Source organism: Paenibacillus sp. URB8-2 (assembly GCF_013393385.1).
In the GTDB taxonomy this organism is placed as follows: domain Bacteria; phylum Bacillota; class Bacilli; order Paenibacillales; family Paenibacillaceae; genus Paenibacillus_AQ.
Window position 1 is genome coordinate 5,129,628 of record NZ_AP023239.1, and the last position, 57,671, is coordinate 5,187,298.

Here is a 57,671-nt window from a genome sequence, read left to right on the forward strand (position 1 = left end):
ATCTCGGCAAGGATTACCCCGAGCTTGCCGGCCACATGCTGATTGCCGTAACGGAGAAACGTAGCAAGAGTGAAATCGACGAATTTGCAAGCGTACTGGAGGGCTGTTTATGAAACCGGAACAAAGCCTTATCTTTGAACTGAGCCGTCCGGGACGCGCCGCCTACTCCCTGCCGGAATGCGATGTGCCGGCGGAAGAAGGCCTGGAGGCGCTGATTCCCGCCGAGCTGCTGCGGAGCGAACCGGCCGCGCTTCCGGAAGTGTCCGAGGTGGATGTCATCCGCCACTACACTTCCCTGTCCCGCCGCAACTTCGGCGTCGACAACGGCTTCTATCCGCTTGGCTCCTGCACGATGAAATATAATCCGAAGATCAACGAGGATGTCGCCCGCTTCTCAGGATTCGCGAAGATTCATCCGTATCAGCCGGAGGAGAGCATCCAGGGTGCGCTGGAGCTGATGCACACGCTGCAGAGCGACCTGGCCGCGCTGACCGGCATGGATACCGTATCCCTCCAGCCCGCCGCCGGCGCGCACGGCGAATGGACCGGACTGATGATGATCCGCGCCTATCACGAAGCCCGCGGCGAAGTCCGGACCAAGGTCATCGTTCCGGACTCCTCGCACGGCACGAATCCGGCCAGCGCTTCGGCGGCGGGCCTTACAACGGTGACCATTCCTTCCAATGAGCAGGGAATGGTCGACCTGGAGGCGCTGAAAAACGCGGTTGGCAGCGACACCGCGGCGCTCATGCTGACCAACCCGAGCACGCTCGGCCTGTTCGAGACGCAGATTGTCGAAATAGCCCGGATCGTGCACGAAGCGGGCGGCTTGCTCTACTATGACGGCGCGAATTCGAACGCGATCATGGGCATCACCCGCCCCGGCGACATGGGCTTCGACGTTGTGCATCTCAACCTGCACAAGACGATGAGCACGCCGCACGGCGGCGGCGGTCCGGGCGCCGGCCCGGTCGGCGTCAAGGCGAAGCTGACCCCGTTCCTGCCCGGCCCGACCGTGGCCAAGACGGAAGACGGCGGCTTCACGCTCCAGAACGGCGGCCCGCAGTCAATCGGCCGGGTAAAGGCTTACTACGGAAACTTCGGCATTCTCGTCCGCGCTTACGCGTACATCCGCACCTACGGTCCGGACGGACTGCGCGAGGTGTCGGAGAACGCCGTGCTGAACGCCAACTATATGCTGCAACGGCTGGCGCCGTATTTTGAGGTGCCTTACCCCGGCATCTGCAAGCATGAGTTCGTCCTGTCCGGCAAAAATCTAAAAGCCTACGGCGTCCGCACGCTTGATGTCGCCAAACGCCTGCTCGACTTCGGCTACCATCCGCCGACCGTCTACTTCCCGCTCAACGTGGAGGAGTGCATCATGATCGAGCCGACCGAGACGGAAAGCAAGGAAACGCTCGACGGATTCATCGACACGATGATCCGGATTGTGCAGGAAGCGAAGGAGACGCCGGAAGTCGTCCTGAACGCGCCGCATACAACGGAAATCAGCCGGCTTGATGAGACGCAGGCCGCGCGGAAGCCCGTGCTGAACTGCTCCTGTGGATAAGCCGGCGGCAAAACGGCATTAACACGATACAGTCCCTCTTGACCATCCGGTCAGTCTTTTTCACCGGATGCATCAAGGGGGATTTTCTATGTTCGCGGAAAGGATGGTTAGACCTGCCCGTCATACTTAGCCAGCAGTTCCTTCAGCTTCGCTCTCATGCAGTCGACCAGCTCCGGCGGTTCCGTTACCGCGGCGTCGCTTCCAAGGCCGATGAACAATCTGGAGAAATAAGGAATTTCGCTGTTCGGAATATCCCCGTCAATCCAGCCGGTGCCGTCTTCCCGAACCCGCAGCAACCCCCGTCGTCCCAGCTCCGCTTCGCACACCCTTACCCCCTCCTCGCTCAATTGAACGCGGCAGCGGGTATTTGGGCTTTTGTCCGTAAAAGAATCCTCCCAGTTGTCCAGATGAACGCTGCGCAAATCCAACGGCTTCGTCCCGGGGTCTCCCTCCTTCATGCTTTCGATCCGGTCGCAGCGGAACAGGCGGACGCCGCCGCGCAAAAAGCAGTACGCCGGACAGTACCACAGCCCGCTGCTGGCATAAATCCCGATCGGCTGAATGTTCCGTTCCGATAGCGTGTCCTGCGACTTATATTTGATTCTGACGGTCTTTTGCATCACGGCCGCCTCAAGCAGCGCCGACAGAAAGGGAGACTCCGCCTGCCTTGCCGGAACGACGAAATCTACCCGGTTCTTCATCTGGTCAATCCGGTCACGCACGTCCCCGGACATGTAATGATAAAATTTGCCCAGCGCCGAAGAAGCTTCCGTCTCAAAGGGGATGTAGGAATAATGACGAAGGGCATGGCATGCGAAAAAAAGGGCAACCGCTTCCTCCTCGGTGAAAGCGATGGGCGGCAGAATCCGTTCGTTCAGCACCTGATAGCCGCCGTGCGGCCCCACCTCCGAATATAAGGGGACACCCAGTTCGCCAAGCTCCTGCAAATCCCTTAATATGGTCCTCGACGACACGCCGAACTCCTGTGCAAGCTCCTTGACGGTAAATTTTCGCTTTCGGTTGACGGTCAGCATCAGCTCCAGCAGCCGTTTTGATTTGGACATGGTGTCCCGGCTTTCGTATTTGGACATGGGCGCTGATCCTCCTTTCTGCCTGTGGGACGGAATTTCCTAATTATTTTATGACAATACTTGTCACTATTATAAGCTACAATGGGAACCGAATCCCAGAGCGCCGCAGCCTCCAAATTGCATTTCCTCGTTGAACGATCCGAATGCAGAACGATGCGAATGCGGGGCGCTGCCGGCCAAATCAATGAATCGAAGGGTGTGAGCTTATGCAAGCCGTAAATGAAATGAAAGACCTTCTCCTGCATGAACTGGAACATATCGTCCGAACCTCTTCCAAGCTGATTGCCAAAATCTCTCCCGAGCACTGGGGCTACCGTCCGAGGGACAATATGCGCTCCCTGCTGGAGCTGGCGCAGCATCTCGTCTCCGTTCCCTCGGTCGATCTGCTGATCCTGCAGGAGCAAGGGCAGCCGGACATCCGCCGGGCGGAAGAAGAGATAAACGAAGCCGGGACTTCGGAGGAATTGTCGGCGTGGATGGATAATGGCTTTCAGGATCTGAAAGCGTACATGGAGAACTTAAGCGAAGAGGACTTTCTTCACAAAGCCACCAAGCCCTTTTATTTGGAGCAGGGCTCGGTGCAGGCGAAATGGCTGATTGAAATCGTCACCCATGCCCAGCACCACCGGGCGCAGCTCTTCAATTACATGAAGGAACTGGGCTATGAAGTGAACATGTTCGATCTGTACTGAACCCGGATGAGGGAAGATTCATCTTACGGGCAGGCGGAAGAAATGGCGCGCAGAAGGCTGAACACGAAGCTCGTTCATTTGGACGCCGGTCATGCCATCCATTTTGACGCGCCGAATCGTTACCTTGAGGAGATTCAGCGTTTTCTTAAATCGCTCTGAATGAAGCCTCCCCAATTTCGAAAAAACAAATGGAGCGATTCGCCCCGGATCAAGTCCGGAACGACATCGCTCCATTTAACATTTTATCGTTTGTTCCAGCGGATTGTGGACTACGCCGCTTGTTTCAGCGCTTTTCTGCGCTGCTTAGCCGACTTGCGGAAGTAGAACAGCTCGTAAATGGCCGGCACCACAATCAGCGTCAACACCGTGGCTGCGGTCAAACCGCCGACGACCACGATGGCCAGACTTTGCGAGACGATACTGCCCTGCTCGGAATGGCCGAACAGCAGCGGCAGCATCGCGCAAATGGTGGCGATGGCCGTCATCAGAATCGGCCGCATCCGCGTTCCGGCCGCTTCGAGGAGCGCTTCGCGAATACTCATGTGCTCCTCGTTATGCTTGACGCGGTCAATCAGCACAATAGCGTTCGTGACCACAATGCCGATCAGCATCAGCGCGCCGAATACAGCGGTAAAATCGGGAGTCACTCCCGATACCAGCAGACCGACGACGGCGCCGATGGCCGCCAGCGGCAGCGAGAACATAATCGCAAGCGGAGCGCGAAGCGTCTTGAAGGTTATGACCATGATCAGATAGACAAGGCCGATTGAAATGAGCGCCGTCATTCCCAGGTCCTTGAAATCGCCCGCCTGGTCGGCGGATGCGCCGCCCGAGATGATGGTTACGCCTTCCGGCAGCTTGATGCTGTCGGTTTCTTTTTTAATAGAAGCTCCGATTTCGGAAACCTTCTTCGGATCGACTTCAGCCGTAATGCGAACATAAGGCTTGCCTTCTTTACGGTACAGCATGGCCGGTTCTTCACGAACCTCCAGGCTGGCAAGCTGCGACAGCGGCTTAGGACCGGTTGAAGTCATCAGCGTAATGCCCTTCAAGTCCGCCTGAGATTTCGGCTCGGCTAATGGGGACAAAACAACCGACGCCGGAGAGCCATTCAGTTCCATCTCGCCGAGCGGGATCGGATTCAGCATAGCGGCCAGCTGCATCGTTACTTCCTGCGCGTTGGCCTGCGCCGGATTCACGTTGAAGGCAAAGACCGGCTTCGTATCCTCCATATTGCTGGAGATTTTTTGGATGCCGTCAATTGTCTTGACCTTATCCATAACCTGACCTGCCGCCGCAGTAACCTTGGACAGATCTTCGCCGGCGATATCTATAAACTCGCTTGTCGAAGCCGAACCCATTATGCTGGCTTCTTTCGCCGTCAGGGTAGCGCCGGCAAAGGTATTTTGCAGGCCGCGGATGGTATCAATGAACGCCTGGGCGTCGGCATCTTTCTTTATAGTTGTGGTAAAGTTGACCACGGTAGCTGAGGATACATTGCCCCATTTAGCGGAATCGGCGCTGTTCCCGGATTGCATGATTACCGACTCTGCCTGAGGTTGTTTAATCAATTCCTGTTCCAGTCGTCTCCCCTGTTCAAGAACCTCCGCGACCGGTGTATCATTCGGGTATTTCAGCTCTACCGAGACCATACTCGCATCGGAAGCGTCAAGCGCACCCTTAGGCATGTTCATGTACGCTGCAATTGAAGATACCAGAATAATCAGCCCCAGCGACAGCGACACCCACTTATGGTTCAGGTTCCACTTAAGGAACCGCTGAAATCCCTTGGATGGCTCATGCTCTTTCATCGATGTGTTCCGCAGCAGCACGGAGCTTAGCAATGGAACGACAGTCAATGCGACCACCAGCGACGTCAGCAGCGAGTACGTTACGGTCAAGGCAAAAGGCAGCAGGAACGCCTGCAGGCTGCCCCGCAGCAGACCCATCGGCAGGAAGACGGCGACGGTCGCAACGGTCGAGGACGTAATCGCCCGGGCAACCTCTTTAGTCGCACTGATCATCATGTCAATGGAAAAGGACTCTTTCTGCAATCTGCGGTAAATGTTCTCGATAACCACGATACTGTCGTCGACCAGACGGCCAACGGCAACCGCTACCCCGCCGAGCGTAATAATGTTCAGGGTAATGCCGGAGATATCGAGCAGGTATAAAGTAACGGCCAGCGACAGCGGAATGGAAACGGCCGTCACGAGCGTCGCCCGCAGGTTGCGCAGGAATATCAAAATGATGATCGTTGCAAACAATGCGCCGAGCAGCACTTCACGCATCATGCTGTTCACGGAATCGACGACCATATCCGAGGTGCTGAATACGACGGCGGCTTCCGCGCCTTTTACGGTCGAATTAATGTTCTCTACGGCATCCTTGACTTTATTGCCGACATCGACCGCGTTGGCATTGGGTTCTTTCGTTACCACCGCGAACAGCACATCCTTGCCGTTCGAGCGGCTGACGCTTTCCTGATCGCTCTTTTCCTGAACAGACGCAATATCCTGCAGCGTTACCCCGGCCGAGACCGGCAGCTTCTTCAAAGTATCGATACTATCGATAGAGGATACGACGCTCACGCTGCCTGTCTGGCCGCCAATCGTCTGCTCCCCGATGGAAGCCGATACGTTACGGCCCTGAAGCAGGCCGGTAATTTGCTGGACGGATACTTTCTTCTCCGCCATAAGACGCGGATCCAGCTTAATCGTCACCTGCGGCGCGGTTTTGCCGTACAGCGCAACGTTCGCAACGCCATCAATCTTTTGAAGCTCGGGAATAATCACCGTCTCCGCTATCTTCAGGTTCTCTTCGGTTATTCCTGTGTCGAACGCGAGAGTAGCCTCGGAAACCGGAATCATCGAGGTATTCAGCTGAAGGACAAACGGCTTCATCACCCCTTGCGGGAATTGCAGCGCGTCGACCGCCTTCTGAACCTCCTGCGCGGCATCCTTCATATTCGTCTTGGAGTCAAAACCAATGTCCACTTTAGTGAAGCTGTCTCCCGAAGTGGACGTAATGCTCGTCTTTCCTTTGACCGTGGAAACGGCGGCTTCGATCGGCTTGGTTACCTTCTCCTCCATCGAATGCGCGTCCTGTCCAGGGCCGAGCGCCGTTATCGTCACCTGCGGATTATCCGCCTCCGGCATGAACTCCATCGGCAGTGAGCTGTAGCTCATCACTCCCACAACGAGCGCCATCGCAATCAGCAGCCCCGCGGCCGCCTTATTGCCGAACGCCCATTTTGTCAACCATGTCATTTTAATTTCTCCTTCCACTCCCCAGTATTGTTAATGCTCTTGTTGCTTATTTTTTATGTAGAATTGGTTTTCTCTTGATTCAGTTTAGTTTTTTTCAAGCGGGCTTAAAACAGTCGGACGGCGGGTTTGATTCTCAGCCTCTGGTCTGAGGCCGTCCCCTACCAAAGGATGGGGAAAGATGGACTCCATAAACGCGGCTAACCGCTCTTCATGAGGGCAGTCTCCACTCCTCTACCCAACGCTGCGCCAGCTCGATGAATTTATTGGCCGCCGGTGAAGCTTGCTTCCTGGAAGGAACAACGATTCCCAGCGACCTTGAGCAGGGAATTTCCAGTTCCAGCATCGAGACGCGATGATTGCGGCTCTTCAGTATCATCTCGGAGATAATACTGATTCCAAGCCCGTTCTCTACCATCGCGATGATGGCGTAATCGTCACCGGCGAGGAACTGCACGCAAGGCTGGCAAGGAAGCTTTTGAAGCACGCGTCTGACGTCCTGATCGCACCCGGGAGTAGGCATGATAAAGGATTCTTGCTCCATCTGGGCAAACGTTATCCGCTCCCTCCCGCTCAAAGGATGATGCTCCGGTACGATGCAGACCATCCGATCCTCTCTAAGCGGGATGGTTTCGAAATTCCCCAAAGCGGGCAGGGACATGAACCCTAAATCGATCGTTCCGTTCTTAAGCCCGTCCTCAATCTCGTCAAAATCGCCGTTAACCAGCCTTATTTCAATCCGGGGATGCTCCTCCCGAAAGCGGCTGATAATTCCCGGCAGCCAGTTGATGGAAATGCTTGAAAAGGTGCCAATTCTGACAATACCGGCTTCAATTCCATTGATGGCTGCAACCTCCTGCTTGAGCTGTTCGTGACAACTCAGCATATTCCGCACATGCTTCAGCACACGCTCGCCATTCGCCGTCAAACGCACCCCCGTCCGGTTTCGGACCATCAGAACGCAGCCCAGCTCGTCTTCAAGGCTGCTGAGAGCATGGCTGACCGCAGACTGGGTAAGCCCAAGGGTTTCGGCAGCACGGGCAAGACTTCCCAGCTCAACAATGGTTTGAAAGACTTCATATTTGATCAGACTCACCATGCCACCTCCATTAGATGAATATTTTTCAAGAATACCTTCATAAACATTCATTTTATTTAATCTAAATTCAGTTTTATACTAGCTTTAAAACAAGGATGCGTCCAGCGCCGATTTCTGAAGGCCGGATTTCCTTGGCAAAATCAGCTGAACCAAAAGGAGCCGGTTATGATGAAACAAAGAAACGCTGATTTACTGATGATGCTTGTCACTTTGAGCTGGGGCTCCTCTTATCTTTTTATGAAGGATGGATTGAATTCGGTATCCCCGTTTAATCTGGTCGCCCTTCGGTTCCTCCTGGCCTTCATCCTGTGCGGGGCTGTATGGTTCAAGCGATTGCGTTCGACAGATAAGAAGACGCTGTTCTATTCCTTCGTGCTCGGATTTCTTTTGTTCGCCGTCTCCGCCTCCGTCATTTTCGGTCTTCGAAGCACCTCAACGTCCCATGCCGGTTTTCTCGCCAGTCTAACGGTCATTTTCGTTCCTGCCTTGTCGGTGATTGTGCTAAAGCAGAAGCCTGCGGCGAAGCTAATAGCCGGCGCCTGCGTGACAATGATCGGCATCGGGCTGCTGACACTCAACGGTCCGATGAACGTAAAGCCAGGGGATCTATTATGCATCCTTGCCGCGCTGCTGTACGCCGTCCATATTCTGGTGACGGGAGCGGCGGCCAAGGTTGCCGATACGCTGAATCTCGGTATCCTGCAATTGGGATTCGCCGGCGGCCTGGGCTTGTTGTTCTCCCTCTTGTTCGAATCCCCCCGGGTCCCTGCATCCATGGGAGGCTGGATCTCCGTCCTGATGCTCAGCGTTGTGTGCAGCGCGGCAGGCTACATCATTCAATCGATCGCGCAAAAGTATACGACACCGACCCATACGGGACTTATTTTTGCTCTGGAGCCCGTATTTGCCGCCGCTTTCGCCTACGTCTTTGCCGATGAACATCTCTCCCTGCGTGGTTACGTCGGGGCGGCGCTGATTCTATCGGGATTATTTATTGCAGAGATGAAGTTCAAGCGCACGAGTCCAAAAAGGATGGAATGCGCCAATTAAAGCAAAGCCGCGGGGCATGACGCTCAAACCGGCAAACAAATGAACCGGCTTCCCGGACGAATTTGGATGTTATCCATCCTGCCCCGGCTTGACCTTCTCGCGGAACATAGCTTTCAGCATGGGCGGAGTCACAAGCGTCGTCAAAATGACGACAATAATAACCGAGGTAAAATAGTCCGGGTGCAGCAGTCCGTTCCCGAGTCCCATCGCGGCGATAATCAAGGCTACTTCCCCTCGGGAGATCATCCCGGCGCCGATGGCTATGGAGGAGCGATTGTTAAATCCGGTCAGACGCGCGCCGAGGCCGCCGCCGATCATCTTGCTCAGCACCGCCACGATCGACAGCACAATGACAAAGCCGATCTGGCTTCCCACACCTTTAAGAGAAACGTTCAGCCCGATGCTTACAAAGAACACCGGAACGAACATGGCGTAAGCGATAGGCTCCAGCTTTTCCTGAACGGTGTGTTTATAGGCAGTCTGCGAGACGGCGATCCCGGCGGCGAACGCGCCAATAATGCCGGCCATTCCGGTCCATTCGGCGAACCAGGAAAAAGCAAAGCAGATGACAAGCGCGATGCTGACGGTCGCTTCCGTTACTTTGAGCGGCGCCAGCCATTTGAGTATCCGGGGAACGATCAGCCAGCCGGCAATGAGGGCAACCGCAAAGAAGAGCAGCTTCTTACCGATGAGAAGTCCCAAGGAGACCGATTCTCCCTCGCCGAACAAGCTCATGAGCACCGCGAGCATAATCACGACCAGAATATCGTCAACGACCGCCGCTCCCAGAATGGTCGAGCCTTCCCGGGAATTCAGCTTGTTCATATCCTTGAGCACCTGGGCGGAAATGCTGACGGAGGTCGCGCTCAAGATCGCGCCAAGAAACAGCGCATGCGAATAAGAAAAGCCGAACAGCTCCGCAATGCCCATGCCTCCAAAGAGCGGAAGGATGATTCCGCCCACCGCTACCGCAATGGACGACTTCCAGCTCCGCCGGAGCTGGTCCAGATCCGTTTCGAGTCCTGCGATGAACATCAGCAGAAGCACGCCGATTTCGGACATAAAATGAACAAATTCTCCATCCCGAATCCAGCCCAGCACCGCCGGGCCGAGCACGATTCCCACAATCAGCTTGCCGAGAACAGCCGGCTGGCCCAGGCGCACCGCCAGATCCCCGGCCAGCTTGGTGGACAGCAGAATCAGCAGCAAAGTCAAAATAAATTCCATCGTTTAACGCTCCATTTCTTAGTAAGATGGGAAAAGCCAGAGGATTTGCACAAAAATGCCTGAAAAATGCCCTGAAAACGGCAAAAAGGAGCCCTTGTGACAGGCTCCTCCATAAAACGATAGTTTATTCGTTTTTTTAAAATTATCTCTATAAATATAACCTTGTTTAGAATCGTTGTAAAGAGTAGAAGCAAACCTGCTAAAGTGCAGGTTTTTTCGATCAAAAGCGTTTGTTAGCAGAAAAAGCCTCCGAGATTGTGCAGGAATTTAAGGCTAATGCCAACTGCATTTGAGGTTAAACGAGTAAAAAGCTGCATCTTTTCAGGTATGTTATTCAGTGAGGGTTCTACGTCAGAGAAAAGATGTACAATTTCAGGTTTTCTGCATCATCATCTCCCCTAAAATGACAAAGAACGCCCCGGCCCATTCGGTGGAATGGATCAGGACGTTCTTCGTCTCATACAATGTGTTTAACGTAAAATTGATCATTTCGCCATTACAGCTGTAAGCAGGCAGCTCTATACGGCCGCCTCGCTCGGGCGCAGAATGGCGGAGCCGATGGCCAGCAGAACGGCTGCCATCAGGCCCAGCACCGCAAAGGGCAGCCACAGCTCGCTCCAGCCGCTGCCGGTCGCGGCGAGGTCGGCGGCCTGAATGGCCCATTTTTGCGGGACGAAATTCGCAGCCTTCTGCATGTACTCCGGCATGATCGAGATCGGCCAGAAGCAGCCGCCCAGCATGCAGGTCGGGGTCAGGATGAGGGCGTTCAGCATGCCCGCATTGTTCGGGTTGCGGATGAGTCCGGCAACCGTGCTGGCCAGCCCCATGCATACAAGCATGAACGCCGCCAGGATAAGAAAATATAGATTCATCGGAAGCTCAAAGTTATAGTTCAGCACATACCGGCCAACCAGAAGCACAGCGGCGACCTGGATCACGCCTACCGTAAAGCTGCCCAGGAAATTGCCAATTGCAATTTCATAAGAGCGAACCGGCGCGCTGAACATCCGCATCATTGTTCTCCGCCTGCGGTCATCCATAATGAACGAAACGGAGCTGGTAACCATAGCCATCAGGAACATCAGCATAAATCCGGTAACGACACCCAGACTTTCGCGGGGATACAGGTTATAATCGGTCTTTTGGCTGCCCACAAGATGCTGCTCGGCCTGCTGCAGAATGGCGGTCAATTGCGAGTCGGGCGCAGCGGCCGAATTGGCGTCCGGCCCACCAACCGTGCCGCTCGTGCCGCTCATGGCGGAGGCCGTTTCGGAAGCCGAGCTGACCGCCTTGGCACCGGTCGTGTCTTCAGCCGTACCGGTGGCTGCTCCGGTTCCGGCCGCGTTTACCGCCGAGGCCAGCTCACGAAGCCGGTCGCCGATTTCCCCGGCCTTCATCTTAAGCGTGATCGACGCTTCGGACGTCTTCAGCTCATAGATATGGATTTGCGGCATCTTGCCGGAGAGCAGCGAGGCCGAATAGCCTGCCGGAATGAACAGTCCCGCACCGCCTTCCTCGTTAAGCACTCCGGTGCGCAGACCGCCCGCGTCTTCTTTTTCAATCAAGGTATAATCCCCTGTCTTCTCCAGTTCGGCAATGATATGCGCTCCCGCGGGGCCGCTGTCCAAGTTCGTGTACAGCATGTTCGTCTTATGATCTGCGGTGCCACTTGTCATCCATATGATGACGGAAACAATGACGCCAGGCATAAGAATATAGGCGATCACGCCCCGGCGTCTGCCAATCATCCGTTTGATCAGATTCCAGGCAATGGTAAGGATGTTATGCATGGTAACCCACCTTTCGGTATGAGAAAAATGCCAAGCCTGTCAGCACGAAACCGATCAGCGAGAGCATCACGATACTGCCCGAAATCTGCGAAAGCGGCGACTCCAGCATCATCCGCAGAATACTCCGCAGCCCCCAATGATTGATGGAAAACGCACCGCCCGTATTCAACCAGGAATCGGGCAGCGGGGCCATCCCTCCGCTGATAAACGTCATCACTACCGTGAGCCCGCTTAAAATGGAGCGTGCCAGCGCTGCAGTACGGACGAACATGCATATAACGACCGACAAAGTGAGCGAAGCGAAAATCATCAGCATGCACACCAGCGCCAACAGCCCCGGGCGATTGCCCCAGTACACCCCGAACAGAAAGTGCGTGGCCACAATAATGGAGGCGCACTGCAGGACCGATACAAGGCCGATGCCGAGCATTTTTCCGATAAAGAGCTCTCCTCCCTTAACCGGCATGGAGCCGATCCGGAACAACGTATGGTTATCCTTTTCGCTGTACAGGCTGGTGATCACCATTTGTCCGCACATAAGCAGGAACATCAGAAGCATCGCAGCCGCGTAATACTGGGAGGCGGTGTAGGCCGGTGCTTCTTCATTGAGCTTGCCGAGCACCGCGGCCGGACCGCCTTCCCCGGACACTGTCATCGCGGGAATCGCCTGCGGTCCAAGCTTCATGGCGGCGGCCTGTCTGTAATTGATGCTGCTCAGGAAATTATCGAACACGGTCGCCGCGACCATATTGTCCGTTCGATTTTTACCGAGAATATATTCAAGCCGCGCTTCCTTCCCGCTCATGATATCCTTGTCGAATCCCGCTGGAACGATGACCACATAGCCGTATTCTCCTGAACGTAAGCCGCTTACCGCTGCTTCCCGGCTGTCCGCCGTTACCGGTGTAATGATTTCCGTAACCTCCGGCGACTTCAGGAAGCTCCCGACCAGCTGCGAGTGTTCTGAAGGGTTCGCTGCCGAATCGACAATGCCCACCCGAAAAGAATCGATCGTCTTGTCCTCTCCTCCGTCCATAACACCGGAAAGCGCCGAGCCGAGCAGGAAAATCAGCAGAATCGGCAGCAGGAACAAGTTGATCAGCATCGTGCGGGAGCGGAAGAGCCGCCGCAGCTCATAAGCCGCAATCGTCCAAATATTAGTCATGGTTCTCCCCTCCTAATCCCTTAAGTTGCGTCCGGTCAGGCTTAGGAATAACGTCTCCAGATCCGGCTCCTCGATTTGCAGCGCTTGAATGACGCCCCCATGCTTGGCGAAAATAAACAGAATGTCCTGCAGCTCGCTTTGGGACGACGGCAGATACAACTCAACCGTCTCGCCTTCCGCTTCCACCCGGGTTACCCGGGGATGCTGCTTAAGCTCCAGAATCAGTTTAGGCGTGACACTGCCCGCTTTGATGACGATCTTCTCCTCATGGGCGACCCGTTCCCGCAGCTCTTGTTCCGTCCCGCAAGCGATGATATGCCCTTTATCCATAATCGCCACCCGGTCGCAGATCGCCTCGACCTCTTCCATGTAGTGACTTGTATAGATAACGGTTGAGCCCAGCTTATTGAGCGATTTGACCGATTCGAGTATATGATTTCGGGATTGCGGGTCAATGCCGACCGTCGGTTCATCCATAATGATCAGCTTGGGGCGGTGCATAATCGCGCAGGCAATGTTCAGCCGCCGTTTCATCCCTCCGGAAAAAGTGGACGGTTTATCCTTGGCGCGGTCCGCCAGTCCGGTGAATTCCAGCGCCTCCTGCACCCGCTCCTTCAGCAATTCGCCGCGCAGACCGTACAGTTTGCCGAAAAAGGAGGCATTTTCCCAGGCAGTCAGATCTTCGTACAGCGCCAGGTCCTGGGGGACGAGCCCGATTCTCTTTTTGGCCTCAAGCGACTGATTCGCTACGGAGATGCCATCAATGACGATGCTTCCCCCGTCCATCTTCAGCAGGCCGCAGAGCATGCTGATCGTCGTGCTTTTGCCCGCGCCGTTCGGGCCGAGCAGGCCGAATATTTCCCCCTCGTTAATGCTCAGGTTCACATGATCCACCGTCAGTTTGCTGTCGTATCTTTTCACCACATCGGTGAGCTGCGCAAGCGCCATTGTTCATCTCTCCTGCCCTTGTATTCTTCATGTTTTCATTGTAGCTCAGCCCGGGGGCCGCCGAAGGTACGGAAGGTCATGATGTGAAGGTGACTTAAGTCATCTCTTCGGGTAAGGCTGGGGGAGAAACGCGGGAGCTATGTATTTTTTATGCCGGGGGCCGCGTACCGGAGCGTAAAGGATGTGCTAAGATGGAAGGGCGATACTGCGCCTTCCCTCGCCAGGTTTAGACATTCGTCGGAAGGCACGCAAGTGAAGGAAGAAGGCTTAACCTCTATCACTCTCACGAAAAGGATGACGACGTGTGACCAAGGAGCTGAAGCTGCTGCGGTACGGACTGATTGCCGTGCCCGCTTTTCTCTCGATGTACGTTCAGGAATATTCCAATAATGGCCAGTTCACCCTGCATCTGCTGATCCTTCTGCTGCTGGCGACGCTCGGAGCGCGCCTTCCCGCTCGTTTTACGGCGGCGATGGCCGCGGCGGAAATGCTGTACGCTTCCTGGCTGTGCTTCAGGTACGGAAGCCTCATGGCCCTTCCCTCCTTGTCCGCGCTGCTTGTCTATTCCCGTCTTCGGCCCCGGCCGCTGCCCTTTCTGCTAGCGGGGATCCATCTGGCCGCCCTGAACGCCGCCGTCATGGAGGCTTCTCCGCTGATTCGCGCCTGGGTTAACCTTGTGTTTCTGCTGGCTGCCGCGCTGTCCTTCCAGCTGCATTCGGCGGGACGCGGCAAGGAAGAGACGCTTCATCTGTACGATGAGCTGCGCAAGAAGCATTTCGAGCTGGACGAAGCGCGCAGCCGGATACTGCAGTTCGCCTCTCAGGTGGAAAATGCCGCCCAAGCCGAGGAACGGGTGCGGATTTCCCGCCAGCTGCATGACGATATCGGCCACCGAATGATCCGCGTCAAAATGATGATGGAGGCCGCGCTTCACACGCTTCCCTCCGCTCCCGAAGCGGGCATGACCATGATGGGGCAGGTGCGCGACCAGCTTGCCGAGTGCATGGACGACCTGCGTTTCGCTGTAAGACGCATCAGCCGGGGGCCGCAGCTTGAAGGCGCTTATGCCCTGGACCGGCTGCTGGAAGAGACGGGCCGGGATACTGGCATCGAGACCTCCTATACGGTGGAAGGCGCGCCTTATCCGCTCTATCCGAGCCTTCAGGTTGTGCTGTACAAAAATGCCCGCGAGGCGATCACCAACGGACTCCGGCACGGACATGCGACATCGGTCGGCATCAAGCTCCGCTACAGCCTGTCCGAAGTCACGATGGAAATCAGCAATAACGGAAAGACGACTATGGAAGATGATGGAAGCGAAATGGCGGAGGGTGATGGCGATAACCGGGACGATGGAATTGGTGCGGAACGGCTGTCCGGCGGTAATCGTGAATTACACCTTACCGGCGCAGCTGGCGGCATGGGCGGCATGGGACTGAGAGGAATGGAGGAGCGGACCCGGCTGGTCGGCGGAACGCTCCGGATTCGGACCGCTTATCCCTTTACTGTGATTACAACGCTGCCAGTCTACAAGCAGAGCGAAATTATATAGAGCGGCAGGGAAGATCAGGTTTCTTTTGAGGAGGGGAACAGCAATCGTGATTAACGTAGTAATCGTGGACGACGATTCCTTTATACGGGAAAGTCTGAAGGTGCTCGTCGGCATGGACCCGGATATTCAGGTATCGGGGGCCGCGGGAGACGGTGGCGAGGCATTAAAGCTGCTGGAAAACGGGGCGGTAGCCGACGTCGTGCTGATGGATATCCGCATGCCCGGTATTGACGGCGTGGAGGGAACGCGGCTGATCAAGCGGGATTACCCGAAGGTTGCCGTGCTGATGCTGACCACCTTCGACGATGACGAATATATTATCGAGGCGCTCAAAGGGGGAGCCAGCGGCTATCTGCTGAAAAACATCCCCCCGGACCGCATTATCCAGGGCATCAAAACGGTTCATGAAGGAAACATGCTCATTCATCCCGACATTGCCCGCAAGCTGGCGAGCTTTCTTCAGCCCGCCCCCTCGGATACGGCCCCCTGTCCGCTTGAATCCTACGGGCTGACCAAAACGGAGCTGTCGATTGTCTCGGCGATCGCCGAGGGATTTTCGAACAAGGAAATCGCCGCCGAACTCTTCTTAAGCGAGGGCACGGTCAAAAACTACATAACCGAGATTCTAAGCAAGCTGGGACTGCGGGACCGGACACAGATCGCTATTTTTTATTTGAAGAATCAGCGGTGAGTCATGGCGGTATTCATAGAGGGTGCTTAAATGACAGGTTCATCTCCAAATCAGTACCTGTCAGTGATTAGCAAGAGAGGGCGGCTTGAATGGAATTACAAGGCTTTCCTTACAATGATCTGAGTCTACCTAGTGGGGAACAAACGGGGCTGCCCCTTACATTGCGCACAACGCGAATCAGTCCCCAAAAGGCGATGCGGCTGCGGCGAAAGGCTGCGGAAAGGATTCGGAGTATGGGTTCGGAGTATGGGTTCGGTGAATGGGTTCGGAGTATGGGTTCGGTGAATTCCTTTCAGCGGCAGAGGTTGCGAAGAATTCCTGCAATTGTACATCTCTTTCTCGTCAAGAATCTCTCCCCAATCGATTTCCTGCAAATGCGCAGGCATTTCGCCCCCTTCTCCCCGTATTGGCATGCAAGTATCAAAATACCTGCATCCTTGCAGCTATTTCTTCTTCCCGGGTGAAATTCACCATGAAAACCTGTAGGTTTGCAGGAAAACGCCGCCTATTCTGGCTAAGCAAAAGGTTCTATTGAACCTGGATCCGCCTCTCCATCAGCGACTGACGGCATGATAGTCCCCCCGGCATGTTGTTTATGCAGCACGCTTGCCGAGAGAGGCGGCGTTATGCACGTAAGCATGCCGAGAGAGGCCGCGTTATGCAACACGCTTGCCGGGAGGACCCGAGCTTGGAAACCACTGCTACCCCGCTGCTGCGGCCGATTTGATAGTGCAGCAGAAGAGCAAGGCACAAAAAGCCCGGATTTCCAACGATGTGTCGGAAATCCGGGCTTTTTCGTTTTTATGACGCCAAGAGCGGGTCATAACCTCTTCCCTGCTTATCCCTTCGCCGATTCCGCTCCGGCGGAACCGGGCAGCGCCCCGGAAGCTCCCGGCGCGGAGGCCGCAGGAGACAGCGAACCGGCTGTCTCTTGCGCTGCTGCCGTCTCCCGCCGGGACGGCAGCGCCGAATCGCCGCCCTGTCTGCGGCGGGCGCCCGTCTTCATGAGGGCAATGCCGAAGATGCCGGCCGGCTTCTCCGGCGCCGTCGTATCTTCATCCGGCTGGGGCGCCAGAATGACGCCCAGCAGATGATGGTCGCCGTCGTATATGGCGCGCTGCAGGTACTTGCTCTCGCCGGCGGCGTTCTGCACCTCCAGCTTGCAGAACGCCGGACTCCGCCGCAGCGCCTCGTGCAGCTGCTGCGCCTTGCCGGTCAACGCTTCGCCGTTGACCTTCAGCAGGATCTCGCCCGGCAGGATGCCCAGCTCCTGCGCGGGGCTGCCGGGCAGCACGGCCAGCACCTTCAGGCCGTGCGGCGGATGCACGAAGAAGGGGCTGCTGCGGCGCTCCTCCAGAGCGCCGTACCACACCAGCCCTTCGTGCAGCAGCAGTGCCGCGAGCGCCGCGGGCAGCGTCAGCGGGCTGTACCAATCCGCCAGCAGGGCGAGGCCCAGCAGGGCGGCGCCGTACAGCAGCAGCCAGCCCGAAGCGCGGGCGCTCTTACGCTGCGGCAGCATGCCGGTCGTCAGCTGGCTGAAGCCGATGACGACCGGCAGCGAGACGAGGCCTAAGCCGCCGCCGAGCAGCGTCTGCCACGGCAGGTCACCGGCTCCCGCGCCTGCGGGAACGAGCAGGAAGAGCGGCAGCGGCCAGAACGCCTCCATCCGGTAGCCGCCCACGACCCGGCCGCGCTTGCCTTCCAGAAAGAGCGGCGTCGCAAGAGCCGGGCCCTGCCAGCGGGCCAGCAATGCCTCGGCAAGATGCAGGATGGCGGCCAAAGCCAGCAGCGCCGGAATATCCATTCCTCTTACCGCTGCCGCCGCCTCTCCTCCCAATCCTCCCGGCCGGAAATCCGGAAAGAAGGAAAGGATGAACTGCACGACACCGAGCAGGCCGATGGAATAAGCGAAGCAGAAATACCGCACCCGGAAAATGAGCAGAACGGCGCTGACCGCCCAGATGCAGACGACAGCGGCGCCCGTTACCGAGACGCCCAGCAGCACGGCTGCCAGCGAGACAAGAAGACCCGCGGCCAGTCCGCTCCAAATGACGCGCCATACTTCCCGGCCCCAGCTGTGCATTTTTACATGGATAAGCTTCCGCTCCAGCAGCGTCTGCCTGCGGTAATAAAGGGCGATGAACAGCAAAGCGATATAATAAAAGGGCTGCGTCAGCATATGCAGCGCGGCATTCCCCAAGCTTGCCAGCAGTTCCAGCATGTCATTCAAACGGATCGTCACGCTCCTTTGGGCTACGGCACCTTTAAGTGCGGCTCTTTCTCTATTCTAATGGAATCGAGGGGTCAAAGACAGGCCTAGCGGACAGAAAAATATGGGTTCCGGCTGTCTGCCGGCAAGAAATAACCCCCGCCAAACGGGGATCTCGCTTCAAAAGCTTATAAATGAGAAAAAGAAGGCTGCAGGCAGCCTTCTTTATGATTTCGACGCCTTCGCGCCGATCTCCTTTCGGATCTCTTCAATTCCCCGGTTGCGCTGATTGTCGTTCGCCGGATTCTGGATCGCCTTGATCAAGGCCATTTCCAGCGCTTCCGCCGTCTTGGCGTCAATGATGCCGGTGACCTTCAGCTTGGCCGCGCTCTGGAATTTCCGCACAGCTTCCTTCGTGCCGGCGTCAAAATAACCGTCCTTGCGCCCAGGCTTGTAGCCAAGGCCCTCAAGCATCGTCTGCGCGCTCTTCACGTCCGAGCTGTTCGTGTTGTATTGCAGCGGCCGGCTTTTGTCAATCGGCGACACCGCAAAATAATCCGGCTGGGCCACGGCGATATCCGGCTTGATGCCCTTGCCGTGAATCCAGGTGCCGTTCGGTGTCAGCCATTTGGCAATCGTAATCTTCAGCAGGCTGCCGTCGCCCAGCTGCTTGTCGAAGCTGGTCTGCACCGTGCCCTTGCCGAAGGAGTTCTCGCCGATCAGCTTGGCTCCGGCGGACTGCTGCAAGGCTCCCGCCAGGATTTCCGAAGCGCTGGCGCTGCCTTTGTTCATCAGCACGGTAACCGGATAATCCTTGCCGCTGCCCTTGGAGGTCGTCAGCTCGCGCTGCTTCTCCTTGTTCTCCACCTGCACGATCGTCTTGCCGTTCGGGACGAACTGCTCGGCAATATCGATGACAACCGGCAGCACGCCGCCGGGATCGTTGCGGACGTCGATGACAAGGCCTTTCAGTCCCTTTTTCTCCAGCTTGTCCAGTTCTTCCTTGAAGCGGTCCGCGGTGTTCAGCGAGAACTGTGTAATCTCGATAACGCCGACGCCGCCCTGTTCCATGGAGGAGTAAACCGTCTCCAGCTTCACGTCGTCCCGCATGATCTTGAAGGTCAGCGGGTTCGCTGAACCGCTGCGCTGGATGACGAGAACCGCTGTGCTGCCTTTAGGGCCGCGGATTTTGGCGACCGCGTCGTTCAGATCCATCCCCTCCAGCGATTGTCCGTTCACGGAGACGATAATGTCCTTCGCTTGAACTCCGGCCTTCTCCGCCGGCGAGCCTTTAATTGGCGACACGACGACGACTTTGCCGTTATCCGAAGACACCTCGGCTCCGATGCCGGTGAACGAGCCTTCGATGCTCTCCTCGAATTTCTCCGCCGTTTCCTTGGCCATATAATTGGAATAAGGATCGCCGAGCGCTTCCATCATTCCGTTAACCGCGCCGTCGATCAGCTTGGTTCGGTCCACGTTCTGGTAGTAATTGCTCTCGATCAGGCCGAGCGTCGTTCCAAGCTTCTTCGCCTCGCTCTGCTCTAGTCCGCCGATTGACAGGGCCGTTGCCGAGCTTTCCCCGGCAGCCTGTCCGGAAAAGAGCGAGCCTGTCACGGCTAGCGCCAGCAGGCTGCCGCACAGCAGGGCGGCGATTACCATAAAAGCCGCGGTGCTCTTTTTTATCATGAAGCCTTCACCGTCCCTTCTTGTCCATCATGCCGGTCTGTAGAGGTCCGTCCATAAGGATCGGTCTGACTTCCAGTATATGCCGTAATGCCAAATAATATTTATAATTCCTTGAAACTACAGGTAATCCATCGGCTCGACCGGCTTTCCGTCAATCCGAACCTCGAAGTGAAGATGCGGTCCGGTTACCCGACCGGTAGCACCCGATTCCGCAATGGTCTGTCCGCGCTCGACCTTGTCTCCAACGCTGACCTTGATTCCGCCTTCGCGGATATGGCCGTACAGCGTCCACATGCCGCCGCCGTGGTCGATAACCACGCAGTAGCCGTAGCCGCTCCACCATTCCGCGACAATGACCGTGCCCGCTTCGGCCGCATGAATGTCGGTGCCCTGCGGAACGGCGAAATCAACGCCGGTATGCAGCTTGCGCTCTCCCGTCACCGGATGAATCCGGTAGCCGTAGGGCGAAGAAATCCGCGCGCTGCCCACGGGCAGCAGCAGCGGACCGCTGCCGCTGGCGTAAGTGCCGCCCGAATCGTCGCCGCCGTGATCGACGTCGGAATCGTCTGAGCTGTCGGCCGCTGCCGCCGCCCTTTTCGCGGCTTCCGTGGCCGCTCTTCTAGCCGCTGCTGCTTTGGCCGCCGCCGCTCTTCTCGCCGCTTCTTCGGCCTTGATCTTGTCCTTCTGGTCTTCGAGCGCGGCCCGCTGGCTCGCCAGCTGTACCAGCTTGGCGTTCTGCTCCTGGCTGATATCCTCGGCGTCGTCGATAGCCTTGTCGTAATAGGCGATCAGCTGCTGCTTCTCCGCTTCCTTCTCCTTCAAGACGCTCCGCTGGGATTCCAGATCGGTGTAGAGCTGCTTGGCCTGGGCGTACTGGCCTTCCAGCTCCTTCTTCTTGGCGGTCACAATCGCTTCGTCCCGCTTATGCTGATCCAGCAGATCCTGATCCTGGTCTACGATCAGCTTAAGAGAATCCGCTCGGTCCAGAAAATCCGAGAAGCTCTTGGAAGAGAGCAGCACGTCAAGATAAGACACCGCTCCATCCGTATACATGAGACGAACGCGGGATTCAATCAGCTTTTGCCGTGAATCCACCCGTTCCTGCGCGGCGTCCAGCTCGGATGCCGTCGTCTTCAGCGATTTCTCGGTGCTGTCGATTTTGGAAGAAATCTGCGTCATTTCTCCCTTGACCAGTTCGATCTGGCCGAGCACGTATTGCAGATTCTGGTTCGTTTTATTCTTGTAATGCTGGGCCTGCTGACCCTGGGCAGAAGCTTTTTCCTGCTGCGCCTTGGCGCTCTTCACATCCTGCTGCAGCTCTTTAAGCTGCTTCTCGATTTCGGCGACGCTTGTCTTCTTGGCATATCCTTCAGAGGGCTGGAACATTACGGCAGACAGCAGCAGTACGGCTAATCCGGCGGCTATTTTTTTCAACTCGCGTTCCCCGTCCTTTGTTTATTAGTGTTCGGATGACCAACTCTTATATTTTCAAAAACTTGCGGATGGAAACGGTGCTTCCCCATACGCCGATCAGTATCCCCAGGCCGACCAGCAGACCGCCCAGCTGCATCCAGATATCATTAAAGGGCAACAGTCTCCAACCCATTAGCGGATCGCCCTTCATAGACGAATTCAGTCCGGTATAACCGGCATACAAAACTCCGACGGTAACCAGTGAGCCGAGCAGTCCGATCAGTGCGCCTTCCACAAAAAACGGCCATCGGATAAAAGCATTCGTCGCCCCCACCAGCTTCATGATTCCGATCTCCTTGCGGCGGGCCAGTATGGTCACCCGAATCGTATTGGAAATCAGGAACATCGACATCAAACCGAGCCCTGCGACAAAAACAAAGCCGATATTGCGGATCGTACGCGTGATCTTAAACAGCGTCTCGATAGCGCCCTGGCCGTATTTCACCTTGTAAATCGGCTTCTCCGGATGTGTGTCGTTCAGCGCCTCGATCTTCTTCGCCACAAAAGGTACGGTTGTCGGCTCAATCACTTGTACCCGGAATGCGTCGTTCAGCGGATTGTTGTCCTTGTCAAATCCCTCCAGGATGCTGTCGGCATCCGGCCCCAAATCCTTGCGCAGCTCAGCGAGCCCCTGCTCCTTGGAGACGAATTCGACCTTGCTGACCTCGGGCATGCTGCCAATTTCGTTCTGGATCGTATCGCGCAGAGCCTCTTTCGTTTCCAGCGTCAAATGAACGGTAATCTGTACCTGGCTGTCCGCTTTGTCTGCCAACGAATTTACATTTAGTACCAATAAAATAAAAACACCCAACACGAGCAATGAGACGACAATGGATGTGATGGAGGCCACCGACATCCAGCCGTTGCGGAATACGTTCTTGAAGCCTTCCCGCACATGCCGCAAGAAGGTTTTAAAACTCATATCCGTATTCTCCTCTCAGCTGGTCTCTGACAATCTGTCCATGCTCGATGGCCAGAACGCGTTTGCGCATTTTGTTCACGATATCCCGGTTATGGGTCGCCATGACAATGGTCGTGCCGCGAAAATTGATCTCGTCTAGCAGCTGCATAATGCCCCACGACGTTTCCGGGTCCAGATTGCCGGTAGGCTCGTCCGCCACAATAACCGCCGGATTGTTGACGATGGCCCGGGCGATGGCAATCCGCTGCTGCTCTCCGCCGGAGAGCTGGGAAGGCTCGCGGTTCGCTTTGGAGCGCAGACCCACAAGGTCTAGCACCTCGTTCACCCGTTTCTTGATTTGCTTTTTCGGCGCCTCGATAACCTCCATCGCAAAAGCGACATTCTCAAAAGCCGTCAGCTTTGGAAGCAGGCGAAAATCCTGGAATACCACGCCGATGTTGCGGCGCACGTAAGGAATTTTGCGAGGCTTCAGCTTGCCGATATTAAAACCGCCTACGGAAATCTGACCTTTGGTCGGCGTTTCTTCTCTATAAATCAATTTCATGAACGTCGATTTTCCCGCGCCGGAAGGACCGACGATATATACGAATTCGTTGCGGTCGATTTTGACCGACACTCCTTGTAGCGCAGAGGTGCCGTTGGGGTACGTCTTCCAAATATCCTGCATTTCTATCAAGTTATCACTTCCCGATTCTGACATTATCCGCTCGCGCTCTTCGACAATCCTCCGCGCAAGCTTCCATAAACTGCAATATTACCGCAACGTATCTATTGTAACAAATCCGTAACTGCTTGAGTACCCGAAAGTTTTGAAGGCACCCGGCATATATATCTAAAATATCACGCCCGGGCGCGCGTCCCTATAACTATATCGGAATAGCGGACCGTGTTTCTAAAGAGACCGAGCGCGGCAGAACCAGCGCCTGACGGCGCAAATATCGTTCCAGAGGAGACTTGCGATGAGAAAATTATATGGCGCCCTGATTGCGTTAACCGGCCTGATTTTGGCGGTTTCGCTAGTGTATGGAGGGCTGTATTTATATGCGGGGCAGCGCAGCGTGCCGAAAGGGACGGCGCTCGCGGGCTGGAATGTCGGCGGAATGGACATGGCGCAGGCGCGTGCGGAGCTGGAACGGAAGCTGCAATCGCTCCATGCGGTTCCGGTCACGCTGACTGCCGGCGGGGGGACGGATATCCGGCTAACCCTGAAGGAAGCGGGTATTTCGTATAATGCTGATCTGTTTCTAAGCGGCCTGGACCGGCTGACGACCGGAAGCCTGCTGGATCGGGTCAAGGCCCGCCGCGGCTTTGAGAAGGCCTGGGGCCTTCAGGCCGATTGGGACAGCGCTCTATTGAAACGCAGCCTGAGTCCCCAGTGGGAACGCACCGCCTTCGGCGATCCGGTGAACGCCACCCGGAGAATCACGGATAGCGACGGGATTGTCTACACGCCGGGAAGCACCGCACAAAGGGTGGACTGGGCCGCACTGGAGGCTTCGCTTAGAGCCGCGCTGCCCGTCAGCTTCGACCGGGCGGAGGCTGCTCGGGGCGAGGGAATCGTCATAGAGCTGCCCCTGAAGACAGTGCAGCCCGATGTGACGGTCGATTCGCTTCGGGAACAGGGCGTGGCGCGGAAGATAGCCGAATTCAGCACCTCGCTGGGCGCAAGCGGACCGGGAAGAAGCTACAACGTGGAATCCGCCGCGAAAGCGGTGAATGACACGCTCCTTCCCCCGGGCGGAATATTCGACTACGGCAAAGCGGTCGAAAAAGCGGTGAGCACCACCGGCTTCCGCGAAGCGCCGGTTATCGTGAACGGCAAGCTTCAGCCGGGCGTCGGCGGCGGCATCTGCCAAGTGTCCAGCACGCTGTATAATGCGGCGCTGCGCACGGGACTGGAGATCGTGGAGCGGCGCAACCACTCCCTGCCGGTAAGCTACCTCCCCAAGGGCCAGGATGCGACCTTCGCGCAAGGGTCGATCAATTTCCGCTTCCGCAATAACACCGGCAGCTATTTATTGATCCGATCGGCGGTCCGGGGGCGTACGCTGACCGTCAAGTTCTTCGGCACCTTCCCGCAAAATATATCGTACACGGTGGAATCGAAAACCGTGGAAATCCTGGCGCCCGGCAGACGAACCGTTCCCGATGCTTCCCTGCCGCGCGGAGCCTCGCGCACGCTCCAGAGAGGCAAAGCGGGGTATATCGTGGAGACCTATCTCGTCCGCAAGGTCGACGGCAAGGCCGTGGACCGGAAACGGCTGTCGCGCGACATTTATCGGCCGCAGCGATCCCTTGTCGCCGTCGGTCCGGGCGGAGCCGGACTGGCCGCGCCGGAACCCTCCGAACGTCCGCTGGTGGAGGACGGAATACGGAAGGAAAATTGAAGAGGGCTAACCGGTAAGTGAAACCGATCGGCCGCCCCGCGTCCATCCGCTTCATCATCTCCGCTCTAACCCAACAAGGCCGGAATCGCCAAAGTGCGGTTCCGGCCTTGTTGGAGTCGTCCGTAATTAGGATTTCTTTTTAAGACTTTTTCCCATCTATTTAATCCGTGCTTTACTTAGGGAGACCGCTCTCTTTACAATCGGCTGATATACTGATGATATACTCGTAGCTATGATTAATTTAGACATTCGGGAAAGGATGACTTCATATGATAACCACAAAGGCTGCATCAACCACCGTCAAGCTGGCGGAAATCATGCGCCCCGTCCCGGTAGTCCTTGACCATCACACATGCCGGCAAACGCTTCGCACCATGTTTGAGCACCCGGAATCCAAGTGTCTCGTCCTCTGCAATACCGCAGAGAAGCCGGTCGGATTGCTGATGAGCGAGAAGTTCTATTTAGTAGCGACCGGCAGGCTCGGAACGGATACGTTCTACAGAGAACCCGCAATGAAGCTGGCCCATAAACATCCGCTGATTGTCGACATCGCATGTGAGCCCCACACGGTTCTGGCCATGGCGCTGGACCGCAACCCAATACATCGCAACGACAGTATTATCGTCACTGACTGCGGCAAGCTGGCTGGAGTGTTGTATGTCTCCGATTTGCTCGCCTTCCGGTCATAGACAATACCGCACTCATCACCCGCCGCCACGAATCTTTCGCTTTTGCTTATCCCCGCTTCCCCTCTGCAATTAGAACAAGGTATCCGGAGACATGTCGATTCTCCAATATCCGTTAACCTTTTTCAGCTTCACCGTCACTCGCTCCGCCTCCTGCGTGTTGTTCGGATAAGGCACTGTCAGCTCGAAGACGGCAGCGGTTGCATTTTTGGAAACCATGCGGGCGGTCGCCTTCTCAAACAGCAGCAGATTCCCCAGATCGGCATTGACCTGAGCCATTCTTCCATTCTGTTCATAAAATTGCGTTTGAGCGTAAAAAGCCGCCGCATTATGCGTGTAGGCCTTTTTGACATAATGCAACAGCTGCTGCTTGGTGCCGATGTCGGCAGACAGATACCGGTATTCCTGTCCGTTATATTGAAAAGTCTCAAGCTTGACGAGATTCCCGCCCCGGTTTGTGTAGAAAAACACCTCTCTGGCATAAACCACGAGCGGGATGATACTGCTTGCCGTCAAGTTGTTGATGGCGCTCGGATTACCTTTTGCAGTCTTAACCGCCGCTGCGGCCGCCACCGTCTTCACCCCGCTTGAACCCGTTGACGCCGCCATCGCTCCGCTTCCCGCAGATACCAAACCCAAAGACAGCGCCAGCGATCCGATTAACCATTTTTTGTTCACTATTATTCCTCCTTTGGATTGGATTCTAAGCTATCAATACCCTTTTGGCACAAGAACGAAAACGATTTCAACTTAGTTCGGCGCAAAAAAATCCGGACTCCTCAAAGGAGCCGGATGCAGAGCGGAAAATGGATGGGGATGCCTTGGTTAATGGCCGGCAAAGGCTGTTTGGTCAGAGCCTGATTTTGTCCAGGAGTTCTTGTCGTCCGCTTTATCTTTGTCTGCTTCTTCATAGTAAGCCGTGAAAGATACCGTTGCCGTTAAAATACTGCTCACGCTTTGGGCGGCATTGTTACTGCTTGATCGCTGGAAAACAAAAGAATCCACGTTAATGATGCGCGGCAAAAGTTGCAGAGCCCTCATCCAGTTGCGGATGCCGGTATAGTCGCCCTCGACCACGGCAGTCATTTTCAGCGCCTTAACGGTTGGATAAGCGGCGGTGGAAGTGCCTGTCATTTCCTGAATGGGGTTCGTGTCTCCCGCTGTGAAGCTGATGTCCTTCAACCTGGCGTTCGTCACCGTACCGATGGCCCGCAGATCGAGAATTAATTGTTCGCTGTTATCACCGCGCGGAAGCTGCGCCAGCAGCGCTTCCTCTTCCGAGTCGCCGGGTGAGGAGCTTTGGAGTTTATCGATTTGGTCCTGCAGCAATTGATTCTGCTCATTCATCTGTGCGAGCTGCGATTCCTGTTCGCTGACCTTCCGGCTCGCGGACTGCACTCCCAGCAAATAAAAAGCCAACAGGATCAGAAATAGAATGAGCATTCCAAGTACAATTGGAGAACGGTATTTATTGAGTTGTTCCACTGCTGTCCTCCTCCCCCTGGCTGCCCTGCCCGCCTGTATCTGTACCTCCAGCGCCTTCGCTCGGCTTCTTGGTGGCAAGGTTCACCTTGTACACCGCTGTATATGATTTGGTTAATCCCGCTGCCGCTGGACCCGCGCCGGTATCTCCTTCTGTCAGCTTCTGAATCGAAGCGTCCACGGTAAATGACATTTGCCGAAGATTGGCCAGGTAGATCGAAGCATCCTCCATCCGCGGTACTTTTACGGTCAGATCAATGGATGTGCGGTACGTATAATTAATATTGCGGAGCGCACTGCCCTGCGGCAGCCCGGACGCCAGCTCATTCAGCACGGAAACGATGTTCATCTTGTACTTCAAAATTTCGTCGACCGCCGCTTTACGGTTCAGCTGTCCTCCGCCTCCGTTCAGCTTGGCAAGCTCCACTTGAAGCATCGTCCCCCGGTCCTGCGCTCCTTGTATTTGCTCGATGTTGTTCGAGATTTTACCGCGTTCCGCAGCGTAATAAATGCCGGTTCCAATAACGCCAAGCAGCCAAATACCGACAAGAGCCGTGGCAAGGTAAGGGAACAGCATTGCTTCCCTGTCTTCCCGAGGGAGCAGGTCTATCGTCAAGAAGCCGCTGCTGCGAAGAGCAGCCCCAACGGCCACACGGTAATCGTTAAGCCCAGGATCGGGCAAATTGGTAGCAGCAAAAGGATTCAGCCCGATCATGGAAACTTCCAGCTCCGTCAGCGACAGATTTAATTCCTCGAACAACTGTCGGCGGGCATCGGGAGATCCGGCGATCAGCACATTTTTAATACGGGTGCTGCCGTCGTGCAAGCTGTATTGATAGAAGTTGAGCATCCGCGAAATTTCGGCGGTAATCTCTACCATCTGCTCCGGCGAGAGCTGCTTCTGCGACGCCTCTGACGAGGCCGCCGCTTCCGCCCTATACTGTTCTCCGCCAGGAGCAAGGTCGGCCGATGGCATGGCCTGGTTCAATTCGCCTCGGTTAATCGTGCGGATGAACACCGGATTCCCGCTGCGGAACATGTACACATCCAGCATGGACTGCTCCATATTAATGAGCATCGTCTCTTCAAAGCTCTCGCCCTGCCCCAGATACAGGCTTCGTGCCAGCGCCGTCGCCGCGATCTCCACACTGCTTACCCGCAGACCCGCCTTTTCCAAAATATCGATGTATTCCTGGATCGGCTTGCGTGGAGCGGCAAAAACCAGCAGATGGCTTTGGTCCTCATCAATCTCTGTAGTCACGTAATCGTAAACGGGATTGTCGAACGGCAGATGCAGCCCCGTTTCCACTTCCAGCTTGACGAGCTGCTCCACCTGCTTGTCATTGGTGCTCGGAATGGTCATTTTTCGGACAATGATCTGAGACGGGGGAATGGACAGGGCAATCCGGGTGCCCCGCAGTCCTTCTTTCTTCACCCATTTCTTGACCCGGTCAAGCAGCGCGGCGCCTTCAGCCACCTGGTTCCCCACGATCATGCCCGGAGGGAGCGGGAGAAATCGTTTCTTGCGGACTTCCCATGACTTTTTGTTCTTCAAGCTGATATAGCGGATTCCCGTCTGCTCAATCGCAAGACCGGCCGCCGTTGTACTGAGTCCAAGCATATGAATCGATATTCCTCCTAACGGATGAGCGAGAGATACCCGCCTATAATCTGTGATCCGTAACCGTACGCGAGCAAACCACCGACCGCCAGCCACGGACCGAAAGGAATCGGCTGTCTGCGCCCCACCACGCCCAGCAGCTGGAGCGTTCCGCCGACAAGAGTTCCCAGAAGACAAGCGGTAAAGAAGGCGAGCAGAACATTCGGAAACCCGATGACCCATCCCAGCAGCGCGAACAGCTTGACATCTCCCATACCCATTCCTCCGAATAAAGCAAACGGAAGAATGACGCCGCCGCCGATTGCAGCCCCCAGCAAATGCAGCCACAGCGGGCCTCCCGGGAACAGCAGGGTCAACAATAGCAGAATCGGCAGAAAAAACAGCAGCGCCTTATCCGGAATCAGCATGAATTTCAAATCCGAGACCGTAACAATGACAGCCAGACTGGACAGCATCATCGCGGTGATTCCACTGCCGTTCAACCCAAACTGGAGATAGGACCACAGAAACAGCAGTCCCGTCGCGAGTTCTCCCAGCGGATAGAGCGGAGACACGCGGGTGCCGCAGTAGCGGCATTTCCCGCCGGCTGCAAGCCAGCTGAATACCGGAATCAGGTCTCTTGCTTTCAGCCTTGTCCCGCAGCTTGTGCAGTGCGACGGCGGAGACTTCAGCGATTCCCCCGCCGGCACCCGCAGCGCCACGACATTATAAAAGGAGCCCAGAATCAGTCCGAGCAAGGTGATATATATAGCGATAAAAATAGTCATTGTTTAGTTTCCCTTTCGGGGATTTTAAAAAAGGAATCGGAATGGTCCGATTCCTGGGTAGAAATTATGTTATTCAATAATAACTTTAAGTTCCCGATGGAGCTGTAGAAGCTGTAGCAGGTGCTGACGGTTTAGATTTCAACACTTCCTCAGCCGTATAGCTTTTTGAAGAAGTATTAGAAGTACTCAAAACAACTGCATAACCTGAACTTGCATTTACTAACTTGCCTTGCGAATCAAAGTTTACTGTTATTGCGGTTAAAGGTACCTTTGTACTGGGGAGGTAAACTGGGTTTTCCAAGTACCCTCCGGTTTGAAGATTAGTTAGAGTAACATCTGTGCTTGAATTTGAGAAATCCCCGGCTTTTTCGCCAATAATATACATACGCGCTGCATTGAAAACCTGATTTGCAGTCGCGACATCTGAATCTTTTTTAGTATTATTAATAATTCCGCCGATCAAAGGTATAGCAATAACCGAAATAATCCCCAAAATAACGATAACCGCCAACAGCTCGATCAGCGTAAACCCCTTCTGATTCTCTTCCTTGCTCAATCTTTTCTTAATCGCGTTTGCCAACATTTCGTGTCTTCCCCCTTGATAAAATGTGAGTAGATGATACCCGAATGGTTTGATGCGGCGGAACCAGTCTTCCAGATCCTCTGCATGCAAAACAAATATAAAATAGCCTTTTCGTCGTCCAGCCCATGCAGAAGATGCTTAACCGCCCACCTGTTCCGGCGCCACCCCTCTCCAATTAATCCGGTTACCCCATATTGCTGTACAAACTGAACATCGGCAGCATAATCGCCGCAACAATGACTCCTACCACTCCGGCCAAAAAAGCGATCAGCAGCGGTTCCAGCAGCGACTTCAAACGGTCCACGGTGTTCTCGACATCCATCTCATAGAAGTCCGCCACCTTGGAGAGCATCTGGTCAAGCGCCCCGGTCTCTTCGCCGATGGCGATCATCTGCGTAACGAGCGGCGGGAAGACCCACGCTTTTTTGAGCGGATCGGAAAGCGGGTTGCCGAGGCGAAGCGAATCGCCCGCACTGCGGATATACTTGCCGATAACCTTGTTGCCGGCGATCTCCTCTACAATGCTCAGCGACTGCAAGATCGGCACCGAGCTGGCGTAGAGAGAAGAAAAAGTGCGCGTAAACTGTGCAATCGAGCCCTTTTGATTCAGCTTGCCGAACACCGGAATCTTCAGCTTCGCATAGTCAATGGCATAGGCCCCTTTTTCCGTCCGCTTCGTAATTTGGAAGGCCGCTACCAGCAGAATAATGCCAAGCATCCAAAAATACCACTGGCCCTGGATGCTTTTGCTTAACGCCAGCACCAGCTTCGTAATCGCCGGAAGATCGGCGTTCATGGATTCGAACATCGTGACGAACTGCGGAACAATGGCCCAGAGCAAATAAATGACGGCCGCAACCGCCATAATGGCTACGGTGATCGGATAAGTCAGCGCGGACTTGATTTTCTCGGTTGTCGTGTGCTGTTTTTCAAAGAACATTGCAAGCCGATCCAGCGTTCCTTCCAAATCGCCCGACTCTTCGCCCGCGCGGACCATGCTGACAAAAAGCGAAGGAAAAATCTTCTTGTGCTCCTGAACGGCCTGCGAGAACGCGATCCCGCGCATCAGGCTGGAATTCACGTCCTGCAGCGCTTTTCTCAGCGGCTTGCTGTCGGTCTGCTCCGCCAAAATGCGGGTTGCATCGATAATCGAAACGCCTGCGCGGATCAAGGTCGCGAACTGCCGGCAATATATAATAAAATGAATCGTCTTCACCGGATTTCCGATATAAATGTCCATCGACAGGATGGAATTCTTCTGCTCGTTCAGCAAAAATACGGTAAGTCCCCGTTTGCGAAGCTCTTCCATCGCCGATGGCTTATCAAGGGCTGTAAGCTTTCCCTTCAACTGTTTGCCGCCGGATGTCCGTACTTGGTACTCAAATTGTGGCATCGGTTCTCACCTCCGCCATGTAAGCCTTGGCCGCCTCCGGACGGATCAACCCATGCGATAAATAATCGCGGATGGCCATGTCAAGAGTATGCATGCCGAGCGAGCGTCCGGTTTGCATAATATTTTTGATCTGGTGCGTCTTCTCGGTGCGGATCAGGTTGGAGACCGCCGGTGTGTTCAGGAGAATTTCCGTCGCGCACAGACGCCCTTTGCCTTCAGCCCGCGGGAACAGCCGCTGCGAAATGACGGCCAGCAGCACGGAAGCAAGCTGCAAGCGAATTTGATTCTGCTGATGCCCCGGAAAGACATCGATTATCCGGTCAATCGTCTGCGGTGCATCGGTCGTGTGCAGCGTTGCCATGACGAGATGCCCCGTCTCCGCGGCGGTAACGGCTGCCGAAATCGTCTCCAGGTCGCGCATTTCCCCGACGAGAATAACGTCAGGGTCCTGGCGCAGCGCCGCCCGCAGGCCGTTCGAGAAGCTGGACGTATCGCTGCCGACCTCGCGCTGATCGATCAGGCACGTGCCGTGGCTGTGCAAAAACTCGATCGGATCCTCCAGCGTCACGATATGCTTGCGCTCATTCCGGTTGATATGGTTCAGCATCGCCGCAAGCGTGGACGATTTCCCGCTGCCCGTCGGCCCTGTTACCAGAATCAGGCCCTGCGCCTTCAGCGCAAGGGCAGACAGCACCGGCGGAAGCGCAAGCTGTTCCAGACTCGGGATTTCCGCCGGAATGCTCCGGGCTGCAATGCTGATCCCTCCCCGCTGCCGGTAGACGTTAACCCGGAACCGCACACCGCCTTCCAGCGGATAGGAGAAGTCGAATTCGCCGGCGTCCCGAAACTCCTTCTCCCGTTCAGGTCCAAGCAGATCGAGCGCCATCTGCTCTGCCTCCCCCGGGCCAACGAGTCCGCCCTCCACGTTATGCAGCTTGCCGTCGATGCGCAGCACCGGCGGAGAGCCGACAGAAATGTGCAGGTCGGATGCTCTGGAGGAGTATGCCATATGCAGCAAATGTGTAATTTGTCTTGTATCGGACGGCATGGTTATTCTCCTCCTGTCATTAATGCGAGACCGTTTCCCGCAGCACTTCCTGCAGCGTCGTCAATCCCTGGGATACCTTAAGAAATCCGTCTTCCATCAATTGAACCAATCCCCGTTCCTTCGCCGCTGCCCGCAATTCTTCAACCGAGGCGGAATTCGTAATCAATTGGCGGACATGGTCATCAATTGTCAATACTTCATGAATCGCAATCCGCCCGCGGTATCCGGTTGTATTGCAGCTTCCGCATCCGCGGCCGCGGTGCATGACTTCCCGCTTCAAACCGTACTTGCCAAGCATGATCGATTCCTGCTGGGACGGAACGTAGGCCTCTTTGCATTCTGTGCATATTTTGCGCACCAACCGCTGCGACACGACGCCGATCAGCGACGAAGCGATCAAATACGGCTCGACTCCCATATCACGCAGGCGTGAAACGGTACTGATCGCGTCATTCGTGTGCAATGTGGACAGCACCAGGTGTCCTGTCAGCGAAGCTCTGATGGCGATTGCGGCCGTCTCCGTGTCCCGGATTTCCCCGACCATGATAATGTTCGGATCTTGACGAAGAATGGAGCGCAGACCGGCTGCAAAGGTTAATCCGATCGCCGGATTGACATGAACTTGGTTGATCCCCTCCAGCTGATACTCCACAGGGTCTTCAACCGTGATGATATTGACGCTCTCTTCATTCAGCTGGTTAAGAGCCGAGTACAACGTCGTTGTCTTGCCGCTGCCCGTCGGCCCCGTTATCAACAGAATGCCGTAAGGCTTGCCAATCATTTCTTTAAAAGCCTCGGCATTGCCGTCGCTAAAACCGAGGTTATCCACCGACTTAACCCCGATGCTCAGATCGAGCAGCCGCAGGACGATTTTCTCGCCATGCATCGTAGGCAAGGACGATACGCGGATATCGACCATCTTGTATTCGAACTGCATCTTGATCCGGCCGTCCTGGGGCAGCCGACGCTCGGCGATGTTCAGGCGGGCCATAATCTTTAGCCGTGCCGTAATGAAGCCCTGCATCTGCTTTGGAATCAGCCGCTCGGTCCGCAGCGTACCGTCAATCCGGTATCGGATGGCGAGATTATTTTCGCCGGGGTCCACATGAATATCCGATGCCCGTAGCTGCACCGCCTGCTGAATCATCTGGTTGACCAGGCGGACAATCGGCGAGTCCTCATCGGTAATTTCCGTTTCTTCAATCTCTTCCTGCGAAGGAAGCTCACCCATCATCTGGCTCATTGAATCGCGCATGCCGTAATGCCGGGCGATCGCCCGCTGCAGCTCGTCTCTTGTGGAGATTGCGGGCTCGATCCGGAATCCGGTGCTCATGCGCAAATCTTCAATTGCAAAATAGTCCAAAGGGTCCGCCATAGCCACCATCAGCTTGCCGCCCTCTTTCATAAAAGGCAGAACTTGATAGCGCTTGGCCATGCTTTCGGGAATAATCTGCGTAATCGCAGGGTCGATCTGATATTTAAAAAGGCTTACATGCGGTATGCCTAGCTGAAATTCCAACACTTCGATCAGCTGCTGCTCGGTTATATAACCTTGCGAAATAAGCAGGTCTCCAAGCTTGCGCTTCGATTTGAGCTGTTCGACAAGCGCTTCCTCAAGCTGCTCCTGCGAGATGATCCCATTCTCTACCAGCAAATCTCCAAGTCTTTTTTTCACAATAACCAACGCAAACTCATCTCCATGCCGTGTAGTGTTTAATTTTTTATCGGCTGCAAGACTTTTAAAATTAAGAAATAGGAGTGGGTATTTCCCATTACATTTTCACAAAAAGGAACCGATAAATCGCTTATGTATTCTTTAATTCCAGGAAGCCGGATAAAACTGAATTTCACTCATAAAATGTAGTTCCAAAGTCTCGAATTTCAGGGTAATTTTTCATAGTTTTTTATTGCCTATCAATGAAAATTATCCTAGAATGATATATAGCATATAATAGGTAGTTTTACAATTAAAATTGCCTGAAAGTTATCGGTTTATAGAAAAATTTGAAATAAAATGCCAGAGTAAAGTTCTTATATAGAATCGGGGAGAGATTGCCTTGAAGCTTACCAAATCTAAATTACTTTTAATATTATCGGGCCTCGCTGTGTTGGGCCTGCTTGTGATGCCTGTCAAAAGCCTCATGCTGAGAGTGAATGCGGAACCCTTTGTTTACAACATCCGCATTTTGGAGGTTACAAACAGCGGGGAAAGCGATTTCAAATCGCTTACGGCAGCTAACGTAATCGTTGACACCATGAGCATGAACCGGTTTGTTTCGCTGCGCGATGACTTCGACGGAAAATACGACGCCGTCTATATCGGCAAGGGTACATACAGTAAGAATGGCAATTCCGGCAAATCTGATGACTCAAGCGACATCACCTCTCTAAAAGCAAAGCAAATTGCCGACTACTATATTAATAAAGGTCTTACCGTCATTTTCAACAATGCGTCTTTTGAGAGCCAAACCGGCATTCTGTATACTTCGTTCAATAAGTATCGTACAGACTCTCCGAGACAGAATGTCCGTTTTGTCAGCGACAGCGATTTAAGCACGTTCATTAATGACATCAACAGCGGCAGTACCGACGTTCTCCGTATGCTGAAGCAGCGCCCCCGTCTCACAATTACCAATAAGAGCGATATTACCGATTATAACCAAAATAAGAATTACCTTTACAGACCCGGCGACACCCTGGACTTTAAGTTCAATGTAGCCAATGTCGAGGATTTGAAGCATCACCCTATTTTGGTCAAGCTGTATGTCAGCAGGGATAAGTCCGTTCCCATGAAGGAGTCGCAGGTCGTTTCCGTCACGACTTTGGAGCAAAGCCCCAATGGAGAGATTACGTATACGCTTCCCGATGCGGCATCTGGCCTGTTGTACTGGAAACTGGAAATCATCGATAACTTGAATGCCACTAAGTTAAAAGATTACGACAGCGGCACAATCCGTTTCCGGGGGAAGCAGAAGGTTCTGAATGTTTTGCAGGTACTGCCCTCCGTAGGTAACAGCGAGCGATCGAGCAGTCTGCTCGACCCCAATAACATGAACCAGAGTTATTTGAATACGGAAGATTACAGATATAACATTACTGTCAAGCCGATCTCGGAGTTTAATAATGATATCGCCGCCCGGTATGAACTGGATGGGACCTATGGGCTTAACGGCACCTACGACATGCTTATTCTCGGATTCCGGAACACCGGAAATACTTCCCTCACGGATGGTGCCGCACAAGCTGTTCTCGATTACGCCAAGGTAACGAGACAGAGCGTTATTTTGGCAAACGATGCGGTGTATCACGGGAACAGCCCTGCGGCCAGAGCATGGGAACAATATTTTATGGATATCGCCGGACAGATTGATCCGCAGAAGAACTCCAACGTTAATGCGCCTTATTCAGCTAAATCGGTCAAGCCCGTCAACGACGGACTGCTCGCCCATTATCCGTTCTATCTCAGCGCGCTTAATGCCCATAACGAGCAAACGGATATCATTACGCCGGAAATTTCCACAGCCCATAATCCGTCCTATTCGCTAAATCTGGAGGACCCGGAAATTATTCCGTGGTATAACATCATCGGCGCAAACCGGGACAGCGACGATAGTGCGAATCATTACTATACCTATAGCAAGGGGAATATAACGTATTCCGCCACCGGACATATTTTAGGAACGCCCAGCAAGGAGCACTTCCCGGATTGGGAACAAAAGCTGTTCGTCAATATGATGTACCGGGGGTACATCGGCTCCAACCATAAACCGGAAATCACCGTCCATTTGCCGCAGCAGAACGATACGGTGCCTACTTATCAGAATGGGATTACCGTCGATTATAAAGTCGAAGATCCGGACCCTGAAGATCAGGAATTATATACGACAATCCGTTTCAAATCGAATGGCGTCTACTTAACCAACACCGGAATGGCGGAAACCTCCATACTTTCGGGAAAAACAGTTCATGAAACCTTCGCCAATCCGCTTCCGGACGGCGGGCCGCTGACCATTGAAATCACTGCCCGGGACAAGCAGGGGGCGCTGACCGTGACAAGCATTGACATCACCGTCCTCAAGGCTTCCGCCAATCTGGAATTGACGCGTACGCTGTCGTCCAACGTCAACGCCAGCGGCGAAGTTGCCATGGATGAGGCGTTTACCATTACGTACTCTGTTAAGCTGAAGTCCATTCCGTTCGATCAGGCGGGGACCGCTAATCAATCCTCAGCAGCGTTGACCATCTCGGACATCCGATTCCTTGAGAAGCTGCCTGCAGATCTGGAGCGAAACGGCGACTGGCCTGCGGGGATAAGTGTTTCCGGTGATGCAGCAGCCGGATATACACTGAGTAAATCGCTTGGCAGTATCACCTATACGTTAAAGACGGTCGACGGAGTTAAGACTTACGTGCCCGACTCTGCCGATCCAATCGTCTTCAGCATCAATGTGCGGGCGGCCGTCGCTAATACGTACCATTTTGACACTGCCAAGGTCAGCTTTGTCGATGCTCATCCGGTCTTGACGACAACGGCGACGCCTACGGCTGTGGCGACAACCAGTCCGTCGCCTACGGAAGCCACGGCCAGTCCGGCTGCAACGGGGACAACCCCGGCTCCATCAAACTTCGACCCGTCGGTCTCCTCGTCCGGCTCATCGCTGGGAATTGCGGGCGATTATAACGCCTTCATATTCGGCCCGGCGAATGTGACAGCTTCCTTGAAAGGGAACTTGGCGGCGGGAGGAAAAACGACGACCAGCGGGGTCGATATTAATCAATCCAATGGAAGCAGCGTTCCTTATGCGATCGTCACCGGCGGAGATCTTGATTTTCACAACGGTACCGTTTACGGAAATATTTTGCATCAAGGAAGCTACACGAAGGTAGATAGCGGCAATATCATAAACGGAACCTACAAAAAAGGGTCGCTCATCGATTTCGAGACAGCGCGCTCCTACTACCAGATTCTTTCGGATAAATTGGCGGATGTTACTCCTAACGGAACTTATGATAAGGATCTTAATTTATCTGGAACTGGCACGGGAACGGATTCCATCGTTGCTTTCAAGATTGAATCTAAAACTTTTGAAAAAGCAGGCTGGCCCAATGTATCTCAGATTTCCGGCAAGAATATTATTTATACGATTACCACAAAGGATAAGGATAAAGATAAGGATGTTATTACTTTGAACAAGGCTTTCGGGCTGCCGAGCGGGGTTAGCGGGGATCATGTGATCTATAACTTCCCGGATGCCGAGACGGTTAACATTTCCGGAGTGGAAATCAACGGGTCGGTATTGGCGCCCAGGGCCGTTCTGAACTTCACCAACGGGCAGATTCACGGCAATGTGATCGCGGCATCGCTCAATGCGTCGTCTCTAATCGACATTAAGTCCTATGCAGGCCCGCTGCCCATTGTGATGCCGACGGCAACGCCTTCTGCAACACCGACGCCAACGCCGCCGTCACCATCGCCGGTACCGACGCCTTCGGCAACGCCGTCCCAGGCACCATTGCCGTTACCGACTACCCTTTATTTTCCGAAAATGACCGTGACAGCAGTGGAAATAATAACTAAACTGACGGTATCCGATACCACCTTGCTGGTTGGGGACCAGCAAAAATTGTCCCGGACGATTGAACCGGTGAGCAGAGCGGCAGACCCGTTGAACTGGAGTTCCAGCAACGATTCAATTGTCAGCGTCGACTCGGGCGGCGTCGTCTATGGCAGGTCGGCAGGCACCGCCGTTATCACGGCTTCTACCACCGATGGAAGAAACCTGAGCTCTTCGGCTACGGTTACGGTTCTTAATCCGTCGAGTCCGGCACCAAGTCCATCGGTTCAGCCAAGCCCATCGGTTACACCAAGTCCAACAATTTCGTCAAGCCCAACGACTTCCCCAAGTCCAACGAATCCGGCCGATCGGACATTGAGCCTGACGGCCGACAAAGATAAGGTAGTCATTAACGAAAGCGTGGCTTTGACCGCGGCTTATTCGAACTCGAACTCGAACGAGACCGGAGTACAGTATACGTGGAGCGCTGTGGATAACATGGGGAACCCAGTTTCAATTACAAGCAGCCAGGGATCTGCTGACTTCACAGCTGCAAAATCTGGCCGCTACACGATTACCGTCTCGGTAATCAGCGATCAGTTTACCGAAGCCATTACCCAAACCAAGGAAATTACCGTCGGACTTAACTCCTTGACCATCGGGTATCTTTCAACGGTGTTTGTCAATAATACGATTACTTTGACCGCATTGCCCGATCCAGCTGCACCTGAGGAGGAGTATGAATGGCATCTTGTCAATAATGGAGACGTTAGCCACGGCGGCTTTGTAGATGATCAAGGCGACATAAAAACTGAAGCTGTCGGTAACACTGTAGAGTTTAAAGGTATCCAGCCTAGCGGAGGCATTGAGGTTGTTGTAACAGCAGCCGGAATCACCAGCCCTCCATTCACGATCAAGGTATTATCCGAGCCGAATTTGGAATTCTCACCGGATTACGGCGTAATTAGCATTAATCAGTCACTCAATCTCTATTCGCTCCTGCATACGATCGATCCTTATGGCGATATTACTGCAAGCCTGGCGGGAAAGCTGGTCTGGACAATCGAAGGCAATCACGAGGGACCAGCCGTTACGCTCAAAATAAGCGATAAGTCTACCGTCATGATCACCGGCATTCGGGAGGGGACGGAGAGGATCAAAGTTTCCTATCCAAAAGGAACAGGAGAAATAGTAACTGCCTATTATACGATTAAGGTTATTGATCCGGCCACGGCCGATCATCGTTACTGACAAAGCCGAGCATGGATGCCAAGCCAATAGTATATCTCAATTTAAAAAAAGCAGCCGGTTGAAGCAAATGCTTCAACCGGCTGCTTTAATTCATAGCCGTTCATTCGGCTCTGTCTATGGCTGATTGCCGTCCCCGGTCTGACCGGTCTCCCCCGTTTGGGCAAGAAGCTCAATCGGATCAAGATGAATATTGACCTGGGTCACTCTCGGCAGCCCTACCCGCTGATCGGCAAAGACATCCTCATTATAGCGGATCACGAAACGGGCGGCGTCCTTCCCCTCCTGATCCTGATCCTCAAACTGAAACTCCGGCTGCCCCGGAATCGGAAACACCTTGCCGACAACCGCGTTAATCGTCAGATCGCCTTTGGCGAAGAATCCACCTTCCAGCGAGAAGATGGAGCCCACTCCGTATAACTCGGCCATACTGTCTGTATAAAAGAAGCCTTTCAAACGAGTCGCCACATTCCTAAATTCCTCAATGCGGTTGATCAGCACGGACCCCTTGGAGATAAGCACGAGTTCCTTATCATTTTTGCCGGAAATGTTGGCGTTAACGACGTCTGTGCTCCCCAGCACGAACATCGTGGAGTCGAGCTTGACCTCTCCCTTGATGTGCAGATTGCCTGTAACCAGAATATTCGCTTGAATCGTTGAATTGTCCACGGTCAAGTCCCCATTGACGATGAGCCAATGCGATTCTTCACTGCTCTGCGCCTTGGCCAGATCCGTAATTTCATTATAGGTGGTGCCATCCAGGTGCAGATTCCCATCGTTAATTGCGCTGGTTCCGAGATTCATAAGTCTCAGCTTAAACTCTCGTACAGCTGCATCATAGAGTTCCTGCTTCTTCCACTTCAGCTCATCTGCGGTCAAGGTATCGTCAACCAATTGGTCATAATCGCTCTTTACAGGCATTTTTAATGTGGTCATGTTTCCAGTAGGCTCCTGAAGCGTATCTACCAATCTTGTTCCTCTTGTCGTTGGCGTTTCTGCGCTGTTTTTACCCCCTGCACCATAGTAAGTAACGGCGAACTCCGCCTTATTGCTGGCCGATCCCGAAGCTTCGGCGACTTTATCCAGAAAGGAATCCTCTACGTCGATTTGCACGAAGGTGGACTGCTTCTTGACCTGGGAGTTCTCGTACACCTGCTTGACGCGGTCGTCCAACAGGGAGTATGTCTCTTTATCGGACACCGGTATCTCCTTATAAGCCGTTCCGTCCGTTGAATACTGCATATCCTTGAGCGACTGCACCTGCGCTTCTCCATCAATCCGGGGATACAAGGTCGTCTTGGTCGATTCGGAAAAATATTTATATTGGGCCACCGGGCTCAGCATTAGCTGGATACCCGCATATAGCTTCCCCTCGATATACGGCGCGCCGTTCAAATAGACGGTTCCCTCGGAACCGAGGGAATAATTCAAAAAGTCTGGAAATGTTGAAACTTCCACTTTCTGCTGCAGCGTCCGAACGACGCCGTTGACCGTTGCATTCGCCCGGATCACGATGACATATTTGCTATTCGTAGAGGCGCCCTCGTCCAGGGTAATGCTTGTAATCCCGTTAGCTGCGCCATTCAGGCTTGTGCTGGAGACGAAGCCGTTTTTCTCATTGTTAAGGGACACCAAAAAATTGTGAATCGACAGGTCCAGATCCGCCTGCGGCCTGCCCATGTAATTCTGTATCTTTTGGTTCACATCGGCGGTGACATATGCCATCACTTCATCAATTTTTTTCTGGGCCAAATGGATGCTCTGCACATCGTTTTCCCGCGTTTCGGTCCGTGTGGCTCCACCGATAGTGGCACTAAGAACACCGACTCCGAGAATCGTAAGCAAAAGCACAATGAACATGACCAGCACAAGAGCAGAGCCCTGTTCGGAGGACAAACGCTCTCCTATCCGCCCTAATCTCATGTCTGTACGATGAGAAGTACCGCACCTCCGCATATTTTAAACAGAACCTCCTAAAATCCGAATTGACTATTAAGCTCCAGTCTATCCTCTTCATTTCCTTGGTATTTCAGCACCAGCTTAATTTCAATGGTCCCGGAAGGATAGGGAGCGTTGAGCGGTGCGGTTCTTCCGTCCGTCTTGATCAACGTGATCGTCGACCCCTCCAGTTCAGATTGAACGGCTATCGGGGAGCCGGAGTCCGCGCCGGTGCCTCCAGTAGCAATAACAATATCACTGCCGTTTACAGCGATGACCTGCGGGTTGGCTCCGCTTTTGATCAGTTCAACGCCGCCGGCTGTGTTCTGTACTCGCTCAGGACCATAAGTGTATAACTTCGTAATAATGGTGGACATAATGAGATCGGCCTCATCCCGCAAGGCGTTCTGCACCGTAATTTGGTGATAGCTTCGCATGCCGAACATCGTCACAGCAGAGATCAGTCCCACAACCATGGCAAAAATCGTTATCGAGCTGATCAATTCGACCAGGGTAAAGCCCCGTTCCTCCGCTTTCAAGCGCTTAACGAATTCGTTCATCGGTGATATACCCCTCCACCTCCACGGTATTGGCAGATGGACTGCCTCTATCCGCACGTCTGACCTCCACTTTAACCGGCAGCAAGTAGCTCTGTACAGATGACTGGTTAAGGATGCTTGACACCGCGCCCGTTGGCTGGGGCTGGTTGCCCCATACACCTGGCTGATAAACGACATCGATGGTGTAAGCAACGCCGTTCACCCGGGGATGCAGCACACTCGCCAAAGAATCCGTGTCAAAAGTATCCCGGTAAGCCTGCCCTTCAGCTGTGGTATTGTCGCCGCAGGCACCGATTTGGCAGACATTGGCGGATACCGTGTAGCCTTTAGTAACAAAAAAATCCTGAGTTTTCTCAAAATCCTGCTTCTCCATATAAAAAAGCGCGTTCCGCGCCAGATTGACCATAATCGTCTTGTTCTGGTTCGATTTCGAGTAGGACATCGCGTTGACGAAGTATGATGTCAGGACCAGGGAGACGATGGATAAAATCACAATCGCCGCGAGCACCTCGATAAGGGTGAAGCCCCGCTCCTGTTTTAGGTCGAACCGCATAGTTTTCTTGCCTCCGGACCGCATGATAATTTCGCGTTTGCACATAGTTTAGACCTAGTTCTCCTATCATTATATGCTGTGGGCCTAAGACCCACAATGAGTTTCATCGAGAGAATCTAGCACTCACTACAATGTATATCGGTAAAAGACTATGCTATGATTTGGCTGAAAGGAGGATTTGATGATATGGCTTTGATTGAATGCCGGTTTTATTCGGAAACCTTGGGGCTGGGCACGTCGATGACGGTAATTCTACCGCAGCGGACGAAGACGCAAATTGGAATGGGCGGCGTCACCCGGGGAACCTCCCTCCATCCCACCTTGTATCTGCTGCACGGCTTATCGGATGACGACTCCATTTGGCTGCGCCGCACATCGATCGAGCGTTATGTGGCGGATAAAGGAATAGCGGTCGTGATGCCTCAGGTTCACCGCAGCTTTTACACGGACATGGCATCCGGAGGCAGCTACTGGACCTTTATCAGCGAGGAGCTGCCGGCGCTGGCGCGCTCGTTCTTTCCGCTGTCTGCGGAACGGGAGGATAATTTCGTAGCGGGCTTGTCGATGGGAGGCTACGGAGCAATCAAGCTGGGGCTTCGTAAGCCGGAGGCTTTTGCCGCGGCGGCCAGCCTGTCGGGTGCGCTGGATGTGACGAATCTCCATTTAAGACATGGCAACGTGATGTCCAAACGAGAATATGAATTGATCTTTGGCAAGGTGGATATCTCAGGGACCGATGAGGACCTGATAGCCTTAATCCGCAAGGCGGACGCCTCGGGCGGACCGAAGCCGCTGCTCTACCAATGCTGCGGTACGGGAGATTTTCTGTACGAGGATAATTTGCGTTTTCGCGATGCCTGTCGGTCAACCTCGCTGTCCTTAACCTATGAGGAGGGTCCGGGAGCTCATGAATGGGGATACTGGGATGCCAAAATTCAGGATGTGCTGGCCTGGCTGCCGCTGCGAGGGTAAATTCACTTTAATAGGACACATTCACTTCGAGAGGATACATTCACTCTGATAGGATACATTCACTTCGAGAGGATAAATTCACTTTTTAAAAAGAGGCCGCTCTTGTTCACTTCAAAGTGGTCTCCCCTTCTGTACAAACGGGTGCTTTTCCGGTGCAGCCAAAACTGTAATAGTGCATCTTCTTTCGTTGATTCTTTGGTCGTTTTGGAAAAAGGCTGCGAGCGTGCAGGAATTTCAGACGATTTCGGTGATAACGGTTGGTTAAGCAGGGAAAACCTGTATGCTCGCAGGAATATTCTCTCTTTAATTAATAGTGTTGAAAAAGGATGTATGGTTGCAGGTTTTTAACAACCCTTATTCGTACACGCAAATTTACTGACCATTTTTCAAAGTCAAAAAACCTTATGATCGCGTCGATCGTATGCTAAACTTTATTCCCCTGTGTATATAGAAAAAATGACATTCAACTGTTGCCAGTTTGAATGTCATTTTTAGTTAAATATTTTGTTTGTTCCTCAAAACAGAACCCGTGATGTCTACTCAATGGCCTCTTGGCTCTGTTTTTGCCGGATAACACGCTTAAAGTTTCTCCGTAAGCTCCGCAACCCATTTTTTCGCTTCGAGCAGATTCTCTTCCGCCCTAACGATCGCCGCCTGCACCTGCACGGTTGCTGTACCGCCGTACACGTTGCGCGCATTGACGACCGCTTCCGGCTGGAGCACCGCGTAGATATTCTCGTCGAACAGCGGCGAGAACTGCTTGAATTCGTCCAGCGTCAAATCGAGCAGGAATTTGCCTTCATTGATGCAGTACAGCACCGTTTTTCCGATGACTTCATGCGCCTGGCGGAACGGCAGTCCTTTGCCGACCAGGAAGTCCGCAATATCCGTCGCGTTGGAAAAATCGGTATTCACCGCTTCCCGCATCCGTCCCTTGTTCACCTTCATCGTCGCAATCATCGGCGCGAACAATTGAAGGGCGCCCGTCAGCGTCGTTACCGTGTCAAACATGCCTTCCTTGTCTTCCTGCATGTCTTTGTTGTACGCCAGAGGCAGGGATTTCAGCACCGTCAGCAGGCCGATCAGGTTGCCGTAGACACGGCCCGTCTTGCCGCGCACAAGCTCCGGCACGTCCGGATTCTTCTTCTGCGGCATAATGCTGCTGCCTGTGCAGAAGGCGTCATCCAGCTCCACGAAGCTGAACTCCGTGCTGCTCCACAGCACCAGCTCTTCACTCAGGCGCGAAAGATGCGTCATAATCAGCGAGGCGTTTGCCAAGAACTCGACGATAAAATCGCGGTCGCTGACGGCATCCAGACTGTTCTCGTAGACGCCGTCAAAGCCAAGCTGCTCCGCGACAAAATGCCGGTCGATCGGGAAGGTCGTTCCCGCCAGCGCTCCGGCGCCCAGCGGCAGCACATTGATGCGCTTATAGCTGTCACTCAGCCGCTCCGCGTCCCGGTGGAACATCGAGACATAGGCGAGGAGATGATGCGCGAACAGAATCGGCTGGGCCCGCTGCAAGTGAGTATATCCGGGCACAATCGTTTCCACATTGTCTTTGGCCTGCTCAATCAGCGCTTCCTGAAGCCCATGCAGCAGGTCGACAAGCTCCACCACCCGGTTGCGCAAATACAGATGCATGTCCGTCGCCACCTGGTCGTTGCGGCTGCGTCCCGTATGCAGCTTGCCACCGACCGGGCCGATTTCCTCGATCAGATGCTTCTCGATATTCATATGAATATCTTCATCCGAAACGGAAAATTCGACCTCTCCGGCGCGGACCTTCTCCAGCACCTTCTGAAGTCCGTTCTTAATCGTCTCCACATCTTCCTGCGGCAAAATCCCGCATTTGCCCAGCATCGTCACATGCGCCAGACTGCCCTGCACATCTTCTTCCGCCAGCGCTTTATCAAAGCCGATGGAGGCTGTGTATTCCTCCACGAGCTTATTCGTTCCTTTGGTAAAACGTCCACCCCACAGCTTGCTCACCGCTCAATTCCCCCTCTTACGACGTCAGAGGCCGCTCCTTCCTTACGGGGAGGAACGGCCTTCGTCAATTCTTATGTGACGGATACTTTGGCGTACCCGATTCTTGCTCGACCCTACGAATTCGACGCTTTCCTTCTCAAACCTATACGCCGCACGAACTAAGGTTTATCCTGGTACTTCGTACACTTCAGACCTGCCGGTTTACATCGACAGGCCTGCAGCTTATTTCGCCGATTCAGCTACTCCGGTCGAAACCTTCAGGCGCAGCGCGTTCAGGCGGATGAAGCCGGTAGCGTCGCCTTGATCGTAGGCCTGTGTCGGGTCGGCCTCCATCGTCGCGATATTCGGATTGTACAGGCTGACCGGACTCTTGACGCCGGCGCCGATAATGTTGCCTTTATACAGCTTGAGGCGTACGGTTCCGGTTACGTTCTGCTGGCTCTCGGCTACAAGCGCCTGAATCGCCTTGCGTTCCGGAGCGAACCAGAAGCCGTTGTACACAAGCGTGCTGTAACGGGTAATCAGGCTGTCGCGGACGTTCATCACTTCACGGTCCATCGTGATGGACTCCATTTTGCGGTGAGCGGTGAACAGGATCGTTCCGCCCGGCGTTTCATAAACACCACGGCTCTTCATGCCGACAAAACGGTTCTCAACCATATCCACACGGCCGATGCCGTGCTTGCCGCCAAGCTCATTCAGCTTCTCCATAACCTGGAGAGGCGCAAGCGGTTCGCCGTTAAGGGCAATACAGTCGCCCTTCAGGAATTCCAGTTCAATATATTCCGCCTCGTCCGGAGCGTCCTCGGGCGCGTTCGTCAGCAGGAACATTTCCTTGTTCTCCGGCGCGCTGGCGTCGAACCACGGATCTTCCAGGACGCCGCTCTCATAGCTGATATGCAGCAGATTGCGGTCCATGGAATACGGCTTCGCAGCCGATGCCTGAACAGGGATGCCGTTCGCTTCCGCGTAAGCGATCATTTCCGCGCGGCCCGGGAATTGGTTACGGAACTCTTCCAGCCGCCAAGGCGCGATAACCTTGATGTTCGGAGCCAGACCAGCCGCTCCAAGCTCGAAGCGAACCTGGTCGTTGCCCTTGCCGGTCGCGCCATGCGCAATCGCTGTCGCGCCTTCCGCGATGGCGATGTCGACCATGCGTTTGGCGATCAGCGGGCGGGCGATGCTGGTGCCGAGCAGGTACTGCCCTTCATACAGCGCCCCCGCCTGGAACATCGGGTAGATGAAATCCTTGGCGAATTCCTCGCGCAGGTCGTCGATATATACTTTCGACGCGCCGGTAGCGAGCGCTTTTTCCTCCAGGCCATCCAATTCTTCCTTCTGGCCGATATCGGCCGTAAAAGCGATAATTTCCGCATCGTATGTTTCTTTCAGCCATTTCAGAATGACCGAGGTATCCAGGCCGCCGGAATAGGCGAGCACGATTTTTTCTTTTGCCATTACACATGTCTTCCTTTCTGCTTAAGGGATTTCTCGCTGCACTTCATCTCCAGGCTAGGAGGGATCAGCCCATGAGGGCGGCCATCAGCGCTTTTTGCGCATGCAGCCGGTTCTCAGCCTCGTCGAAAATGAATGAGTTCGGTCCGTCGATCACTTCGGCGGTCACTTCCTCGCCACGATGGGCCGGCAGGCAGTGCAGGAACATGAAGTCGCTCTTCGCGCCTTTGACGAGCTCCTCGTTCACCTGATAATCTTTAAATGCCGCTTCCCGCGCCAGCTGCTCTTCCTCAAAGCCCATGCTGGCCCATACATCCGTGTAGATGACGTCGGCATCTTTTACCGCTTCTTCCGGACTGCGCGTAATGACGATCTCGGAGCCGGTCTCTTCGGCAATTTGCCGCGCCTTGGCCACAACGGCAGCATCCGGCTCGTAGCCTTCCGGTCCAGCAACCGACACATGCACGCCAAGCTTGGCCCCGCCCAGCAGCAGGGAATGCGCCATATTGTTGCCGTCGCCGATATAGGCAAGTTTCAGGCCTTTCAGCCGGCCTTTTTGCTCATAAACCGTTTGAAGATCGGCCAGCACCTGGCACGGATGCGCCAGATCGCTCAGACCGTTAATGACGGGTACCGAAGCATGGCGCGCCAGTTCTTCGACCTTGTCATGCCCGAACGTGCGGATCATGATGCCGTCCAAATAACGCGACATAACCTGCGCCGTATCACCCACCGTCTCGCCGCGTCCAAGCTGGATGTCGTTCTTGCTCAGGAACAAAGCATGTCCGCCAAGCTGAAACATGCCCACCTCGAAGGATACGCGCGTGCGTGTGGATGATTTTTCAAAAATAAGACCGATCGTCTTGCCCAGCAGTGGCTGATACACTTCACCGTTCTTCTGCTTGCGCTTCAGCTCGATAGCCAGATCGATCAGATACTGGATTTCCTCCGGACTGTAGTCGTCCAGCTCCAGAAAATCCCGGCCTTTGAGCACGATGCCCTTTGCATTGTCCGTGATGCCCTGACCCATGAATCCGTTCCTCCTTCTTATTGTTGCGGAAACCCCGCGAATATATAAACGCTTGTATGCTCTATCGCTTAAGCCTTGTGATTGTTAGCATAAGTATGAATGAGTTCCGAAAGGATGTCCACCGCCTGGTGGATTTCTTCCTTGGTTACGTAAAGGTTCGGCAGCAGACGGATGACATGCGTTCCCGCCGTGACGAACAGCAGACCCTTGGACTGTCCGGCCAGTACGATCTCACTGACGGGCGACTGGCACTCGATGCCGATCAGCAGGCCTTTGCCGCGGATGTCCACTACGAATGGACAATCGGCCAGCTTCTCTTTCAGCAGCCCGGTCAAAAATTCGCCGGACTCGGCCGCGCGCTGCGGAAGATTGTCCTCCAGCATCGTCTCGATGGTAGCCGCCATAACCGCCGTCGCCAGCGGCGTGCCGCCGAACGTCGTGGCATGGCTGCCCGGAGTGAACACCTCGCGCAGATAGCCCTTTGCAAGCATTACTCCTGCCGGGAAGCCGCTCGCTATGCCCTTGGCAACCGTGAAAATATCCGGCTCAATGCCGTAATGCTGATGCGCGAAGAGCTTGCCCGTGCGGCCCATCCCGGTCTGCACTTCGTCCACGATCAGCAGCAGGCCGTGCTGCTTGCACAGCGCCACGACGCTGTTCAGGAACTCCGGCTGCACCTCAAGCACGCCGCCTTCCGCCAGCACCATCTCCAGCATAATAGCAGCTGTATTTTCCCCGATGGCCGCTTCGAGCGCAGGAAGATCATGGAGAGGCACCGTGACAAAGCCCTGCGGCAGCGGCAGGAAGCCGTCTTTTACCTTCTGCTGTCCCGTTGCCGTCAGCGTCGCCAGCGTGCGTCCATGGAAAGACTGTTCGAATGTAATGACCTCGTAACGGCCCGTACCTTTCACCTTCTGGTGGTAGCGGCGCGCCAGCTTAATCGCGGCTTCGTTCGATTCCGCTCCGCTGTTGCAGAAGAACACCTGATCTGCGCAGCTGTTCGCAGTCAGCAGTTCGGCCACCTTGTCCTGTCCAGGGATGTGGAACAGGTTGGATACATGCCACAGTGTATCGATCTGGGCTTTCAATTTCTCGCCAACCTTCTCCGGAGCGTGTCCGAGGCTGGTCACCGCCAGACCGCAGGTAAAATCGAGATATTTATTGCCTTTATCATCCCATACCCAGCTTCCTTTGCCTTTGACCAGACTGATGTCAAATCTCGCATAGGAAGGAAAAACATGTTCCAGCTTGCTGGAAGCCGCCGATTGACCCGCCGTGCTGATTTCCGCTCCCGCGTCCGCGACCTGTACTTCCTTCAAAGAATGATTTCCCGCCTGCGTAAGCTTGCTCATTTCCATTCACTCTCCCCCCGCCCACGCCGCTCTTAAGCGACGGCCGGCATGATTTTATTGGATTCCACCCAGCAGACCTCCCGGCATTCCGTGCAATCCCATGTTACGCCGTTTGCCTGATTAGCTGTTATTCCCTTACTCCCGCACAATCCGTGTACCGATAGTTTCACCGGACAGCACCCGTCTCAGCACTCCCGGCTCCTTGCCGTCGACGATCACGACCTCGGATACGCTGCCCTGGATACAATCCACCGCAGCCCGAACCTTCGGAATCATCCCTCCGTAGATCTCGCCGCTGCCGATCATTTGGTCGATCCCGGCAACCGTTACCGAAGGCAGAACTTTTTTGCTTCCATCTTCCAAAGTCGTCATAATTCCCGGCACATCTGTCACCACAATCATTTGCGGCGACTGCATGTAGGAAGCAACCGCTCCGGCCGCCGTATCGGCGTTGATATTGTAGCGCTGTCCGGCAGCGTCCACGCCAAGTGGCGCGATCACAGGGATGTAGCCGAGCGCCAGAATACCCGCCACAATTTCCGCTTTGACCCTGGTCACATTGCCCACGAGCCCTACCTCGTCGCTATTCGCAACGGGAGCGGCGGTGATGAGATTTCCATCCACGCCGGATAGGCCGATCGCCTTCCCTCCGCTTCCCTGAATCCGTCTTACAATCGCTTTGTTGATGCTGCCCGACAGGGTCATCTCCACGACATCAAGCACTTCCTCGGTCGTTACCCGCAGACCCTTCACGAAGCTGCTCTGGATGCCGAGACGAGCCAAATTGTCCGATATCGCCGGTCCGCCGCCGTGAACGATTATCGGCTGTACACCATCCTCCTGCAGATGCCGAAGCTCATCAAAAAAAGAGTCCGGAAGCGCGGTCAGCGTACTGCCGCCGCACTTCATCACAAACATTCTCTCATTGCCCGCGCTATTATCTTTATTAGCACCATTTTGCGTCATGAGTTTCGTTATCCTTCCTTGTAGAAGGCCGTATTATGCCTTCATCGTATAGGTCATACAGATACGCCGGAAACGTCCGCTTTTTAAGTCCGGTATGCGGCGTTGATCCGCACATAGTCATAAGTCAAATCGCAGCCCCATGCGGTGGCGCTGCCCTCGCCGTCAGCCAAATTCACGGTAATAAGTGTGGTATCCCCCTGCAAATAGGCCAAAGCCTCCGCTTCGTCAAAGATCACAGGCTTCGACTGGCGCAGCACCTCGATAGTGCCAAGCGATATATCCACCTTGTCGACCGATACCGGAACACCCGCTCTGCCGACTGCGGCAATAATCCGTCCCCAGTTGGCATCCGCGCCAAATATGGCGGATTTAACCAGGCTGGAGCCTACTACCGTCTTCGCAATCGCGCGCGCCGCCGCTTCGTCGCCCGCGCCGTTAACCTGTACCTCAACCAAATGAGTTGCGCCTTCGCCGTCTCTGGCAATCGCCATCGCAAGATGGCGGCACACATTCGTGAACGCTGCTTCAAAAGCTTCCCAATCCGGATGCAGCTTATTCAGCTCTTCGTTGCCTGCCAGACCGCTGGCCATCGCTACGAGCATATCGTTCGTACTGGTATCGCCGTCCACGGTAATCATATTGAAGGTCGTGTCCGTCGCTTTGCGCAGCAGCGTCTGAAGCGCCTCCTGCCCAATAACGGCATCCGTCGTCATAAAGCCGAGCATGGTGGCCATATTCGGATGAATCATGCCAGAGCCTTTCGCCGCGCCCGCGATCAAGACTTCCGTATCCCCAATCCGGACCTTCATGCAGCATTCTTTTTTCACCAAATCGGTCGTCAAAATCGCCTGGCAGAACTCCTCCGCCCCGTCCGCATCGCCCGAAAGCTTCGCCGGAAGCGCGGCCAGGCCGTCGCGCACGCGGTCCATCTTCAGCAGCTCGCCAATAACGCCGGTGGAGGCAACGGCCACATCATTCTCGCTTATGCCCAAATGCCGGGCGGCAACCGCCCGCATTTCATAGGCATCGGCTTCGCCCTGTTCTCCGGTGCAGGCATTGGCATTGCCGCTGTTGACAACTACAGCCCGAAGAACGCCGCTGCCGAGGCTCTCCCGTGTTACCTTAAGAGGAGCCGCCTGGAACAGGTTCGTTGTATATACCGCCGCTGCCGTCGCCGGCACCTCGCACAGTATGGCTGCGAGATCGTTGCGGTCGGTTTTTTTCAAGCCGCAGTGCAGGCCTCCGGATGTAAACCCTCTCGGTGTCGTAATGCTTCCGCCTTCCACGACGGTGTACAGCTTCTCGCTCATGTCTTATTTCCCGCTAAGCTTTACGGATACACAGGCGTGTAACCGAGCCCAAGGGTTTCCTCCCATCCCATCATTAAATTGAGATTTTGAATCGCCTGCCCCGCCGCGCCTTTCACGAGATTGTCGATAACCGAAATAATCGTGACCCGGCCAGTACGGGCATCCGTCGCAAATCCGATGTCGCAAAAGTTCGATCCGCTGACTTCCTTCGTCGCCGGCCAGATCCCGGCATTTCGCACCCGGACAAAAGATCTTCCCTCATAATAGTTACGATATAAATCGACAAAATCCTGCTCGCTGTAATCTCCGTTCATACCCGCATACATCGTGGTCATAATCCCCCGAGTCATCGGAACGAGATGTGTGGTGAACGTTACCGTCACCGCTTCTCCGGCAATCTCAGTCAGAGCCTGCTCGACTTCGGGAATATGCTGATGCTTGTTGATCTTGTAGGCTTTAAAGTTCTCATTTACTTCCGCATAATGAACGCCTACATTTACTCCGCGTCCAGCGCCCGATACGCCCGATTTGGCGTCAACGATGATACTGTCCGGTTTGATCCATCCCGCCTTAAGCGCCGGAATCAGCCCTAGCAGCGTCGCCGTCGGATAGCAGCCCGGGTTGGAGATAAAATCCGCGCCCGCCGCGCGTTCCCCGAACACCTCGCACAGTCCGTATACCGCCTGCTCCAAATAACTCGCCTGCGGAGCCGGATGCTTGTACCAGCGCTCGTATTCGCCGCCGTCTTTCAGCCGGAAATCGCCGGACAGGTCAACGACCTTAAGCCCCGCCTCCAGCAGCTGCGGAACCAGTTTGGCGCTTACGCCAGCCGGCGTAGCCGTGAACACGACATCCGCCCTTTCCTTCATTTCCGCCGCATCCACGCCGTCCAGATTTCGATGCAGCACGCCGGTTAAATGCGGAAATCCTTCTTCGATCGGCACTCCTGCGCTTGAAGAGGAAATCACCGAGGTGATTTCCACCTTCGGATGAACCTGAAGCAGCCTTATCAGCTCCACGCCTCCATACCCCGTCGATCCCACAATTGCCGCCCTCAGCTTGCCTTCCACCGTCATTTCCGGTTACCTCCTGCCGTTTCTCTCTATTATACCGGATAATTCGACTTATCCGCCGTCCTTTGAAATATGTATTATTATACGTCCTAATTAATATAAATACAACCGATTATGTAACATTTATATCCTCCAAGAATAGCCGATCCCCACCCCATACCCTGTCCATTTTCCACTTTCCTATTTTAAGAAGAAACGCCTGACGGCGTCTTTTAAGACGCAAGTACGTTTCTCGTAAAAATATAAGACCAAACGATAAGCGCGAAGCTTATAAAGTCTTATATTTCGAAAAAAGAAGCGCCGCTTCTCCTATAGTTACAGGAAAAACTACGCTTCTCTCTTGAATCCTTCACCCAGCACCTCATGCGCGTCGCTGATAATGACAAACGCTCCGGGGTCCACCGAGCGGACAATCACCTTAAGACGGGCCGTCTCATTCTGCCCGACCGCCACCATCAGAATCGTACGGTTGTCGCCGGTATACCCGCCGTGAGCGTCCAGCTTCGTTAGGCCCCGGTTCAGATCATGCAAAATCGCTTCGGAGATCGCCTCGGTATGATCCGAAATAATATAGGCTACCTTGGTGTAGCTGAAGCCCACTTCCAGCGCGTCAATGACCCGGCCCGTTACGAACAGACCGATCAGGGCATACATGGCCTGCTCCATCCCCAGCACGAATGCGGCCAGCGTAATCACCGTGCCGTCCAGCAGGACGACGGACAAGGAGAAGCTGAAACCGGTCACCTTCTGGATAATCTGCGCCAGGATGGTAAGGCCTCCCGTCGATCCGCGTCCGCGGAACACAAGGCCCAGGCCGAGGCCAACACCGATTCCACCATAGATAGAGGCCAGCAGAGGATTAGCGGTCGGCACCGGACCGTCTTTGGTCAAGTAAATAAACAGCGGCAGCACAATGCTGCCCAGCAGCGACCGTAGCCCATAGTTCCGGCCCAGGATCAACACACCAAGTATAAAGAGCGGGATATTAAGCGCCCACTGGGTAAAAGCCGGCTCAGCTCCAAACCACGACTCCGCCAAGATGGACAAGCCCGATACACCGCCGGAAGCGATCCGGTTCGGCAGCATGAACAAGTTGAAAGCGAGCGCGGTAATGAGCGATCCAACCATGATCATCGTCGTATCCGCAAGATGACGGAGCGGTCCGTTCAGCGGAATAAGCGGCGGCCTGCCCCGTGTTTTCGTTGCTGCCATCGGTTACTCAGCCTCAGTCTTGATCTGACTGCGTAAATATCCGTCGATAAAGGCATCGAGATCGCCGTCCATTACGGCACCGACGTTGCCGGTCTCCACTGAGGTGCGATGGTCTTTGACCATGCTGTACGGGTGGAAGACATAAGAGCGGATCTGACTGCCCCAGGCTATGTCGGATTGCTCACCGCGAATCTCATCCAGCTCCCGCTGCTGTTCCTCGAGCTTGCGCTCATATAGCTTGGAACGCAGCATCGTCATCGCGCGTTCCCGGTTCTTGATCTGGGAACGTTCATTCTGGCAGGTAACGACTATGCCAGTCGGCTGGTGGGTGATCCGGACCGCCGAATCGGTGGTGTTAATATGCTGGCCGCCGGCGCCGGTGGCCCGGTACGTATCAATCTTCAGATCCTCGGTGCGGATCTCGATATCGATGTCTTCATTGATTTCCGGCACCACGTCGCAGGATACAAAGGATGTATGCCGTCGCCCCGAGGCGTCGAACGGGGAAATGCGGACCAGACGGTGAACGCCTTTTTCCGCCTTCAGGTAACCGTATGCGTTGTAGCCTTTGATCAGCAAAGTTACGCTTTTGATTCCGGCCTCATCGCCCGGCAGATAGTCCAACACCTCCACCTTGAAGCCGCGCTTCTCCGCCCAGCGGGTGTACATTCGAAGCAGCATCTGGCCCCAATCCTGGGATTCCGTTCCGCCGGCGCCCGGATGAAGCTCCAGAATGGCGTTCAGCTTGTCGTAAGGCTGATTGAGCAGAAGCTGAAGCTCAAACTCTTCCAGCTTGCCCGTCAGCGCGCGGACACTCGTTCCGATCTCGGCAGCCAGTTCTTCATCGCCTTCTTCATCCGCGAGTTCGGCCATCAGCAGCGCATCGTCATATTCCTGCTGCAGCTTTTGGTACTCGTCTACGCCGGACTTAACGGCGTTCATCTCGGCAATAAGGCCCTGCGCCTTCTCATTGTCATCCCAGAAATCCGGAGCGGCCATCTTCTCCTCGAAGTTGGCGATCATCTCCTTCTTCAGGTCTAAGTCAAAGAGACCCCCTAAGGTTGGTTAATTTCTTGCCGATTTCACGTAAGTCTTGCTTTACACTTGGATCAATCATATACTCACTGCACCTTTCCATAAAGGATTTAATGGGTTTAATCAAGAAGAAACGGCCGAGCCGCTTACGGGAATCTCCCCGGCCCAGCCGTTCCTCATATTCATCATACCGTCTTCGTCGGCGGATTTAACCAAATTAGGCGTTTTGTCCGTGGCAGTTCTTGAATTTCTTGCCGCTACCGCAAGGACAAGGATCATTGCGTCCCACCGTTGCCCCGACCGCTACCGGACGCTTCTCGGCAGGCTCGCCGTTTGTAGAGATTTTATTCTCTTCTACAACGGATTGACGCTCCTGGTTCGTCTCAATATGGGCCTTCATGATGTAGGTCGCCACTTCTTCCTGGATGGTCGCCGTCATGGCATTGAACATCTCAAAGCCTTCGAACTGATATTCGCGCAGCGGATCGGTGCCGCCGTAAGCGCGCAGATGAATCCCTTGGCGGAGCTGATCCATCGCATCAATGTGGTCCATCCATTTGCTGTCGACAGCGCGCAGCACGATAACCTTCTCGAATTCGCGTACCAGCTCGGAGCCGAGCCGTTCTTCGCGGGCTGCGTATTTCTCCAGCACCTTCTCGAAGATGGACTCCACGATCTCCTCGGCTTCCTTGCCCCACAAATCGTCGCGGGTGAGGGAGCCTTCGTCAAGGAGCTTGCTGTTTACATAATCAGCGACTTCTTGCAGCTCCCAGTTCTCGGGAATGTCGTCGCTGCAGTGCGCTTCTACGACCCGCTCGATGACCGGACGGATCATTTCGACAACGATATCCTTGATATTTTCCGATTCCAGAATTTCACGGCGCTGCTTATAGATAATTTCGCGCTGCTGGTTCATGACATCGTCATATTGGAGAACCACTTTGCGGATGTCGAAGTTATTGCCTTCCACCCGTTTCTGGGCCGATTCCACCGCACGGGTAATCATCCGGCTCTCGATCGGCTGGTCTTCTTCAAACCCGAGGCGCTCCATCATGTTCAGCACATTGTCCGCGCCGAAACGCTTCATCAGTTCGTCGCCCAGCGACAGGTAGAACTGCGTCGAGCCCGGATCGCCCTGGCGGCCCGCCCGGCCACGGAGCTGGTTGTCGATCCGCCGGGATTCATGGCGCTCGGTACCGATGATATGGAGTCCCCCGACTTCCGATACGCCTTCGCCGAGAATGATGTCGGTGCCGCGGCCCGCCATATTGGTCGCAATCGTCACCGTCCCGGGTTGTCCCGCATGCGAGATGATTTCCGCTTCCGCCGCATGATGCTTGGCGTTAAGCACCTGATGCTTGACCCCCTTGCGCTTCAGCATTTCCGAGACAAGCTCTGAGTTCTCAATCGACACCGTACCGACCAGCACCGGTTGGTTCTTCTTATGGCGTTCCACAATCTCCTCGACAACGGCGTTAAACTTGCCGTTCTCGCTCTTGTAGACCACATCAGGCATATCTTCGCGCTGGTTCTGCTTGTTCGTCGGCACCTGAAGAACTTCCAGTCCGTAAATTTTCTTGAATTCCTCTTCTTCCGTCTTTGCCGTACCGGTCATACCGGCCAGCTTGCGGTACATGCGGAAGTAGTTCTGGAACGTAATGGTGGCGAGCGTCATGCTCTCGTTCTGCACCTGAATTTCTTCCTTCGCTTCAATCGCCTGGTGCAGGCCGTCGCTGTAACGGCGTCCCGACATCAGACGTCCCGTAAATTCATCGACGATGACAACTTCATCCTCCGTCACCACATAATCGACGTCGCGGCGCATAATGACGTTTGCCTTCAGGGCTTGAACAATATGGTGGTTGAGCGTGACGTGGCTGTGGTCGTACAGGTTCTCGATGCCGAAAGCTTTCTCGGCAATCGCCACACCTTTTTCGGTCAGCGCGACAGACTTCACCTTGATATCCACAGTGTAATGCTCTTCAGGCTGCAATCTTTTCACGAAACGGTCGGCTGCATAGTACAGCTCCGTCGACTTCTCAGCTTGTCCGGAAATAATGAGCGGCGTCCGAGCTTCATCGATCAGAATGGAGTCCACTTCGTCAATGATGCAGAAAAAGAGCGGACGCTGCACCATTTGCTCTTTGTAGAGCACCATGTTGTCGCGCAAATAGTCAAAACCGAATTCGTTATTCGTGCCATACGTAATATCGCAGGCATAAGCATTCTGTTTATCGGCATGGTCCATGCCGCTCAGGTTAACCCCAACCGTCATGCCCAAAAAATTATAAATTTGTGCCATTTGGGCGCTGTCGCGCTGGGCCAGATAATCATTGACCGTAACGACATGCACACCTTTTTCAAGCAGAGCGTTCAAGTAAACCGGCAGTGTTCCGACCAGCGTCTTGCCTTCACCGGTCTTCATTTCGGCGATTCTGCCTTCATGCAGCGCCATTCCTCCGATGAGCTGCACATCGAAGTGCCGCATGCCCAGCGTACGCTTTGAAGCCTCGCGTACGGTTGCGAAAGCCTCCGGAAGAATTTCATCAGCCGTCTCACCTTTTTCAATCCGGGCACGGAACTCCTCGGTCTTGGCTCTCAAGGCTTCATCGGACAACGCCTCAAATTCAGGCTCCAGCCCGTTAATGACTTCGACCGTCTTCAACAGACGTTTGACATCGCGTTCATTCGTGTCGCCGAATATTTTTTTAACAAGTCCTAGCATGGTTAACCCCTTTCATGCAACACAGATGGTGGAACCTCAGCCCATCCTCACAAAATTGAAAGGGCCACTTAACCTATTCGATTCCGCTGCTTCATAAATTGTAACAGTTTGTAAGAGTTGCCGCAATACAAGCAGAAGTTACCTGCTTTGCGGACCTTCATATATATACGCACAAGAGCCCTATCCGCTTCATGCGAATAAGGGCTCGGGTAATTATCTTCATCTGGATGACATTTCAGCTTATCCAAGGATGACCTTGCAATGGGGCACCCTCATTTACCGATCACATCTGGT

Annotated in this window: 44 protein-coding genes (2 of these 44 cut by a window edge); 10 read left to right on the forward strand and 34 right to left on the reverse strand. The window is 54.4% G+C overall.

Going from position 1 to position 57,671, the window contains the following annotated elements; genetic code table 11:
* Positions 1-113, forward strand: the final stretch of a protein-coding gene (gene gcvPA, locus PUR_RS23775; protein WP_179037341.1) for an aminomethyl-transferring glycine dehydrogenase subunit GcvPA. It extends 1,240 nt beyond the left edge of the window; only the last 113 of its 1,353 coding nucleotides appear in the window; its start codon lies beyond the left edge, outside the window; the stop codon is at positions 111-113.
* The gene (gene gcvPB, locus PUR_RS23780) at positions 110-1,570 is read left to right on the forward strand and encodes an aminomethyl-transferring glycine dehydrogenase subunit GcvPB (protein ID WP_179037342.1); all 1,461 of its coding nucleotides are present in this window, start codon (positions 110-112) and stop codon (positions 1,568-1,570) included. The genes gcvPA and gcvPB overlap by 4 nt, the downstream gene beginning before the upstream one ends.
* Before the next feature lie 107 nt (positions 1,571-1,677).
* On the opposite strand, the gene PUR_RS23785 is transcribed toward gcvPB, so the two are convergent.
* Positions 1,678-2,634, reverse strand: coding sequence for a helix-turn-helix transcriptional regulator (locus PUR_RS23785; RefSeq protein ID WP_179038051.1), 957 nt, complete (start codon positions 2,632-2,634; stop codon positions 1,678-1,680).
* Between the two features lie 233 nt (positions 2,635-2,867).
* Between PUR_RS23785 and PUR_RS23790 the strand changes: the two genes are divergently transcribed.
* Positions 2,868-3,353 (forward strand): DinB family protein, encoded by a 486-nt coding sequence (locus PUR_RS23790; RefSeq protein ID WP_179037343.1) that lies wholly within the window; start codon positions 2,868-2,870, stop codon positions 3,351-3,353.
* A gap of 269 nt (positions 3,354-3,622) precedes the next feature.
* Here PUR_RS23790 and PUR_RS23800 read toward each other — a convergent pair whose 3' ends face one another.
* Both PUR_RS23800 and PUR_RS23805 read right to left on the reverse strand, forming a co-directional pair.
* Positions 3,623-6,622, reverse strand: coding sequence for an efflux RND transporter permease subunit (locus PUR_RS23800; RefSeq protein WP_179037345.1), 3,000 nt, complete (start codon positions 6,620-6,622; stop codon positions 3,623-3,625).
* A gap of 208 nt (positions 6,623-6,830) precedes the next feature.
* Positions 6,831-7,715: a LysR family transcriptional regulator gene (locus PUR_RS23805; protein ID WP_179037346.1), complete on the reverse strand. Its 885-nt coding sequence runs from the start codon at positions 7,713-7,715 to the stop codon at positions 6,831-6,833.
* A gap of 171 nt (positions 7,716-7,886) precedes the next feature.
* Between PUR_RS23805 and PUR_RS23810 the strand changes: the two genes are divergently transcribed.
* Complete coding sequence (locus PUR_RS23810; RefSeq protein WP_179037347.1) at positions 7,887-8,768, forward strand: DMT family transporter; 882 nt, start codon at positions 7,887-7,889, stop codon at positions 8,766-8,768.
* Positions 8,769-8,837: 69 nt separating this feature from the next.
* Here the strand turns inward: PUR_RS23810 and PUR_RS23815 are convergent, their stop codons facing one another.
* The 4 genes from PUR_RS23815 to PUR_RS23830 form a co-directional block, all read right to left on the reverse strand.
* Positions 8,838-9,995, reverse strand: a complete 1,158-nt coding sequence (locus PUR_RS23815; RefSeq protein ID WP_179037348.1) for a cation:proton antiporter — start codon at positions 9,993-9,995, stop codon at positions 8,838-8,840.
* Positions 9,996-10,513: 518 nt separating this feature from the next.
* The gene (locus tag PUR_RS23820) at positions 10,514-11,785 is read right to left on the reverse strand and encodes an ABC transporter permease (protein ID WP_179037349.1); all 1,272 of its coding nucleotides are present in this window, start codon (positions 11,783-11,785) and stop codon (positions 10,514-10,516) included.
* Positions 11,778-12,950 carry an ABC transporter permease gene (locus PUR_RS23825; protein WP_179037350.1) on the reverse strand — a complete coding sequence of 391 codons (1,173 nt, stop codon included), beginning with the start codon at positions 12,948-12,950 and terminating at the stop codon, positions 11,778-11,780. The genes PUR_RS23820 and PUR_RS23825 overlap by 8 nt, the downstream gene beginning before the upstream one ends.
* 12 nt (positions 12,951-12,962) lie before the next feature.
* Positions 12,963-13,898 (reverse strand): ABC transporter ATP-binding protein, encoded by a 936-nt coding sequence (locus tag PUR_RS23830; protein ID WP_179037351.1) that lies wholly within the window; start codon positions 13,896-13,898, stop codon positions 12,963-12,965.
* 304 nt (positions 13,899-14,202) lie between these two features.
* Between PUR_RS23830 and PUR_RS23835 the strand changes: the two genes are divergently transcribed.
* Both PUR_RS23835 and PUR_RS23840 read left to right on the forward strand, forming a co-directional pair.
* Positions 14,203-15,450, forward strand: coding sequence for a sensor histidine kinase (locus tag PUR_RS23835; RefSeq protein WP_232101621.1), 1,248 nt, complete (start codon positions 14,203-14,205; stop codon positions 15,448-15,450).
* 46 nt (positions 15,451-15,496) lie between these two features.
* Positions 15,497-16,141: a response regulator transcription factor gene (locus PUR_RS23840; protein WP_179037352.1), complete on the forward strand. Its 645-nt coding sequence runs from the start codon at positions 15,497-15,499 to the stop codon at positions 16,139-16,141.
* Positions 16,142-16,979: 838 nt separating this feature from the next.
* Here the strand turns inward: PUR_RS23840 and PUR_RS23845 are convergent.
* The 5 genes from PUR_RS23845 to ftsE form a co-directional block, all read right to left on the reverse strand.
* Positions 16,980-18,362 (reverse strand): PDZ domain-containing protein, encoded by a 1,383-nt coding sequence (locus tag PUR_RS23845; RefSeq protein ID WP_179038053.1) that lies wholly within the window; start codon positions 18,360-18,362, stop codon positions 16,980-16,982.
* A 213-nt stretch (positions 18,363-18,575) separates the two neighbouring features.
* On the reverse strand, positions 18,576-20,039 hold the full coding sequence (locus PUR_RS23850; protein ID WP_179037353.1) for a S41 family peptidase: 1,464 nt from the start codon (positions 20,037-20,039) through the stop codon (positions 18,576-18,578).
* Between the two features lie 117 nt (positions 20,040-20,156).
* Complete coding sequence (locus tag PUR_RS23855) at positions 20,157-21,473, reverse strand: murein hydrolase activator EnvC family protein (protein WP_179037354.1); 1,317 nt, start codon at positions 21,471-21,473, stop codon at positions 20,157-20,159.
* Between the two features lie 46 nt (positions 21,474-21,519).
* Entirely contained in the window at positions 21,520-22,434 is a 915-nt protein-coding gene (gene ftsX, locus PUR_RS23860) for a permease-like cell division protein FtsX (RefSeq protein ID WP_179037355.1), read from the reverse strand.
* Positions 22,424-23,110, reverse strand: a complete 687-nt coding sequence (gene ftsE, locus PUR_RS23865; protein WP_179037356.1) for a cell division ATP-binding protein FtsE — start codon at positions 23,108-23,110, stop codon at positions 22,424-22,426. Before ftsE ends, ftsX begins: the two co-directional genes overlap by 11 nt.
* Before the next feature lie 283 nt (positions 23,111-23,393).
* Here ftsE and PUR_RS23870 point away from each other — a divergent pair, with 283 nt between their 5' ends.
* Both PUR_RS23870 and PUR_RS23875 read left to right on the forward strand, forming a co-directional pair.
* Positions 23,394-24,821 carry a VanW family protein gene (locus PUR_RS23870; RefSeq protein ID WP_179037357.1) on the forward strand — a complete coding sequence of 476 codons (1,428 nt, stop codon included), beginning with the start codon at positions 23,394-23,396 and terminating at the stop codon, positions 24,819-24,821.
* 269 nt (positions 24,822-25,090) lie between these two features.
* Complete coding sequence (locus tag PUR_RS23875) at positions 25,091-25,510, forward strand: CBS domain-containing protein (RefSeq protein WP_179037358.1); 420 nt, start codon at positions 25,091-25,093, stop codon at positions 25,508-25,510.
* A 69-nt stretch (positions 25,511-25,579) separates the two neighbouring features.
* Here PUR_RS23875 and PUR_RS23880 read toward each other — a convergent pair whose 3' ends face one another.
* The 8 genes from PUR_RS23880 to PUR_RS23915 form a co-directional block, all read right to left on the reverse strand.
* Positions 25,580-26,185: a DL-endopeptidase inhibitor IseA family protein gene (locus PUR_RS23880; RefSeq protein WP_179037359.1), complete on the reverse strand. Its 606-nt coding sequence runs from the start codon at positions 26,183-26,185 to the stop codon at positions 25,580-25,582.
* Positions 26,186-26,332: 147 nt separating this feature from the next.
* On the reverse strand, positions 26,333-26,992 hold the full coding sequence (gene pilO, locus PUR_RS23885; RefSeq protein ID WP_179037360.1) for a type 4a pilus biogenesis protein PilO: 660 nt from the start codon (positions 26,990-26,992) through the stop codon (positions 26,333-26,335).
* Positions 26,976-28,610 carry a pilus assembly protein PilM gene (pilM, locus tag PUR_RS23890; protein WP_179037361.1) on the reverse strand — a complete coding sequence of 545 codons (1,635 nt, stop codon included), beginning with the start codon at positions 28,608-28,610 and terminating at the stop codon, positions 26,976-26,978. The genes pilO and pilM overlap by 17 nt, the downstream gene beginning before the upstream one ends.
* A gap of 17 nt (positions 28,611-28,627) precedes the next feature.
* A complete protein-coding gene (locus tag PUR_RS23895) occupies positions 28,628-29,377 on the reverse strand; it encodes a prepilin peptidase (protein ID WP_179037362.1) in 750 nt (249 codons plus the stop codon).
* An 85-nt stretch (positions 29,378-29,462) separates the two neighbouring features.
* A complete protein-coding gene (locus PUR_RS23900; RefSeq protein ID WP_232101622.1) occupies positions 29,463-29,960 on the reverse strand; it encodes a type II secretion system protein in 498 nt (165 codons plus the stop codon).
* A gap of 184 nt (positions 29,961-30,144) precedes the next feature.
* Positions 30,145-31,353 carry a type II secretion system F family protein gene (locus tag PUR_RS23905; protein ID WP_179037363.1) on the reverse strand — a complete coding sequence of 403 codons (1,209 nt, stop codon included), beginning with the start codon at positions 31,351-31,353 and terminating at the stop codon, positions 30,145-30,147.
* Positions 31,340-32,401, reverse strand: coding sequence for a type IV pilus twitching motility protein PilT (locus PUR_RS23910; protein ID WP_179037364.1), 1,062 nt, complete (start codon positions 32,399-32,401; stop codon positions 31,340-31,342). Before PUR_RS23910 ends, PUR_RS23905 begins: the two co-directional genes overlap by 14 nt.
* Positions 32,402-32,420: 19 nt before the next feature.
* Positions 32,421-34,085 carry a GspE/PulE family protein gene (locus PUR_RS23915; protein WP_179037365.1) on the reverse strand — a complete coding sequence of 555 codons (1,665 nt, stop codon included), beginning with the start codon at positions 34,083-34,085 and terminating at the stop codon, positions 32,421-32,423.
* A gap of 373 nt (positions 34,086-34,458) precedes the next feature.
* Here PUR_RS23915 and PUR_RS23920 point away from each other — a divergent pair, with 373 nt between their 5' ends.
* Positions 34,459-39,207, forward strand: a complete 4,749-nt coding sequence (locus PUR_RS23920) for a collagen-binding domain-containing protein (RefSeq protein WP_232101623.1) — start codon at positions 34,459-34,461, stop codon at positions 39,205-39,207.
* A 114-nt stretch (positions 39,208-39,321) separates the two neighbouring features.
* Here the strand turns inward: PUR_RS23920 and PUR_RS23925 are convergent, their stop codons facing one another.
* The 3 genes from PUR_RS23925 to PUR_RS23935 form a co-directional block, all read right to left on the reverse strand.
* Complete coding sequence (locus tag PUR_RS23925) at positions 39,322-41,100, reverse strand: hypothetical protein (protein ID WP_179037367.1); 1,779 nt, start codon at positions 41,098-41,100, stop codon at positions 39,322-39,324.
* Positions 41,101-41,177: 77 nt separating this feature from the next.
* Complete coding sequence (locus tag PUR_RS23930) at positions 41,178-41,702, reverse strand: PulJ/GspJ family protein (RefSeq protein ID WP_179037368.1); 525 nt, start codon at positions 41,700-41,702, stop codon at positions 41,178-41,180.
* Complete coding sequence (locus PUR_RS23935; protein ID WP_232101624.1) at positions 41,686-42,300, reverse strand: type IV pilus modification PilV family protein; 615 nt, start codon at positions 42,298-42,300, stop codon at positions 41,686-41,688. Before PUR_RS23935 ends, PUR_RS23930 begins: the two co-directional genes overlap by 17 nt.
* A 141-nt stretch (positions 42,301-42,441) precedes the next feature.
* Between PUR_RS23935 and PUR_RS23940 the strand changes: the two genes are divergently transcribed.
* Entirely contained in the window at positions 42,442-43,227 is a 786-nt protein-coding gene (locus tag PUR_RS23940; protein ID WP_179037369.1) for an alpha/beta hydrolase, read from the forward strand.
* 579 nt (positions 43,228-43,806) lie between these two features.
* Here the strand turns inward: PUR_RS23940 and argH are convergent.
* From argH to hpf, 11 genes are all read right to left on the reverse strand, one after another.
* The gene (argH, locus tag PUR_RS23945; RefSeq protein WP_179037370.1) at positions 43,807-45,219 is read right to left on the reverse strand and encodes an argininosuccinate lyase; all 1,413 of its coding nucleotides are present in this window, start codon (positions 45,217-45,219) and stop codon (positions 43,807-43,809) included.
* A 222-nt stretch (positions 45,220-45,441) separates the two neighbouring features.
* Positions 45,442-46,677, reverse strand: a complete 1,236-nt coding sequence (locus PUR_RS23950) for an argininosuccinate synthase (protein WP_179037371.1) — start codon at positions 46,675-46,677, stop codon at positions 45,442-45,444.
* Positions 46,678-46,741: 64 nt separating this feature from the next.
* On the reverse strand, positions 46,742-47,704 hold the full coding sequence (argF, locus tag PUR_RS23955; protein WP_179037372.1) for an ornithine carbamoyltransferase: 963 nt from the start codon (positions 47,702-47,704) through the stop codon (positions 46,742-46,744).
* Between the two features lie 68 nt (positions 47,705-47,772).
* Complete coding sequence (locus tag PUR_RS23960) at positions 47,773-49,056, reverse strand: aspartate aminotransferase family protein (protein WP_179037373.1); 1,284 nt, start codon at positions 49,054-49,056, stop codon at positions 47,773-47,775.
* 135 nt (positions 49,057-49,191) lie between these two features.
* The gene (gene argB, locus PUR_RS23965; RefSeq protein ID WP_179037374.1) at positions 49,192-50,022 is read right to left on the reverse strand and encodes an acetylglutamate kinase; all 831 of its coding nucleotides are present in this window, start codon (positions 50,020-50,022) and stop codon (positions 49,192-49,194) included.
* A gap of 83 nt (positions 50,023-50,105) precedes the next feature.
* Positions 50,106-51,332 carry a bifunctional glutamate N-acetyltransferase/amino-acid acetyltransferase ArgJ gene (gene argJ / locus PUR_RS23970; protein ID WP_179037375.1) on the reverse strand — a complete coding sequence of 409 codons (1,227 nt, stop codon included), beginning with the start codon at positions 51,330-51,332 and terminating at the stop codon, positions 50,106-50,108.
* A 20-nt stretch (positions 51,333-51,352) separates the two neighbouring features.
* On the reverse strand, positions 51,353-52,402 hold the full coding sequence (argC, locus tag PUR_RS23975) for an N-acetyl-gamma-glutamyl-phosphate reductase (protein WP_232101909.1): 1,050 nt from the start codon (positions 52,400-52,402) through the stop codon (positions 51,353-51,355).
* Positions 52,403-52,732: 330 nt separating this feature from the next.
* Positions 52,733-53,617 (reverse strand): YitT family protein, encoded by an 885-nt coding sequence (locus PUR_RS23980; protein WP_179037377.1) that lies wholly within the window; start codon positions 53,615-53,617, stop codon positions 52,733-52,735.
* 3 nt (positions 53,618-53,620) lie between these two features.
* Positions 53,621-54,734 (reverse strand): peptide chain release factor 2 gene (prfB, locus tag PUR_RS23985; RefSeq protein ID WP_179037378.1). Its coding sequence is split into 2 segments (ribosomal slippage): positions 53,621-54,661 and positions 54,663-54,734, totalling 1,113 coding nucleotides; the frame shifts between segments, so codons are not numbered across the junction.
* A gap of 135 nt (positions 54,735-54,869) precedes the next feature.
* Positions 54,870-57,377: a preprotein translocase subunit SecA gene (gene secA, locus PUR_RS23990; RefSeq protein ID WP_179037379.1), complete on the reverse strand. Its 2,508-nt coding sequence runs from the start codon at positions 57,375-57,377 to the stop codon at positions 54,870-54,872.
* 293 nt (positions 57,378-57,670) lie between these two features.
* Position 57,671, reverse strand: a 1-nt sliver of a protein-coding gene (hpf, locus tag PUR_RS23995) for a ribosome hibernation-promoting factor, HPF/YfiA family (protein WP_124696648.1). The gene runs 551 nt beyond the window's last position; just 1 of its 552 coding nucleotides falls inside the window; its start codon lies off the right edge, out of view; the stop codon is cut by the window's right edge — 1 of its three bases falls inside, at position 57,671.

What these genes read in the sequence shown, in the direction of transcription:
- PUR_RS23910 (WP_179037364.1), bottom strand. Translation starts at nt 32,401, where the DNA reads ATGCCGTCCGATACAAGACAAATTACACATTTGCTGCATATGGCATAC.
- argJ (WP_179037375.1), bottom strand. Translation starts at nt 51,332, where the DNA reads ATGAGCGAGAAGCTGTACACCGTCGTGGAAGGCGGAAGCATTACGACA.
- PUR_RS23830 (WP_179037351.1), bottom strand. Translation starts at nt 13,898, where the DNA reads ATGGCGCTTGCGCAGCTCACCGATGTGGTGAAAAGATACGACAGCAAA.
- PUR_RS23870 (WP_179037357.1), top strand. Translation starts at nt 23,394, where the DNA reads ATGAGAAAATTATATGGCGCCCTGATTGCGTTAACCGGCCTGATTTTG.
- ftsX (WP_179037355.1), bottom strand. Translation starts at nt 22,434, where the DNA reads ATGAGTTTTAAAACCTTCTTGCGGCATGTGCGGGAAGGCTTCAAGAAC.
- PUR_RS23940 (WP_179037369.1), top strand. Translation starts at nt 42,442, where the DNA reads ATGGCTTTGATTGAATGCCGGTTTTATTCGGAAACCTTGGGGCTGGGC.
- argB (WP_179037374.1), bottom strand. Translation starts at nt 50,022, where the DNA reads ATGACGCAAAATGGTGCTAATAAAGATAATAGCGCGGGCAATGAGAGA.
- PUR_RS23960 (WP_179037373.1), bottom strand. Translation starts at nt 49,056, where the DNA reads ATGAGCAAGCTTACGCAGGCGGGAAATCATTCTTTGAAGGAAGTACAG.
- PUR_RS23820 (WP_179037349.1), bottom strand. Translation starts at nt 11,785, where the DNA reads ATGCATAACATCCTTACCATTGCCTGGAATCTGATCAAACGGATGATT.
- PUR_RS23845 (WP_179038053.1), bottom strand. Translation starts at nt 18,362, where the DNA reads ATGCTGGAACTGCTGGCAAGCTTGGGGAATGCCGCGCTGCATATGCTG.
- PUR_RS23810 (WP_179037347.1), top strand. Translation starts at nt 7,887, where the DNA reads ATGAAACAAAGAAACGCTGATTTACTGATGATGCTTGTCACTTTGAGC.
- argF (WP_179037372.1), bottom strand. Translation starts at nt 47,704, where the DNA reads ATGGGTCAGGGCATCACGGACAATGCAAAGGGCATCGTGCTCAAAGGC.
- PUR_RS23815 (WP_179037348.1), bottom strand. Translation starts at nt 9,995, where the DNA reads ATGGAATTTATTTTGACTTTGCTGCTGATTCTGCTGTCCACCAAGCTG.
- secA (WP_179037379.1), bottom strand. Translation starts at nt 57,377, where the DNA reads ATGCTAGGACTTGTTAAAAAAATATTCGGCGACACGAATGAACGCGAT.
- PUR_RS23790 (WP_179037343.1), top strand. Translation starts at nt 2,868, where the DNA reads ATGCAAGCCGTAAATGAAATGAAAGACCTTCTCCTGCATGAACTGGAA.
- PUR_RS23800 (WP_179037345.1), bottom strand. Translation starts at nt 6,622, where the DNA reads ATGACATGGTTGACAAAATGGGCGTTCGGCAATAAGGCGGCCGCGGGG.
- PUR_RS23935 (WP_232101624.1), bottom strand. Translation starts at nt 42,300, where the DNA reads ATGTGCAAACGCGAAATTATCATGCGGTCCGGAGGCAAGAAAACTATG.
- PUR_RS23950 (WP_179037371.1), bottom strand. Translation starts at nt 46,677, where the DNA reads ATGGCAAAAGAAAAAATCGTGCTCGCCTATTCCGGCGGCCTGGATACC.
- PUR_RS23825 (WP_179037350.1), bottom strand. Translation starts at nt 12,950, where the DNA reads ATGACTAATATTTGGACGATTGCGGCTTATGAGCTGCGGCGGCTCTTC.
- PUR_RS23930 (WP_179037368.1), bottom strand. Translation starts at nt 41,702, where the DNA reads ATGAACGAATTCGTTAAGCGCTTGAAAGCGGAGGAACGGGGCTTTACC.
- pilM (WP_179037361.1), bottom strand. Translation starts at nt 28,610, where the DNA reads ATGCTTGGACTCAGTACAACGGCGGCCGGTCTTGCGATTGAGCAGACG.
- PUR_RS23905 (WP_179037363.1), bottom strand. Translation starts at nt 31,353, where the DNA reads ATGCCACAATTTGAGTACCAAGTACGGACATCCGGCGGCAAACAGTTG.
- PUR_RS23785 (WP_179038051.1), bottom strand. Translation starts at nt 2,634, where the DNA reads ATGTCCAAATCAAAACGGCTGCTGGAGCTGATGCTGACCGTCAACCGA.
- PUR_RS23875 (WP_179037358.1), top strand. Translation starts at nt 25,091, where the DNA reads ATGATAACCACAAAGGCTGCATCAACCACCGTCAAGCTGGCGGAAATC.
- gcvPB (WP_179037342.1), top strand. Translation starts at nt 110, where the DNA reads ATGAAACCGGAACAAAGCCTTATCTTTGAACTGAGCCGTCCGGGACGC.
- PUR_RS23900 (WP_232101622.1), bottom strand. Translation starts at nt 29,960, where the DNA reads ATGTTGGCAAACGCGATTAAGAAAAGATTGAGCAAGGAAGAGAATCAG.
- PUR_RS23980 (WP_179037377.1), bottom strand. Translation starts at nt 53,617, where the DNA reads ATGGCAGCAACGAAAACACGGGGCAGGCCGCCGCTTATTCCGCTGAAC.
- PUR_RS23895 (WP_179037362.1), bottom strand. Translation starts at nt 29,377, where the DNA reads ATGACTATTTTTATCGCTATATATATCACCTTGCTCGGACTGATTCTG.
- PUR_RS23850 (WP_179037353.1), bottom strand. Translation starts at nt 20,039, where the DNA reads ATGATAAAAAAGAGCACCGCGGCTTTTATGGTAATCGCCGCCCTGCTG.